This window comes from Kitasatospora sp. NPDC001119, assembly GCF_053598475.1.
In genome coordinates this window covers 57672-105262 of record NZ_JBSFKI010000035.1, presented here as the reverse complement: position 1 = coordinate 105262, position 47591 = coordinate 57672, and the positions used below count along the sequence as shown (strand labels likewise).

Here is a 47591-nt window from a genome sequence, read left to right as displayed (position 1 = left end):
GTCAAACGCCGCCCCTTCTTGTGCCGGTCTTCCCGGATCTCGAAGTCCATCGCACCCCTTGAACTGGGGTGTTGCAACGACTGCTAGAACCCAAGGCGTGCCGGGGGGCTCTCATTGTGGCGTCTCGGTGCTGACCGAGTGGGCCCCTGTCGCACGGCGGCCAACTGGTGTGGGGATCTCGGGGCAGGCCCTCGAGAGTTGCCGAGTGGGGTGGCTCAGGGGGTGGGGTGGGTGAGGGTGGTGAGGTACTCCGCCACGGTGGTCGGGCTGGGCATCGCCGCGATTTCGGTGCTGACCTCGCGGGCGGCGCGGGTCAGGGTGTCGTCGGTGAGGAGGCGGTGGAGCAGGGCCGGGGTGATCTCCTCGGCGGTCGCGCTGAGGCCGGCTCCGCGCTGGTGGACGGCGGCCGCGGTGATGAAGCGGTCGGAGCCGTCGGGCAGGACCAGCTGGGGGATGCCCGCGTCGAGTGCGCCGAGGGCCGTGCTGCTGCCGCCGTGGTGGATGGCGGCGGCGCAGGTGGACAGCAGGGCCTGCCAGGGGACCCAGCCGTACGGGCGGACGTTGTCCGGCAGGCTGCCGAGCGTACCGAGGTCGAGGTCGCCGGTGGCGAGGACGAACTCGGCGTCGATGTCGGCGGCTGCCGCGATGACCCGCTCGATCCTGGTGAGGCCGTCGGTCTTGGGTGGGACGGTGCCCAGCGTCACCGCGATGCGCGGGCGGTCGGCGGGTACGGCCAGCTGGGCGGGGAGTTCGCCTTCGCCGTTGTAGGCGACGGGCCGCATCGAGGAGCCGTACCGCTCGTCGCCGGCCATGCTGGGCGGCGCGAGGTCGATGGTGTCCGCCGGGTCGGGCAGCCGGTCGATTCCGTGCCGGGCGAAGGTGTCCGCCATTTCGGCGAGCATCAGCGCGCGCAGCTTCGGGGTGCGGGCGAATCCGAGGTCGTGCTGGACGGCGGGCACGCCGAGGCGGGTCGCCGCGAGCAGGGCCACCGGGAACTGGTACTCGTACACCACCAGGTCCGGCCGCCACTGCGCGGCGAGTTCGACCGTCTCGTCGGCGACCCGGCTGTTGACGTGGGCGGCCAGCGGGACGAAGGCCTCGCGGTCGGCCGAGTTGCTCTCGACCACCCGCCGCATCAGGTCGGGTCGCCGGGTGCGGCCGGCCTCCCTGATCTCCTTGCGCCAGTCGACCCCGGGCGCGATGGGCAGGTACGGCAGCCCGGACGCGGCGACCCCTTCGCCGCCGTCCATCGAGGCGACCGCGACCTCGTGGCCGAGCTCGCGCATCGCCCTGGCCAGTGGGACCAGCGGGAACAGGTGGCCCAGGCCGGGTGCGCCGGCGAACAGTACACGCATGATGGAACCTCGGGGAGAAAGAGAAAGAGGGAGAGGGAGGGGATGGGAGGAGGAAGGGGGGTCAGGAGGCGGCCCGGTGCAGGGCGGCTTCCATGCCGTTCAGCACGGCGTTGCAGTCGCGCTGCAGGGTGGCGGCGTCGACGGCGCTGAGCAGGTAGACCCCGAGCCAGTTGCGCGAGCCGGCGGACGGGTCGAAGGCGGGGACGGGTCGGCCGGCGGGCATCGCGAAGGCGGGGACGGCTTCGATGGTGCTGCCCGGGGAGAGCAGGCTCTGCCAGTCGACGGCCTGCGGGTTCCAGATCGGGGTGCTCTGCCAGGGCACGCCCGACGCGTCGGCCGGGACGACGGCCAGTGACGCGGCGGCCCGGATGCCGGTGGTGGGCATGGCCTCGGGGTAGTCGACGCGCTCGCCGAGCAGTTGGCGGACCAGCATGCCGATCGGGTCGAGTCCGAAGACCTCGTGGACCTGCCTGGTGGTGAGCAGGCCGCCGAACCTGGCCGCGGTCTCGATGACGACCAGCTCGCCGTCCTTCATCAGCTTCAGCTCGGTGTGGGTGCCGCAGTTCTCCAGCCCGAGCGCGTCGACGGCCTGTCGGGAGACCTCCTCGATCCGGCGCTGGACCGGCACCGTCATGACGGAGGGCGAGGTGCTGGCGACCTCGACGAAGGACGGTACGGTCGGCAGCTTGGCGGTGATGGCCAGGGGGCGGTAGACGCCGTCCGCGACGATCCCCTCCACGCTGACGTAGTCGCCGTAGCCGGGCTCCTCGTACCAGCCCTCGGTGGAGCCCTGGGCGATCTCCTCGACGAGGCGGTCGTGGTCGGTGTCGGCGGCGTAGAGCTCGTTCATGCCGACCCGGCTGCCGGCCTGGAGTCCGCGCTCGATCTCGGCCCACGCCGGGGCGGCGTCCTCGGGCTTGTCCAGCACGATCTGGGCGACCGACCCGGCGCCCCAGGCCGGCTTGAGCAGCAGCGGGGGCGTGAACTCGGCCAGCGCGGTGTCCAGGTCGGCGAGGCTGTCGACCCGGCGGAACGCGGGTATCGGGACCCCGGCGGCGGCCCAGGCCTCGCGCATCAGCCGCTTGTCCCTGGCGCGGACGATCCCCTCGCCGGGGCCGGCCAGGTTGAGGCGGATCGCGGCCTGGGCGACGGCCAGGACCGCGAACTCCGAGAGGGTCAGCACCGCGTCGGCCCCGATGGCCTTCGCGTACTCGACGATCAGCTCGACCAGGTCGTCCCCGCGCGGCGCCTCGGGCACCAGCTCGATGCTGGTGCAGCTGGGCCGCCACACGTCCTCCCCGGACGCGGGCAGCGGTGCCAGTGCGAGGACGTGCAGCTCCCCGCAGGCGGCGATGCGCGGGAAGGCGTACTCCAGCGGGGCGCCGCCCTTGACGTAGACGTACAGAATCCGGTTCAACGTACTTGCTCCTGAGGGACGTTCACTCGTTTACGGGCGCGCTGGTACGGACGGGCGCGCTCGTGCGCGGGCCCGTGCGGTGTTCCGGCGATATCAGCCGACGGTGTCAGCCGGCGGTGCGGAAGGGGCGCAGCTGCAGCAGGCTGATCTGGTCGCCCTCGATCGCCCACTCGATGTCGACCGGGGTTGCGTACGTCTCGTCGGGCGAGAAGTGCGACTGCAGCAGCCTGCTGATCAGGGCCAGTCGGCGTACGAGGTCCTTGGTCCCGGCGTCCAGGTCGGTGGCGGCGGTGCCGAGCGAGACGGTGCGGCTGCCGCCTTCCATGGTGTTGCACAGGTACTGGAGCGGGGCGCCCCGGCCGGAGACCACGTCGGTCACGGAGCGCGGCGAGATGTTGAGGTAGACGTTGCGGAAGTCCTGCGGGCTCAGCGGGTTGCAGGTGACCAGGACGCCGCCGACGGTGGCTCCGACCTGTTCCTGGACGATCACGGCCATCCGGCAGTGGTCCAGGGGGATGCCCGCCTGACGGCGCAGCAGGACCGCGCGGGGTGAGAACAGCGAGGCCCAGACCTCGCGGACCGCGTCGAGGACGGCGTCCGTGCCGCTGGCGTCGGCCACCGATTCGTAGAGTCCGGCGGCGGAGAAGCCGGCCAGGTCCTCGGCGTTGGAGGAGCTGCGGACGACCTGGACGCGGGCGCCGTACAGGTGCCGGTCGATCGCCCGGTCGATCTCGGTGCGGATCGGGTCGGGCAGCGGGGTGTCGCGGATCAGCCGCTGGGCTTCGAGGCAGAGGGCCTCGATCCGCGTCCCCTCGTGGAGCGAAGTCCCGTCCCGGAGGGCGGAGTCCAGCCGGTCGACGGCGGTGCGGAGTGCCGCCGAGGAGTCGAGGAAGCGCTGCTGGAGGGAGAACGGCAGCACGATGCCGCGCGGCACGTGGGCGTACTCCTTCACCAGGAGCTGCGCGGCGGCGTCCAGTTCGGCCGTGTCCGCGTCCTCCGGGAGGCCGAGCTGCCGGGCCAGGTAGCGGAGCAGGTTGTCCCGGGGCGGCCGGGGCACGCTGTAGAAGCCGAGCCAGCGCGGTGAGCCGTGCTGGAGCAGGTGGGTGAGTTCGCCGAGGTTGGCGGCCTTGGTGCCGAACCGGACGTGGTCCCCTTCGCGCAGTGCGGACAGCGGGGTGACCGGCGTGGGCGTGAGGTCGGGCAGGTCCACGGTGACGCGGTCGGCCGGCGGGGTCGGCGGGGCTTCCTCGCGGTCGCCGGGCCGGGCGGCTTCGAGGAGGAGCTCTCCGCCGTCGGCTTCGACGCGGTAGTGCACCCAACATCGGTCGCGCAGCCCGGCGCGGTCGATGCGCTCGGCGGCTTCGACGCCGACGGCGTTGGGGATGCGCCATCCGGCGGCCATCACGTTGATGTGGGAGAGCGGTGTGGTGTGCTCGGTGTGGATGATTCCGGAGACCCGGGGGATGTCCTCGGGCACCCGGGGCATCACCACGATGTCGTGCCACTCCAGCGGCTCGGGGTCGGCCCGGTACTCGTCCTCCGAGCCGAACACGCGCAGCCGTCCGTGGGCGGTCCCGGCGTTCAGCGGTACGTAGGAGGCCGCGGAGTAGAGCTCGTGGGACAGGACGCGCGGTATCTCGGTCTCCGGTATGCGGGCGAGGTAGCCCTCCTGCTCGTGGCCGGCCGGCTTGAGGACCAGCGGCAGCGACGGGTCGATGTGCTCGCGCACCCGGTGGTAGAAGAACCGGAGCATGTCCTGGGACATGGTGTCGACGTCGACGGTTTCCAGGGACAGGAAGGTGTCGGCCTCGTGGCCGTTTTCCGCGGCGCGGCGGGTGTGGCGGGCGAGGGTGCCGAGATAGAAGCGACGGTCGGGATTCCGGTACACGTCGTCATTGAACGAATCGAGTCCGCGCGCCAGTTCGTCGATCGACATGCCGAGGATCTCGCACGCGATGTAGCGGACGTGGAGGGTGCCGTCGGCGCTGTCGATGAAGTGGAGCACCGACTCGTCGCGGTCGAGTACGACTTTCACATAGGGATAGCCCCCGACCTGGCCGGCGAGCTCGGAGAACTCCTCCAGAGTGAGCTTTTCGCCGGCGAGGCGGGGCCGCGTGGTCGCGTCGTTGCGATCCGAACGGGTCATGCGCACAGTTCAGCCATTCTTCGTCGTGTACACGATCAGTACACCTGGTGCAGAAGGGTCGGTACGACGGCGCCCACATTGCCATTCGATTTCAATGTTTGACGAATGGTCATGTCACATCAGGCCATCATGGAACGATCCGGCCACGGGAATCCGATAGGGGAATCCGCTCCGCCGCATCAAGCTGTGGTAAAGGTCACAACAAGGGGTGACCGGTGCTTGGTGAGCGATCGAGCATTTCCGGAATCATTGATTCCTGTACGACCTCAGGAGGGCGCGCGCACTCCTCGCGCACCCTCCCCGCGCACCCCGATCGGAGCCGGCCGACGGATCCGGCGGCCCCGGCGGCCTCGGCGGCACACCGGGGCAGGACAGGGCGTACGACCCTCCAGTGCCAGTGGCATATTGCCCGGAACGGCCCACTCCCGGATGCGGCGAATGTGCGTAGATCCCTTGTATTTCAAGGGAGTTGACGCATATCGGGGGGTACGGTGAGGTGGGCATGACGCTCCGGTCGGCGTCGCGTCCCGGGCTCGGGCCCGGGCGGGTCGGCCGTAGCTGCCATCGGCGCGAAGGGGGAGCTTCCTGATGGCATACGCGAAGGGTTATGACGTCTCCGACTTCCAGTCGGGCATTCCGGGGGACGCGGAGTTCGTCTTCATCAAGGCCACCGAGGGCGGCCGCACCGGCCAGTCGGGGTACACCGACAAGCTGGCGGACGCCCGGGGGCGGGGACTGGTGGTCGGGCACTACCACTTCCTGCACGCGGAGAACCCGGTCGACGGCGAGATCGAGCACTTCTGCCGGGTCGTCGGGCAGGTGCCCGCGGGCGAACTGCTGGTGCTGGACTTCGAGCCGTACGGGCAGTCCGTCGCCGACGGCGACGCGACCGCGGCGAAGAACCAGTGGCTGGCGGCGGTCAAACAGCGCTACCCGGACCACCTGGTCGGCCTCTACACCAACCGGGACTACTGGTTCCGGACGGACGACAACGCGGGCGACTTCCTGTGGATCGCGGACTACGTGTCCCCGGGTTCGCCGCGCGTCCAGGCCTCCTGGCGCTTCCACCAGTACAGCGACGACCCGCTCGACGCGGACGTCTTCAACGGCTCGCTGGACGAGTTGAGGGCGTGGGCCGGCAGCGGCCAGGCCCCGGCCCCCGACACGCCCGCGCCGACGCCGACACCGAATCCCACGCCCTCGGTGCCCGACTGGCCGGGGCTGCAGCTGGTGAGCCGCGACCAGTGGGGCGCGCGGGCATGGCGCGAGCCCAACGGTTCGATCCCGTACGCCGGGGCGCGCGCGGGGGTGAAGGTGCACTACCTGGGCACCCGGTACGCCTTCGACACCCACGACACCTGCCCGGCCTACGTGCGGCGCCTCCAGGCCTCGCACATGAACGACGACGGCTGGTCGGACATCGGCTACAGCTTCGTGGTCTGCGAGCACGGCTTCGTGTACGAGGGCCGCGGCCTGAACCGGCGCAACAGCGCCAACGGCGACGTCCCGCTCAACGAGGCCCACTACGCGGTGTGCGGGCTGGTCGGCTCCTCCGGGTCGACGGAGCCGACCCCGGAGCAGCTCAACGGGCTGCGGGACGCGATCGAGTACTGCGAGCAGCAGGGCCCGGCGGGCCCGGAGATCAAGGGGCACCAGGACGGCTACTCGACCGACTGCCCCGGCCCGGCGCTGTACGCCTGGGTGCGGTCCGGTGCGCCGCGCCCGTCCGGGACGGTGGTCACCCCGCCGTCCCAGCCCGCGCCGCAGCCCGACCCGACGCCGGCCCGCTACCAGAGCAGCGTCGGCGGCCTGTCGTACGGCTACGGCGCGCACGGTCCGCAGGTCACCATCGTCGGCGAGGCGCTGGTGGCGGCGAACTTCGGCTCGCACTACACCCAGGGCCCCGGCCCGGACTGGACCGACGCCGACACCCTCAACTACGCCGACTACCAGCGCAGTCTGGGGTACTCGGGCGGGGACGCGGACGGCGTGCCCGGCGAGGCCTCGCTGCGCCGGCTGCTGGGCGGGGCGGTCCCGCTGGCCGAGGTGTCGAAGTCCCGGGTGGTCGCGGCCGCCCGCCAGGACCCGGACGCGGCCCAGGGCGCCACCACGTACCCGGACGACGTGTACACGGTGGAGCAGGCGCTCCGCGCCGAGGGGCTGCTCGACGGGCAGTGGGTCGACGGCTCGTTCGGCACCAGCACCATCGACGCCTACGCCGCCCTGCAGCGCCGGTACGGGTACAGCGGGCAGCAGGCGGACGGCATCCCCGGCATCGACTCGCTGACGCGGCTCGGCCAGGCGCACGGCTTCACGGTCACCGGCTGATCGACGGCCACCGGCTGATCCACAGTCACTGGCTGATCCACGGCCACCGGCCGATCCGCGGTCGTCAGCTGTTCCGCAGTCACCGGCCGACGTCGTCCGAGGAGGATCGATGTACCAAATCGCCCTGTCCCTGTGGCGCACCTGTGTGCCCTACATCGTGGCGTTCCTGGCGGTGCAGGCGGCGCGGCTCGGCCTCCACCTGGACAACGCCTCCGTCACCTCCGCCCTGGTCACCGGCTTCGGTACGGCCTACTACGCGGTGTTCCGCTTCCTGGAGCACCGGTTCGGCGCGACCTGGGGCTGGTTCCTGGGGGCCGCCAGGCCGCCGTCCTACCAGCAGCCGGCGGCCACCACGCCGGCGGCCGCCAAGCCGGTAGCGGCCACGCCGACCACGCCGACCACGGCGGCCACCACACCAGCCGCACCGACGGCGACCGAGTCGCCCACGCCGCCACCGGCCACCCGCCCCGACTACCGGAACCTGCCCGAAGGCGGCTGACCGGCCGGACGGGAGACCGACCCGGGGTTGCGGAATTCCCTGCTCCGCAACCCCATGAAATAGGCGCAGTAATACAATTAAGTTTCTCAGTTCAGGTCTTGACGAATAGTCACCCGATTATGAAACTGAGCCTGCCACCACTGCATCGGGCACCATCGGTCCCTTGATGCACGAAGTGAACGGAGGGGGAATTTGCCGACGATACCGACCTACCCCGGCGTCTACATCGAAGAACTTCCCAGCAGCGTCCGTACCATCACCGCGGTGAGCACCTCGGTGACCGCCTTCGTCGGGGCCACCCGGCGCGGCCCGCTCGACCAGCCGGTCACCCTCACCAGCTTCGCGGACTTCGAACGCCGTTTCGGCGGGCTCGCGGCGCAGAGCCCGGTCAGCTACGCCGTCCAGCAGTTCTTCCTGAACGGGGGCTCGGTCGCGGTCGTCGTCCGGGTCGCGGCGGCCGGCACCGGCGCCGCCGCGGCCGCCACGCTCACCTCGACGCAGACCTCCACCGCGACCCCGGTCCTGGACGTCACGGCCGTCGAGCCGGGGCTCTGGGGCGGGACGCTGCGGGTCGCCGTGGACTACCGGACGCCCACGCCCGGCGACACGTTCAACCTCCAGGTGTTCGACACCTCGGGCGCGGTCCGGGAGTCCTTCGCGGACCTGTCGGTCCAGGACGGCAGCCCGCGGTTCGCCGAGACGGTGGTGAACAGCGGCTCGGCGGTGGTCCGGGTGAAGGTCCGGGCGGCGAGCCGGCCGGACCCGGTGGGCACCGTGTCCAAGCCGTTCGCGGCCGCCCTGCCCGACCTCACCCACGAGGTCCAGGTCAAGATCGGCGACGTCACGCGGACGGTCAGGATCTACGACCCGGCCGTGGACGGCGCCGCGCCGACCACCGTCACCGAGCTCGCCCTGCTGCTCGAACGCAAGCTCCGCGCGCTGCCCGACGCCCCGGGCAGGCGGGTCTTCGCGGGCACCCGGGTGACGGCGTTCGGCCGGCAGCTCCAGGCCGTCGCCGGCTCCACCGACCCGGCCGACGTGGTCCGCTTCCTCGGCGAGGCGGCCAACAACCTCGGTCTGGAGGGCTCGGTCAGCCCGCCGGTCTTCGCGCTCGCCGGCGGCCAGGACGGCGGGGCCCCCGGGCTGACCGACCTGATCGGCAGCGAGGCGGGCAAGACCGGCATCCAGGCGCTGCGCGACGTGCAGGACGTCAACCTGCTGGTGCTGCCCGAACTGGCCGGCTACGCCGACGTGGACGACGCCGTCACGGTGGTCTCGGCCGCCCAGGCGCTCTGCGTGGAGAAGCGGATGTTCCTGATCGTCGACTCGCCGCAGGCGTGGACGACGCTGGACGCCGCCCGGGCCGGCCTGTCCGCCTTCGACTCGGTGCGCGGCGACCACGCGGCGCTGTACTTCCCGCACCTGGAGCTGGTCGACCCGCTCACCGGACGGCTGCGCGCCTTCCCGCCGTCCGGCACCGTCGCCGGGGTGATCGCGCGCACCGACGGCCAGCGGGGCGTGTGGAAGGCCCCGGCGGGGACGGAGGCCGGCCTGCCCGGGGTGCGCGCCCTGACCGTCCCGATGACGGACCGGGAGAACGGCCTGCTGAACCCGCTCGCGGTGAACTGCCTGCGGACGTTCCCCGTGGTGGGCCCCGTGGTGTGGGGGGCCAGGACCCTGGCCGGCGCCGACGTACTCGGCTCGCAGTGGAAGTACGTGCCGGTGCGGCGCCTCGCGCTGATGCTGGAGGAGAGCCTCTACCGCGGCACGAAGTGGGTCGTGTTCGAGCCCAACGACGAGCGGCTGTGGGCGCAGATCCGGCTGAACGTGGGCACGTTCCTGCACTCGCTGTTCCAGCAGGGCGCGTTCCAGGGCACGTCCGCGCGCTCGGCCTACTTCGTCAAGTGCGACCGGGACACCACCACCCAGGACGACGTCAACCGCGGCGTGGTGAACGTCGTGGTCGGGTTCGCGCCGCTCAAGCCCGCGGAATTCGTGATCGTCAAAATCGAGCAACTCGCCGGACAGTTCGAGGTTTAGGATCTCCATGGTCGAGTTCACCGTCAATCCGCACCGGTTCGATCCGTACAAGAACTTCAAGTTCCTGGTCGTCTGGGACGGACGGGTCGTCGCCGGAATCAGCAAGATCAGCCCGCTCAAGCGCACCACCGAGGTGGTGAAGCACCGCAGCGGGGGCGATCCGAGCGCGCCGCGCAAGTCACCGGGCCGCACCGACTTCGAGGCGGTCACCCTGGAGCGCGGGGTCACCCACGACCCGGAGTTCGACCGCTGGGCCAACAAGGTCTGGATGGTCGGCGCGGGCCGCGGGGCGGAGGTCTCGCTCCGGGACTTCCGCAAGGACCTGGTGATCCAGGTGCTCAACGAGGCCGGCCAGGTGGCGGTCGCCCACAAGCTGTACCGGGCCTGGCCGAGCGAGTACCAGGTGCTGGGCGAACTGGACGCCAACGCCAACGCGGTGGCCATCCAGAGCCTCAAGCTGGAGGTCGAGGGCTGGGAACGGGACGAGGAGACGCCCGAGCCGGAAGAGCCCTCGTTCCAGCAGCCGGCCTGAGGGGCCTGAGCGCGATGGAACTCGCGGGGGAGGCGGCCCTGTTGGCCACCTGGGAGGCCGGGGTGGCGGCCGGCCGCAGCGGGCGGGCCCTGCTGCTGCACGCCGTCGCCCGGCCCGCCGCCGGGCCGGAGGAGCTGCTGGCCGTACCGGTCGGCGAGCGGGACGCCGAACTGTTCGGCCTGCGCGGCGAGTTGTTCGGTGAACAGCTCACCGTGCGGGTGGGCTGCCCGGGGTGCGCCGAGGAGATGGAGTTCGACTTCGACGCCGGACAGGTGGTCGGTGCCGGTCGACCGGCCGCCGGGCCGCTGCGGGTGGAGTCGGACGGCTGGCGGGTCGGCTTCCGGCTGCCCACCACCGGCGACCTGGCAGCCGCCGAACGGGCCCCCGCGGGCGAGGCCAGGACCGTCCTGCTGGAGCGGTGCGTCCTGAGCGCCGAGCACGACGGGGAGCCGGTGCCCGCCCGGCGGCTCCCCGAGCCGGTCCAGCGGCAGGTGGCCGAGGCCGCCGCCGCGGCCGACCCCTGCGCGGACGTCCGGCTGAACCTCGGCTGCCCCGACTGCGGCCGGCGGGCCCTCGCCGAACTGGACATCGCCTCCTACCTCTGGGAGGAGCTGGACGCCTGGGCCCGCGCGACCCTGCTCGACGTCCACCTGCTGGCCACCGCCTACGGCTGGAGCGAGCCGGAGGTCCTGGCGCTCAGCCCGCTGCGGCGCCGCTACTACCTGGAGCTGTGCGCAGATGCCTGACTACTTCGACCGCCTGGTCGCGAAGGGCGGCCCCGGCGGGGACACCGTCCGCGTCCGGCCGCGCCTGCCGGGGCCGTTCGAACGGATCGAGACGCTCGGGGCGGCGCCGCCGCCCGTCGAGGAGGCCGCCGCGTCGGGCCGGGAGGCCGGACAGCCCGGGCCCGCGCCACTCCCCCGGCCGTCGGCGGCACCGCGTCCGCGGCCGTCCGAGGGGCCGCTCCGGCCGGCGCTCCGCGAGGCGCCGCCGACTCCTCCGGCCGCGCTCCCGCTGCCGCGCACGCCGCTGCTGGTCGCGCCCCCGCTCGCGCCCGCTCGCGTCGCGCCGGCCGCACCCGCCGGGCCCGGGACGGAGGGTACGGCCGCCCGCCCGGTGGCCGTACCGGCGGTCACCGCACCCGTCCGGCCGCCGGCCCCGGAACAGGCGGCGACCCCGCCACCGGCCACGGGACGGCTCGGCGTCGCGCCGGCCGCCCGGCGCCCGGCCGCCGCGGTCGCGCGGGCCGCCGCTCAGGCGGCGCGTGGCCGGCAGCGGCCGGCCGAGCGGGTGGTCCGGGTCCAGATCGGGCGGGTGGAGGTCAGGGCCGCGGAGCGCACCCCGGCCGGCCCGCGCCGGGCGGCGGCCGCCCGCCCCTCCCCCGCGCTCGACCTGGGCGCGTACCTCGACCGGGAGCGGCCATGACCAGGCGAGTGGGCCTGCGGGCCGTCACACGTCGCGCACGGGCAGATGCCACCGCCGAGCGAAACGGCGCGGGCGCATGAGCAACCACCTCGCGATCGCCACCGTGACCGAGGCGCTGCGGCTGCTCGTCTCCCGCGCGCTCTCGCCCGACATCCCGTTCGCGGTCGAGGTCGGCACCCGCAAGCCGCCGACCGAGCCGCCGGCCGACCCGACCATCACCGTGTTCCTCTACCAGGTCACGCCCAATGCCTCGCTGCGCAACCACGACGCGCCCACCCGCGCGACCGACGGCACCGTGCTGACCCGGCCGGCCGCCGCCCTCGACCTGCACTACCTGATCAGCTGCTACGGCGAGGAGTCCCAGCTGGTGGGCCAGCGGCTGCTCGGCTGCGTGGTCCGGACGCTGACCGAACAGCCCGCACTGTCGCGGCAGTTGATCGAGGAGGCGGCCGCCCAGCCGTACCTCGTGGGGACGGACCTGGCCGCCTCGCCGCAGCGGGTGCGCTTCACCCCCACCACGATGGACGTCGACGAGATGTCCAAGCTGTGGAGCACGCTGCTCCAGACCCCCTACGCGCTGTCCGTGACCTACCAGGCCACCGCCGTGTTCGTGGAGGGCAAGGTCGATCCGGTGGCGGGCAAGCCGGTGCTGCGCCGCACCGTCCGGGCCGTGCCGTCCCGCGGGCCGGTCGTCGAGCGGGTGCTGTCCCGCCCGGCCGGGTCCACCGGCGCGCCCGAGGAGGGGCCGGTGACCAGGGACCGGGAGCTGGTGGTGGTCGGCTCCGGTCTGCGCGCGGAGCTGGTCGTGGCCCGGCTGGGCGGGCGCCGGGTGCCGGTCGCCCCGGGCGGTGTGCGGGACGACCGGCTGGTGGTCGCCGTCCCGGCGGACCTGCCGCCCGGCGTGTACCAGCTGCAGGTGCTGCACGGCCTGGCGCTGGACGGCCGGCCCGCCGCGGAGCACCTCGCCGTGGAGTCCAACGCGCAGACCTTCGCCCGGCAGCCGCGGATCGCCGCGCCGATCGGTACGGCGGACCGTACCGACGGACCGGCCGGGGTCTCGGCCCAGGTGGACGTCCGGCTGGACCTCCCGCTCCGGGACGACCAGCAGGTCCTGCTGCTGCTGGACGAGTTGAGCCCGCCGACCGGGCGCGCCGGGGCGAGCTACCAGTTCCGCGCACCTGTGCCGTCGCAGCCGCGCAGCGACCCGTACGCGGTCCGGGTGCCGGTCACCGGCGTCCGGCCGACGGTGTACCTGGCGCGGGTCCAAGTGGACGGCGTGCCGAGCGAGTTGACGGTGTCCGGGGACGGGGCCTTCACCGGCCCCGTGGTGGACCTGACGCACTGACCACAGGACGCACCGACCAAGGGACGGGGGGAGAGATGGCAACGCGCCGCAGGCAGGACCGCGACGGCCTGGCGGACGAGTCGCACCGGCAGTCGCTGTCGGCCGCGGTCGCCGCCGTGCTCGCACGGGTCGACGCGCACGCGGCCGGCCGTACCGCCGAGCCGGCCCCGCCGTCGACCCCTGGCGCGGGCCGTACCGCCGAGCCGCCCGCCCCCGGCACCCGCCGCACCGGTCGGCGGCAGCCCGCCACCGCCCTGGACGCGCTCGCCGCCTCCTTCGGGCTCACCCCCTTCGAGCGGGACGTCCTCGTACTGGCCGCCGCGCCCGAGATCGACCCCACCGCCGCCGCCCGGTGCGCCGCGTCGGGCGGCGACCCCGGGCGCGGGTACCCGACCTTCTCGCTCGCCCTCGCCGCCCTGGACCGGCCGCACTGGAGCGCGCTCACCCCGGTGGGCCCGCTGCGCCGCTTCCGGCTGGTCGAACTGGACGACGAGACGGCGCTCACCGCCTCCCGGCTGCGGATCGACGAGCGGGTGCTGCACTTCCTGGTCGGCGTGCCCTACCTGGACGTACGGCTGCACGGCCTGCTCACCCGGGTCGGGCCGCCCGGCGAACTGCCCGAACCCCACGAGCGGTGCGCGGCCGAGCTGGCCCAGGGGTGGTCCGCGGCCGGGCTGACCGGCCCGCCGCACGCCGAGCTGAGCGGCGCCGACCGCCGCACCCGCTGGGAGATCGCCTCGGCGGCCGCCCACCGCTCCGGGCTCGGCCTCTACGTCGCGCACCGCGAGGACCTGCCCACCGAGCCCGCCGAACGCGAGCAGCTCGCCCGGCTGTGGCAGCGGGAGGCGATCCTGATCCCGGCCGCGCTGCTGGTCGAGGACGGGGAGCCGATCCGGGAGCAGCCGCGGTCCCCGAACGGCGCGGAGGCCTTCCTCGCCAGCCTGGCGGTGCCGCTGGTGGTGTCCGCCGACGAGCCCCGGCCGGCCGGGGCCTCCGACCGCGCCCGGCTGACCGTGCCCACGCTCGGCCCCGAGGAACAGCTGGGGATCTGGACCGAGGCGCTGGACGGCGCGCCGGGCATCGCCGAGGCCGAACTCCGTGCGCTGGCCGCGCAGTTCTCCCTGCCCGGCCATGTGATCCGGTCGGCCGCCGCAACGGCCCGGCGGGAGGCCGAGAAGGACCAGGACGTCGGCGAACTGGCCTGGCACGCCGGGCTGGTGGAGGCCCGGATGTCCCTGGACGAGCTGGGCCGGCGGGTCGAGCCGCGCGCCGACTGGGAGGACCTGGTCCTGGAGGAGCGCCAGCGCGCGACGCTGCGCGAGATCGTCGCCCACGTCCGCCGGCGCGGCACGGTCTACCAGGAGTGGGGCTTCGAGTCGGTGCTGCGGCGCGGCCTGGGGGTGACCGCGCTGTTCGCCGGCGGATCGGGCACCGGAAAGACGCTGGCGGCCGAGGTCGTCGCCGGGCGGCTCGGGGTGGACCTGTTCGTCATCGACCTCTCCCAGGTCGTCAGCAAGTACATCGGCGAGACCGAGAAGAACCTCCGGCGGGTCTTCGACGCGGCCGAACGCGGCGGCGCGCTGCTGCTGTTCGACGAGGCCGACGCGCTGTTCGGCAAACGCAGCGAGATCAAGGACAGCCACGACCGCTACGCCAACCTGGAGGTCAGCTACCTGCTGATGCGCATGGAGGCCTACCGGGGCCTGGCCGTGCTCACCACCAACATGAAGAAGGCGCTGGACCCGGCGTTCATGCGGCGGATCAGGTTCGTGGTCGACTTCCCGTTCCCTGGGGTGCCGGAACGCGCCGAGATCTGGCGGCGGGTCATCCCCCCGCGGACCCCCAGCGAGGGCCTCGACCCCGAGCGGCTCGCCCAACTCACCGTGGCCGGCGGCTCGATCCGCAACATCGCGCTGTCCGCGGCCTTCCTGGCCGCCGACGAGGGCTGCCCGGTGCAGATGCGGCACATGCTGGCCGCCGCGCGCACCGAGTACCTGAAGCTGGAGCGCTCGCTGTCACCCTCGGAGGTCGGCGGATGGGTGTGAACGCGCGGGACGGAGGCGGGCCGGGCACCCCCGAACACCCGGGTGCCGGACGGATCGAGGTCGAGATCGGCGAGCTGGTCCTCGACGGCTTCGACCGGATCGACCACGAGCGGCTGACGACGGCGTTCCGCGGCGAGCTGGCCCGCCTGGTCGAGACGCGCGGCGTGCCGCTCGCGGCGGGCGGCGACCGCGCGCTGGACCTGCTCTCCGGGCTGCCGCCGCTGCCGGCGGGCGCCTCACCGCAGCGGCTCGGCGAGGCGCTCGCCCGCGCCGTGCACGCCGGGCTGTCGGGTACTGGTCAGCGCTCGGGTACCGGGCAGCACGTGGAACGGGGGCGGACGTGACACAACTCAAGGCCCCCGCACGGGACTCCGCGCAGGACGCCAAGCAGGGCGGCCAGGCCCGGCGCAAGACCCGGGCCCCGAAGGCCCGCACCCCCGAACCGAAGGAGATCGTCTCCGGCGCGGGCCAACCGCTCGACCCGGGCGTGCGCCGGGAGTTGGAGGCGCGGCTCGGCCACGACCTCAGCCGGGTCCGGGTGCACACCGACCGGGACTCCGCCGCGCTGACCGAGCTGATCGGCGCGGACGCCGTCGCCGTCGGCCCCGACCTCTTCTTCGGCGAGGGCAAGTACCGGCCGGCCGCCGAGGACGGCCTCCGGCTGCTCACCCACGAGCTGCTGCACACCATCCAGGCCCCGAACCCGCTCGGCGCGCTGCGGGCCGGCCGCGACCTGGGCGCGGTGAGCCTGCCGCAGGACGCCGTCGAACGCGAGGCGGAGCAGGGCGCGAGCGAGGGCCGGCCGACGACGGCGACGCCCAGCGCCACACCGGGCTGGCTCCGCTACGCGACCGTCGACGCCGACCGCTTCCGCACCGAACGGCTCGACCCGGCCACCCTGGTCGACCGGCTGGCGTCCGGCATCCTGCGCTCGCTGCGCGGCGACCCGACCGACTCCTCCGGCCGGGTGCGCCTCCAACTCGCCAGATTCGCGCCCGAGTTGCAGTCCTCCGTCCTGGACCGGCTGGCGGTCCTGCTGCCCTCCTCCGACTACACCCGGGTGCTGGAACTGGTCGAGGCCGCCGAGCACCGCCCGGCCGACGTGGACGCCGCCCAGACCCCCGAGCCGGTGACCGATGCCGCCGACCGGACCACCGACGACCGCGACCGGACCGACCAGGCGGACCGCGAGGAGCGGGACCGGAAGCAACAACTCGACGACGAGGCACGACAGTCGGACGACCCGAAGGCTCGCCGCAAGCACCGGAAGCACCGCAAGGGCCAGGGCGACCAGGAAGGCAAGGACGACAAGGACGGCGGCGAGGAACGCCCGGAGCAGCAGGACGGACAGCAGGCACCACCCGCGGAGGGCGAGGCCGCTCAGACCGAACCAGCCGCACAGCCCGCCGCGCAGCCGGAGGCCGGTCAGGCTCAACTCCCCACGGAGGCGCAGCCGTCGGCAGTCGAGGAGGCGCCCGCGGCAGGCCCGGAACAGGCGCCCGTACCGGCCGAGGAGGGCGTCGCCCAGCCGGTCGCCGCCTCCGTACCCGGCTCGCCCGAGGCCGAGCAGCAGGGCGTCGGCACCCGCCCCTCGGCCGGTACGAAGCCGCAGGAGCCCGCCGCCGGGCTTCTGCCGCAGCCCGCGCCGGTCAAGCCCGAGCGCCTGGACGCGATCGCGCGGGCCGAGGACAGCCCGCTGGCCCGACACGGCCTGCTGGAGGGCGACCACCGACAGGGCGAAACCCCGGACGAGGAACGGCCGTTGGGAATGGAGCCCGGCGCCGACTCCGAGGTCCACGACGCGCCCGCCGCGGGCGAGGACCGGCAGTCGTCGGCCGTCCCCGGGCCCGAGCTCAAGCCCGGGGACTTCCTGCCCTCCGCCGACCTCGACGTGTCGGCCGTCCCCACAGCCGATCAGCTCACCCTGTCGGCGGACGGCACGCCCCCCGCGCAGGCCGAGGCGCCCGCGTTCCCCGAGCCGCCCGCGACCAAGGCCGAGCAGGTGCAGGACGAGCGGGACAGCCGCCCGGAGGACGACGAGGAGGCGGCCCCGGCTCCGCCCGAGCAGACGCAGCCCGGGGCGGCACCCCAGGCCGCCCCCGAGCCGACCCCCGCCACCGAGGCCGAGGACCGGAGCGCCCGCGACCTCCAGCCGGAGCAGCCGGTCGAGCAGGAGATCGGCCCCGAACCCACCGCGAACCCGGCCGCGGCCCCTGCCGAGCCCGCGCAGCCGGAGGCGCCGCAGCCCGAAGCCCCCGCCGAGGCGGCGCGCGAGGCCGAACCCGCACCCGAGGCGGCCCCCGAAGCGGCTGCCTCGCCCGAGCCGAGCGGCCCGGACCGTACCGCCCCCGCGGCGCCGGGGCCGGTCGGCGGCAGCGGGCCGGTCGGCGGGGACGGCGCCGTCCCCGACAGCGCTCCCGGGGCAGCGCCCGGTGCCACCCCCGACACCGCCCTGGACGCCGCCCCCGGCCCGGCCGCCGAGCAGGCCGACGCGCCCGGCGGACTCACCGCCCAGGCCGCCCCCGACGCCTCGCTGGAGGCGGGCGGCGGCGCCTGCGCGGGCCCCCAGCAGCCCACCACCGAGGCGGAGCAGGACGGCACCGGCGGCGCCGGCGGCGGCTGTGCGGCCGGGGGCGGAGGCGCGGCCGCCGCCGGGGGCGCCCAGGGCGGGCAGGAGCAGCAGCAGAAACCGGCCGCGCCCGACGTCTCCGGCCAGGACCCGCAGAGCGCGCTGGCCACCGCCGCGAGCCTGCCGCCCGATCAGATGGCCACCACTCTGGACGGCGTGAACGGCTCGGTGGACCGTACGGTCGGCGAGCAGCACGCCCGGCTGCAGGCCGCCCCGCCGACCACCCAGCGCCCGTCCGGCGCACCGCAGACCCAGTCCGGCGCACCCGAGGCCGCGCCGCCCGCCGAAGCCGTGACGGAGCGGCTGGAACGGGTCGGCCCGGAGGGCGCGGACGGCGGGCAGCAGACGGCCGACCAGAAGAAGGTCGAGGGCCGGAACCCCGGCGACCGGGTCGCCCCGCCCAATGTCGCCGACGACGCGGGCAACCAGGTCTCGGCGCAGGAGGTGCAGCAGGCCCAGGTCGCCGTCGACGGTGTCCCCTCGACCGACCCGGCGCTGAACACCACCGTCGGCGCCGCCCCCAAGGTCGAACTGACCGGGGAGAGCGACCCGGCACGCACCGACCGGCAGGCCGCGAAGCTCAAGGAGAGCTCCGGCAGGATCCTCGGCGTCGGCCGGGAGGACACCGCCAAGCCGATGGGCGAGGACCGGATCTACCCGGACGTCCCGAAGGAGACCCTCACCGCCTCCGTCCCTGGTGGCGGCGGCAAGCGCGGGGGTGCCGGGGCAGGCGGCGCCGTCGACACCAAGCCGGGCATCGGCATCGTCACCCAGCAGGAACGCGGCCCGCAGATCCAGGCCGCGGTCGGCGAGGGCCAGGGCCGGCTGGGCTCCGAACAGGCCAAGCAGAAGCAGGGCGAGGCCGACGCCCGGCGGCAGAACCAGGCCGAGGTCGACCAGGCGGTCGCCGACAACGCCCAGGCCCAGGCCGGGGAACGGGGCGACGCCGCCGAGAAGGTCAAGGCCGAACGCGAGCAGTGGCGCACCGAGCAGGACGGGAAGATCACCACCGCGGACCAGGACGCCGGTGCCGAACACACCGACAAGACCGGCCAGATCGACAAGAAGCGCGCCGGGGCCGACAAGGACGTCCAGGACCGTCAGCAGCAGGACAACCAGAAGATCCAGGACAAGCGGAAGGAGGCCGAGGAGAAGGCCCAGAAGGAGAAGGACCGCAAGAAGGAGGAGTCCGAAGGCTGGTGGGGCTGGGTCAAGTCCAAGGTCAAGGCGGCCTTCGACGCACTGGTCGAGGCCGTCACCAAGGTCTTCGACTTCTTCCGCGGCCTGATCAACGACATCATCGACGGCTTCCGGAAGTTCGCGAACTGGGCGATCGACCAGGCCCGGAAGTTCGCCGTCGAGCTGATCGACAAGCTCGCGGACGCGCTCATCAAGATCTGCGACGTCCTGCTGGCGGCCTTCCCCGAACTGCGGGACAAGTTCCGCAAGAAGATCGAGGACTGGCGCGACAAGGCCATCGCCAAGGTCAACGAGTGGGCGGACCGGCTCAAGAACGCCGTCAACAAGCTCCTCGACGCACTCGCCGCCGGGCTGAACGCACTGCTGGACGCGCTGGAGGCAGGACTCAAGGCCGCCATCGAGGCCGTCCGCAAGGCCGTCATGGACGCGATCGACTTCGTCCAGAAGGCGATCGCCGTCTTCGGCGAGTTCGCGGCCCTGATCGGCGACATCGCCCCCGACCCGGGCGGCTGGCTGAAGAAGCTCGGCACCGCCGCGGTCGACGGCATCCAGCACTACCTGTGGGGCGCGATCAAGAGCGCGGTACGGACCTGGTTCAACGAGAAGGTCGAGTCGGTCGTCGGGCTGACGTCCACGATCGTCAACGTCCTGGTCAAGGGCTGCATCTCGATGGCCCAGATCGGACGGATGGCCTGGCAGGCGATCGTCGCGGCACTGCCCGGGATGATCGTGTCGATCGTCGTCGAGAAGCTGGTCTCGATGATCGTGCCGGCGGCCGGTGCGATCATGACGATCATCCAGGGGCTGATGGCGGCCTGGAACACCATCAGCAAGATCATCGCGGCGATCGGGAAGTTCGTCGCCTTCCTCAAGGCCGTCAAATCCGGATCGGCCGCCTGCCTGTTCGCCGACGCCGTCGCGGCGGGCGTGGTCGCGCTGCTCGACTTCATCTCCAACTTCCTGCTCAGCAAGCTCAAAGGGGCCGGCAAGGCGGTCGGCACCAAGCTCAAGGGGATCGCCCAGCGGATCCTCAAGGGCCTGGCCAGGGCGGGTCGCGGTGCCCGCAAGGCGGCGGGCCGGGCCGTCAACAAGGCCCGCGCGAGCCTGCGCCGGGCCACCCAGTCCCTGCGGCGCCGGCCCGGCCCCGGCCGTCCCGCCCGGCCCGCCCGCCCTGCCCGCACCGGACCCGCCCGGCACACCGTGCAGCACGCGGAGCGCCCCGCCCAACACCGCCCGGCCGCCACCCGCCCCAAGCCCGCCACCCCGCGCCGCCCCACCTCCCCCGTCGGCCGCGCCCTCAACTCCTCCCGCCAGACCGTCAAGGCCGCCCTCAACCGGGTACGGACGGCCGCCCGCACCCTCGGCCGCAAGGTCCTCAACAGCAAGCTGGGCCACGCCCTCACCAACGGCGCCCACAGGATCCGCGACGCCTACCGCAAGCAACGCGACCGCCTCCGCACCTGGCACCAGAAGCGCCAGCAGCAACGCGCCCAACGCCGCGCCCACGAGAACTCGCCCGAGGCGAAGCAGCAGCGCCTGGACCTGATCGTGGCCCGCATCCGACCCAAGATCGGGCGACTGCTCGGCAAGGGAATCCGTGCGGGAGTGCTCCGCGTACTCCTGTCCGGGCTGCGCCGCTGGTACCGGCTGACGTCGCTGGACGTGGCCGGCGGGGAGTCAGCGGCAGTCGTCATGGCACGGCTGAACCCCGAGAAGGAGGCAAGCGAAAAAGCCGCCTTGGAGCTGAAGCTGCGGCTTCAGCAGGAGCTCCACCAACACGCCCTGGCAGCTTCCAAGCAGCTTGCCGTGCAGCCGACCCAGCCACCGCCGGTCGGCGGGTCCCCCAGCACCTCGGTCAGCACCTTCCGGGTGGACCCGGCCGCATCGCTCACCTCCCAGACACTCGCCGTCGACAGCGCACTCGCGAGCGCCCGTAAGGTCAAGGGCGGTGCGGTCGACCTCAAGCACGGCGACACCGGTGTGGTCACACGGTGGAACAAGGGATACCGCCACGATCCCGGCGGCCGACTGGTACTGGGCTCGGGCCGGGGCCGGTACCAGGACGAGCGTCGCCGGGCGCAGGAGCTCGCGGATCCCCTCGAATTCCTCGCCGCTCTCGAAGAGCTCCAGTCGGGTCACACGCAGGCCGCGTCAGGGCGGAAAGCGCCCCTGGAAGCGGTCATCGGGCTCTCCTACCTGCGCACCCTGGTCGAGAGCCAGCGCGACCCCATCATGCGGATGATGGGCCCGGCCGAGACCCGCTGGGCCAACCAGGCCACCACGGAAGCGGAGGCACGGAGGCGGCTGGACGAGATCCTGTCCCGGGGAAACATGACGCTGAACCGTTCGGTCGGCGTGGCGAAGCGGGTCCAGCAGGCCGCGGACCTCGTCGCTCCCGTCAACGGGGATCCGGCCAGGGGTGTGGACGACCCGGACGTTCAGAAGCTGCTCAAGGCCCATACGCCGAGCGTCTACACGGCGGTCCACCGGCAGGAGACCAAGTGGGCGGAGAAGGTCGGGGTCAGGAAGCCCGGGAAAGCCGAGTCGGATCTGGGTGTGGAGACGCCTGCCGGGCGCCTCGACCGGGTGACTCTGTGGACGGACCGCCTGCTGACGGACAACGTGTATATCTCCCCGTCCGGTCTCGAAGCCTACCTTCAACGGTTGAAGGACCTCGTGGACGAGATCCTCGAGCTGGACAAGGGCCTGACACAACGCGTGCCAAGGTTGTGGACGCCGTGACAGCAGATCGAAAGGACGGTGTCGAAGAATGAGCTGGGGACCGCACAGGGGACGACGTCTGGTGCTGCCCGAGGGCATCGGAGAGGCTGAGGTGACGGACTTCGTCGAGGGTTCACAGGCGACGAAGGTCAAGGAGGTCAACGCGACTCTCCACTTCGGCTTGACCCGGGAAGTGGCCTGGGAGCTGGGTCCGTTCCACATCCACTACGCGGAGGAGCATCCGTACGGGGTGCGATTCGTCATGGTCACCGGTGAGGACCGGAGTGATGTCGACGGTGCGACGGACCTGCTGGCGCGGTTCCTCCAGCCGGTCTCCGCCGACGACCTCCTGCGCGCCGTGGACGAGGCCGACTCGATCGAGGATCGCCGTGCCTCCCTGGTACGGGCCGGGGTCGGAGCCCCGCTCACCTTGGACGAGCCGTTCTTCCGGCGTATCACGGACGCGATGTGCGATCGCACCGGCGAGATCCGCGAGGGCGGCCTGTGGGCAGCCGTTTACGCGTTCTGGCCCGAACTCCTGCCGCTCATCGCCGAGATGGGCACATCTGATCCCGAGGAGTCGCTGCGCGACCAGGCGGCTTCCGTAGCCGATCTCATGCGGCGGGAGGGAGGTGGTCAATGACCGGGTACACGGACGCGCCGAAGCCGATCAGGGCCGGGCTGGTCGTCGTCGATCCGCTGCGCGGCACTCCGCAGCGGGTCGTGGTGCTGCAGTTCAATCCGGACAGTCTGGAGCGCTCGTTGGCGCCGCAGGTGGCAGGAGCGGACGGGAGCGGGGACCGGACGGAGGCGTTGCGGTTGAAGGGGCCGGCTGTCGAGACCTGGAAGTTCACGGCGGAGTTGGACGCGACCGACCAGCTGGACCTTCCGGCGCCGAACGGGATTCATCCGCAGTTGGCGACGCTCGAACTGCTGGTGCAGCCGACCAGTGCCCAGGTGCGGGCGAACCAGGCGTTGGCCTCGCTCGGGACCTTGGAGGTCACGCCGATCGAGGCGCCGCTGACCCTCTTCACCTGGGGTGGGAAGCGGATCCTGCCGGTGCGGCTGACCGAACTGACCATCACGGAGGAGGCGTTCGACATCGACCTGAACCCGATCAGGGCCGCTGTCGCGATCGGGCTGCGCGTCCTGACCGTCAGTGATCTGCCGACCGGGCACCGCGGGGCGGAGCTGTATCTCGCGCACCTGGCGCAGAAGGAGCGGCTGGGCGGTGCCGCGGCCGACGGCCGGTTGGGCGCGCTCGGGGTGGGAGGGGGGTTCCAGTGACCGTCGACCCGCTGAACGCGCTGCCGGCGCCTTCGCCGTACCCGCTGACCAGCCGGTACCACGGTGTCCCGGTCGCGCTGCACACGGAGCCGGACGGGCGTCAAGTCCCCTATCTCAGACGACGGTTGCTGCCGAGTGCGGAGGGGCTGACCCCGCTCGCCGAGCACACCGTCAGCGCAGGCGACCGTCCCGATCTGCTCGCCTACCGCTACCTCGGCAGCGCCGACCAGTGGTGGCGGATCGCCGACGCCAACCCAGTGCTCGATCCACGGGAGTTGACCGCGACGCCGGGGCGGCGGATCACGATCGCGCTGCCCGGCGCGGTGCCGGGAGCGGGGCCGGGGGTGGGGAGTGGTTGACGCCTCGGCGGTGACGGGGGGTGGGGCGATCGGGTCGATCCACCTGAGCCTGTTGATGGGGCCGCAGATTCCGGTGCCGGTGCCGCAGCCGGTGACCGACGCGCTGCTGTCGGCGCAGGTGACGGTGGCGTCGGGGCAGCGCAGCGGGTTCCAGTTGGCCTTCGACCTGTCGAAGAACGGGCTGATCAACACCGCGCTGCTGCCGGGCGGCTTCTTCGACCCGAAGATCAGGGTCGTGCTGATGGCGGTGGTCACGGGGACGCCGGCCGTGCTGATGGACGGGGTGATCATCCGCCAGGAGGTCGGGATCAGCAACCAGCCCGGCCAGTCCACGCTCACCGTCACCGGTGAGGACCTGACGGTGCTGATGGACCTGGAGGAGCAGGCCGGTGTGCCCTTTCCCGCGATGTCCCCGGCGGCCCGGGTCGCCGCGATCATCGGCAAGTACGGGCAGTACGGCATGGTGCCGCTGGTCGTCCCGGAGCTGGTGCCGCAGACGCCGATGCCGACCCGGCGGATCGACTTCCAGAAGGGCACCGACCTCGGCTACGTCAACGAGCTGGCGAAGGCGAACGGTTACGTGTTCTACCTGGACCCCGGGCCGGTCCCGGGGATGAGCCGCGCCTACTGGGGGCCGGAGGTCCGGCTGGGCGTCCCGCAGCACGCGCTGAACGTGAACATGGACGCGCTGTCCAATGTCGACCAGCTCACCTTCGCCTTCGACGGCACCGCCCGCGAGGAGCCGGAGGCGCGCATCCAGCTGCCGGCGACCAAGGTGTCGACGATCCTGCCGGTGCCGGAGGTCAGCATCCTGCGGCCGCCGCTCGCGCTCAGGCCGGCGCCGGCGCTGAAGAAGAAGGTCATCGCCGACACCGCCAAGAAGGACACCTCGCAGGCCGTCGCCGAGACGATCGCCAAGGCGATGCAGTCGGCGGACGCCGTTTCCGGCTCGGGCCAGCTCGACGTCGTCCGGTACGGGCACGTGCTGCGGCCGCGCGAACTGGTCGGCGTCCGAGGGGCCGGGATCACCTACGACGGCCTGTACTTCGTCAAGAGCGTCACCCACAACCTCAAGCGCGGCTCGTACACCCAGAACTTCACGCTGGCCCGCGAGGGCCTGATCGCCCTCCAGCCGACCGTCGTCCCGTAACACCGAAGTCCCGCACCACCGAACCACCGAACCGCCAAAGCACCGCAGCACCGCAGCACTGCAGCACCGCAGAGCGTCGAAGTCCCGCAAGGCCGCCCCGACCAGCAGGAGTTGCCAGCATGGCCGAACCGACCCGCTACCTCGGCAAGTACCGGGGAACGGTGGTGACCAACACCGACCCGCTCGGGATCGGCCGCATCCAGGCCCAGGTGCCCGACGTCCTGGGCGACGCCGTGTCGACCTGGGCGATGCCGTGCTTCCCGGTGGCCGGCCCGGGCATGGGGCACTACGCCGTGCCGCCGGTCGGGGCGGGCGTGTGGCTGGAGTTCGAGCAGGGCGACCAGAGTTACCCGATCTGGACGGGCTGCTGGTACGGCTCCGCCTCGGAGGTACCGGTGGAGGCGACGACGGGGCCGCCGGGCGTGCCGAACATGGTGCTGGAGACCTCGGGGCGGCGGGTGATCGTGCTGTCCGACGACCCGACCACGGGGATCACGCTGCGCATCCCGAGCGGGGCCTCGATCGTGATCAACGACTCGGGCATCCGGATCAGCAACGGCCAGGGCGCCTCGATCGCGCTGGTCGGCGCCACCGTGACCATCAACCAGGACGCCCTGAGCGTGACCTGACGGGGGGAGATTGTCTTGTCCGGAAAACTGCTGCACGTCAATGCGACGGTGATCTGCCCGCACGGCGCCCAGGCGACGGCGGTGCCCGCCCAGGGCCGGGTGCTGGTCGCCGGGCAGGCCGTCACCAGCACGGCCGACCTGTACACCGTGACCGGCTGCCCGTTCACCGTGGCGGGGAAGCCGCAGCCCTGCGTCACGATCCGCTGGGTGCTGCCGTCCGCCCGGATCCGGGTGAACGGCTCGCCCGCGCTGCCGCAGTCCGCCACCGGGCTGTGCCAGAGCGCCGAGCAGATCCCGCAGGGGTCGCCGGTCGTCACCGTCGTCCAACAGCGGGCGGAGGGGGTATGAGCGCCACGCGATCCACCCAACAGCCCGTCAGCGGCGCCGAGTTGATGGCACCAAGGCCAGGGCCCGCCCGGACGGACCTCGCCTTCCCGTTCCGGATCGACAGCCGCGGGCGCACCGCCGGGGCGGCGTACGACGACCATGTGCGCGACCTGATCGAGCAGTTGCTGTTCACCAGCCCGGGTGAGCGGGTCATGCACCCGGACTTCGGCTGCGGGCTGCTCGACCTGGTCTTCGCGCCGAACAGCCCGGAGCTGGCGGCCACCCTGCAGCTGTCCGTCCAGGCGGCGCTGCAGCGGTGGCTCGGCGATGTGATCGAGGTCGTCGCGCTCGACGTGGAGAGCGAGGACAACGTGGTGCGGGTCGAGCTGGCGTACGTCGTCCGCCGGACGGGCACCCGGCGGCAGGACGTGTTCGAGGGCGGGGTGGCGGCATGACCGGCCAGGCGGAATTCCCGACCTCACAGTGCGGCACGGAACTTCGCCGGGCCGACGTGCGCGCGGCGCGGCTGCTGGGCCTGGACGGCGCCGAGCCGAGCGACGACGGGCGCACGCTGACGGTGACCTTCCTCGGCCGGGCGCCGGACGAACTGGGCCCGGAGAACATCCGGGTCGACGGCGGCCGCCGGATCACCGGCCTGCGCGCCCTCGCGGTCGACATCGAGCGCGCGGACGACCCGGAGCTGGACGACCGGATGCTCGTCACCCTCGACCGGGCGGGCGACACCTCCCGCTACCGGCTGAGCGTGGTCCTGGCGGACGCGTACGGCCGGCCGGGCACCCGCCCGTTCCCGGGCTTCGACCCGCGGTACGCGCACACCGGGTTCTCCTTCGGCGCCGACTGCCCGTCCCCGTACGACTGCCGCACCGACGAGGGCTGCCCGCCCGCCGTCCGGCCGGCCCCGGTGATCGACTACACCGCGCGCGACTACGAGAGCCTGCGCCGGCTCGTGCTGGACCGGATGAGCCTGACCGTCCCCGGCTGGACCGAGCGGCACCTGCCCGACCTCGGCGTCACCCTGGTCGAGCTGCTCGCCTACACCGCCGACCAGCTCTCCTACCAGCAGGACGCGGTGGCCACCGAGGCGTACCTCGACACGGCCCGCCGCCGGGTGTCGGTGCGCCGGCACGTCCGGCTGGTCGACTACGCGGTGCACGACGGCTGCAACGCCCGGGCGTTCGTCGCGCTGGAGGTGGACCGTTCCGTCACCCTGCGGTCCGGCACCTTCCGGTTCGCCGCCGTCGACGTCGGCCGGCTGGGCCCGCAGGAGCGTCCGGAGCTGTCCACGGTGATCCCGGACGAGGACCTGGACGTGCTCACCCGCACCGCCGCGGTGGAGGTGTTCGAGCCGCTCGGCGGGGCGGACCTGGTGCTGCACCCCGCGCACAACACCATCCGGTTCTGGACCTGGGGCGACCAGGACTGCGTCCTGCCCCGGGGCGCGACCTCCGCCACCCTCCGCGACGACCGGCCCGACGCCGACCCCTGCCCGCGCGACGACCGGCCCGGGGCGGCCCCGCGCGAGGACACCGCCCCGCCCGGCGACCGGCCCGGCACCGACAAGCCGGAGCCCCGCACCCGCCACCTGGCGCTGCGCCCCGGCGACCTGCTGGTCATCGAGGAGGTCCTCGGCCCGCGCACCGGCGCGCCCGCCGACGCCGACCCCGCGCACCGCCAGGCCGTCCGGCTCACCTCCGTCACCCCGCTGGTCGACGAGCTGTACGACCAGCCCGTGCTGGAGGTCACCTGGGCGCCGGAGGACGCGCTCGCCTTCCCGGTCTGCCTGTCCTCCCACGGCGGCGGCGACTGCGGCCCGATCGCCGACGTGAGCGTCGCCCGCGGCAACGTCGCCCTGGTCGACCACGGCCGCTCGCTCACCTTCTGCGGCGGCGCCCCGGAGGCCTTCCCGGTGCCGCCGGAGCCGGTCCGTACGGCGCCCTGCGGGCCGGGCGGGTGCGGCTGCGAGGACCGCGCCGAGGGCAGCCCGGCGGCGGAGGCGATCCGGGAACTGCTCGACCAGGCCCGCGACGGCCGCCAGCTCGGCCCGGAGCAGGTCCGCGCCCTGGACGCGCTGCTCGGCGAGGCGGCGGTGCGGCGGGCCGGGCTGAGTGTGCTGCTCGCGCCCGGCGCGACCGCGGAGGGCGAGGACGGCGGGGGCGCGGTGGTGGAGCCGCCCACGGCCGACGCCCAGGCGGCGGCGCTGGAGACCCTGCTCGACCAGAGCCGCTACCCGGTGCTGCCGCAGCCCTTCCGCCCGCTGCTGCGCTACGCGCCGGTCACCCAGGCGGCCGCCTACCCGGACCGGGCGCACGTCTGCGCCGGGCAGGCCGCCCTGCTCGCCGGCGTTCCGGAGCGGGTCCGGCTGCGGCTGGAGGGGCTGTGGCACCGGGCGTGCGACGGTCACCACCTCTCCCGGGCCGAACTCGCTGAACTGACCGTGCTGTTCGGCGCCCGGGTGGTGCAGGAGCTGCGGCTCGCGGAGCGGCCCGCCGCCGGGCTGCGCGAGCTGCTGGCCCGCCGCACCCGCCTGCTCGCCGCCAAGCTGCGCCGCCTGGAGGTGCTCACCGCGCGCACCCGCTCCGGCGGGGTGCTCGGGCGGCCCACCGTCTGGGAGGTGGCCCAGAGCTGGGGCGCCCGGTACGCCGCCGGGCTCGACCCCGACTCCCCCGCGCTGGCCGGCCCCGCGGCCGGGATCGCCGTCCAGGACCCGCGCGCCGCCCTGCCCGAGGTCCGGGCCACCTCGGCGGGCCAGGAGTGGACGCCCCGCCGGGACCTGCTCGCCGACGGCCGCCGGGACCGGCACTTCGTGGGCGAGCTGGAGGACGACGGGCGCCTCGCGCTGCGCTTCGGCGACGGGCGCCACGGCCTGCCGCCCGCACCCGGCGGCACGCTGGAGGTCGCGTACCGGATCGGCAACGGCACGGCCGGGAACGTGGGCGCGGAGGCCGTCAACCACCTGGTGGTCTGCCGGGACCGGCCGCCCCAGGCGAACCGGCGCGGCGCCGCCGCCCGGCCGCAGGACGCGGTGCGGCTGGTCCGCAACCCGCTGCCCGCGACCGGCGGGGTCGAGCCCGAACCGCTCGACCAGGTCCGCCGGCTCGCCCCGCTCGCCCTGGGCCGCACCCGGCTGCGCGCCGTCACGGCCGCCGACTACGCGGAGCTGGCCGCCGCCCTGCCCGGCGTCCGGCGGGCCGCGGCCGCGCTCCGCTGGACGGGCAGCGTGCAGGAGGTGCACGTCGCCGTCGAGCCGTTCGGGCAGGCGGCGGCCGGCCCGGCCCTGCTGGAGGCGGTCGGGCACGGTCTGGAGGCGTACCGCCGGATCGGCCACGACCTGGTCGTCCGGCCCGCCCTGCTGGTGCCGATCGACCTCGAACTGCGGGTCTGCGCCGCCGCCGGCTACCAACGCGGCCACGTCCTGGCCGAGTTGCGCCGGGTGCTGGGCAACCGCGCCCTGCCGGACGGCCGGCTCGGCTTCTTCCACCCGGACGCGCTGGGCTTCGGCGAACCGGTGCGGGTCTCCAGGCTGGTGGCCGCGGCGGCCGCCGTGCCGGGCGTCGTCAGTGCTGAAGTGACCAGGCTGCGGCGGCAGTTCGGACGGGACGACGGCGAGCTGGACGACGGGCTGTTGCGGCTCGGCGCGCTGGAGATCGCCGCGTGCGACAACGACCCCGACCGGCCGGAGAACGGCCGGCTCTCGATCGTCCTCGGAGGTGGCCGATGAGCGGCCAGTGCTCCTGCGGCTGCGCGGGCACCGCCACCGCGACCCCGGTCCCGGTGTTCAACCCGCCCGGACTGGACGCCGTCGGCTACCGGGTCGGCCGCTACGGGGAGTTCCTCGACAGCCTGCTCGCCCGGCTGTCCGGCCCCGCCTACCCGGCGCTGCGCGACCTGACCGTCCGCACCCCGGACGACCCGGCGATCGCGCTGCTGGACGCCTGGGCCGTGCTCGCCGACCTGCTCACCTTCTACTCGGAGCGGATCGCCAACGAGGGCTACCTGCGCACCGCCACCGAGGAGGACTCGCTCGCCCTGCTCGGCCGGCTGGTCGGGCACCGGCCCCGGCCCGGCGTGGCCGCCGACACCTACCTCGCCTACTCGCTCGACCACGACCCGAGGGCGGCCGAGGACCCGACCGTGGTGATCCCGCGCGGCGCCCGCAGCCAGAGCGTCCCCGGCCCCGGCGAGGACCCGCAGTCCTTCGAGACCGCCGAGGACCTCGCCGCCCGCTCGGCCTGGAACGAACTGGCCGTGCTGCGCCGCCGCCCATACCAGCTGACGCCCGGCCAGCTGAACCCCGGCGGACGCGCCGAGCTGTTCGCCGCCGGCACCGCGAACAACCTGCGGCCCGGGGACCGGCTGCTGTTCGTCTTCAGCGCCGACAAGGCCGCCGACCCGGTCCACCGGATGCTGCGGCTGGTGCCCGAGGTGCGGCTCGACCGTGACAACGACGTCACGGTGATCGGGCTGCCCCGGGACCTGCGCACCCTCAAGGACCTGCGCGCCGAACTCGCCGACTGGATCACCGTCTCCGAGTCCGCCCCGAACCCCAGGCCCGAGCACAGCCGGATCATCCGGGACTTCGACGAGCAGGTACTCGCCCCGCTGCGCGCCGACCTCGACCGGCCGGCCGGCCCGCTGGGCACCCCGGCCGAGTTCGCCGACCGGCTCGCCCCGGTGGTCGACCGGGCCGCCGAGGCCGCCGAACTGGCCCACGCCCAGCAGCCGGTGGCCGACTGGTTCGGGCACCTCGGCGAGGAGCTGACCGGCCTGCGGGACCGCGCCCACCAGCTGGAGCCGCCGCAGGCCCCCGACAAGCCCGGGCCCCCCGGCCCCGGCACCGCCGACCCGGCCGTCCGCGGACTCGGCTCGCTGCTGGCCGCGCTGCGCACCGCCCCCGCCCGGCCCCCGCTCAGCGCGCGGGACCTCGCCCGCGACCCGCAGCGCCTGTTCGCGCCCGGCTCGGACCTCGGCGCGCAGCTGCTGTCCGCGCTCGATCCCCGGCTGCGCGACGGCCTCTACCCCGCCTGGCGGCAGGTCGACCTGACGGCGCCACTCGCCGTGCACGAGATCCAGGCGATGCGGGTGGTCGCCACCCCGTTCGGCGCCACCGCGCCGCTCAAGCCCGTCTACGGCACCGACGGCCGGATCGACCGCTACGTGGACTGGCCGCTCTCCGGCAGCACGCTGGTCAGCGTCCGGATCGCCTTCGACGACGCCGGCACCGTCCCGAAGACCGCCGACTTCACGTACGTCGAGGCGGGCAGCCTGGTGCACAGCGGGTTCTCGCTGCCGTGGGACCACACCTTCCCGTTCGGGCCGGGCCAGGTCAAGATCGTCACTACCGAGCCGACGGCACCGCCCGTACCGCCGCCGTCCGCCCTGCGGACCGCCGTACCCGCGCCCGCCCCGGAGCCCGGCGTCAGCGCCCAGCTGCTGGCCGAACTGCCGGAGCGCACGGTCTTCGTGTCCCGCCCCCAGGCCGACGGCCGCGTCCATGTGAAGGTCGAGGGCGGGCCCGGCCCCGCGCTCGACTACCAGCTCGACCCGGGCCAGGAGCGGACCGGCGAGTCCGGCGAGCTGAACGTCCGGGTGCACCGCTACGCCGGCACCGACCAGTCGGCGCCGGCCGTCGAGGTGGCCCTCACCACCAAGCTGCAGCCGGTCTCCGGCACGGTGCTCACCCTCGACGCCGTATACGACCAGATCGCGCCCGGCAGTTGGGTGGTGATCCAGCGCCCCCGCAAGGGCCTCGACGGCGGCATCCCGGGCAGCCGCGACCTCGCCGAGGTCATCACCCGGGTCACCGACGTGCGCGTGGTCTCCCGCGCCGACTTCGGCATCACCGGCAAGGTCACCGAACTCTCCCTGCAGCAGCCCTGGTTGGACGACCAGGACACCCAGCTCTCGCACCTGCGGGACGCCACCGTCTACGCCCGCGGCGAGGCGCTGCGGCTCGCCGACGAGCCGGTCACCGAGGACGTCCGCGGCGACCGGATCGAACTCGCCCGGCTCTACGACGGGTTGAGCCCCGGCCGGTGGATCGCGGTCAGCGGCGAGCGGACCGACCTCCCGCACACCACCGGCGTCCGCGGCACCGAGCTGGCCATGATCGCCGGCGTCGAGCAGGGCGTCGACCCGCTCCTGCCCGGGGACACCGTCCGCACCACCGTCACGCTCAGCGCCCCGCTCGCCTTCCGCTACCGGCGCGACACCGTCCAGGTCCTCGGCAACGTCGTCCGCGCCACCCAGGGCGCCACCCGCGACGAGGCGATCGGCAGCGGCGACGCGGGTGTCCCCGGCCAGCGCTTCACCCTCTGGCAGTCGCCGCTCACCTGGCTGGCCGCCGACACCCCCGGGGGCGCGCGCAGCACCCTGGAGGTCCGGGTCGACGGGGTGCTCTGGCACGAGGTCGACAGCCTCACCGGACGCGGCCCGGACGAACGGGTCTACGTCACCGCGACCGCCGCCGACGGCCGCACCACCGTCACCTTCGGCGACGGCGTGCACGGCTCGCGCCTGGCCACCGGCCGGGAGAACGTCCGCGCCCGCTACCGGATCGGCATCGGCGAGAGCGGCAACGTCGGCGCCGGCCGGATCACCCAGCTCACCACCCGCCCGCTCGGCGTCTCCGCCGTCGTCAACCCGCTGCCCGCCACCGGCGGCGCCGGACCGGACGGGCCGGGCCTGGCCAGGCGCACCATCCCGCTCGCCGTCACCGCCCTGGACCGGCTGGTCTCGGTGCCCGACTACGAGGACTTCACCCGCGCCCGGGCCGGCATCGGGCGCGCCAGTGCCACCCGGCTCTCGGACGGCCGGCGCGAACTCGTCCACGTCACGGTCGCCGGGGTGGACGACATCCCGCTCGCCGCCGACTCCGACCTGCTCCGCACCCTGCGGTCCTCGCTCACCGCCTACGGCGACCCGCGGCTGCCCGTCCGGGTCGCCGTGCGCGAGCTCGTCCTGCTGGTCGTCGCCGCGGGCGTCAAGGTCGCCCCGGACCACTCCTGGGACCTCGTCGAACCGGCGGTGCGCCGCGCCCTGCTCGACCGGCTCGGCTACGCCGGACGCCAACTCGGCCAGCCCGCCCACCTGTCCGAGGTGCTCGCCGCCGCCCAGGCCGTCCCCGGCGTGGACCGGGTGGACGTCGACGCCTTCACCGGCGTGCCCGGCAGCCTCACCCCGGACGGCCTGGAGAACCTCGCCGCCCAACTCGCGCGGCCGCAGCCGACGGTCCCGGCCCGGCTCGCCCGCTACGAGGAGCAGCGCTACCGGGTGCGGGACGCCGCCGGCGAGACGCTCACCGACATCGCCGCCCGCAACGGCGTCCCGCTCGCGGAACTGCTGCGCCTCAACCCGGCCGTCACCGACACCCGCCCGCTGCCGGCCGGCCGCGTGGTGACGGTGTTCCGCGGCATCCGCCCGGCCCAACTCGCCGTACTGGCACCGGACCTGCCCGACACGTTGATCCTCAAGGAGATCCGCGGATGAACCAGCGCATCCATCGGAGGTGGGCATGACCAGGGACCCGGACGGGCTGCTGGAGCTGCTGCCCCAGTGGCACCGGCTGCGGGACGCCGACGCGGGCGAGCCGCTGCGCGCCCTGCTGGCCGTCATCGCCGAACAGGTGGACGTCGTCCGCGGCGGCGTCGACCAGGGCTACCGGGACTGGTTCGTGGAGACCGCCGCCGACTGGGCCGTCGCCTACCTCGGCGACCTGGTCGGCTACCGGATCCTGCCCGGCTACGAGGAGGTGCTCGCCACCGGCCTGCACGGCGAGGCCTCCGCGGAGCGGATCGCGGCCCGCGACCGGCTCGCCGCCCGGCTGGCGCCCCGCCGGGACGTGGCGAACACGGTCGCCAACCGCCGCCGCAAGGGCACCCTCGCCCTGCTGGAGGAGCTGTCCGCCTCGGTCGCCGACTGGCCGGCCCGCGCCGTGGAGCTGTCCCGGCTGCTCGCCGGCACCCAGCCGGTGCGGCTGCTGCGCCCGGACGAGGAGCCGGCCGACCGGCAGCGGCTGGGCCGGGGCCGGCTGGTCGACGTCCGGCGCGGCGCGGCGCTGGACCTGCTCGGCGGGCCCTTCGACGGCCAGGCGCACACCGTCGACGTCCGCCGGGCCGCCTCGCCGCGCCGCCAGGGCGGCTACACGCCGGCCGGCGTCGCCCTGTACGTGTGGCGGCTGAAGCCGTATCCGGTGACCCGGGCGCCGGCCTACTGCGTCGACCGGGCCAGGAACCTCTTCACCTTCTCCGTCCTCGGCAACGACGCCCCGCTGGTCACCCGGCCCGAGCCGGGGCCGTCCGGCGCGCACCCCGCGACGGCCGACACCGTGCCGGCCCCGATCCGGCGCCGGCAGCTGGCCGAGCGCACGGCCGACTACTACGGGCCCGGCAAGAGCTTCGCCATCTGGCGCGACGGCTCCCAGGAGCCCGTCCCGCCCGCCGAGATCGTGGTGGCCGACCTGACCGACTGGACGTACCGGCCCAAGCGCGGCCAGGTCGCCGTCGACCCGCTGCTCGGCCGGATCGCCTTCGGCGCCCGCTCCGCCCCGCGCCGCGGCGTCTGGGTCGACTACCACTACGCGTTCGGCGACGACACCGGCGGCGGCGAGTACCCGCGCGACCGCCCGGAGGCCCGGCACCGGACGCTCTACCAGGTCGGCCCCGGCCGGCCGTTCGAGCGGATCAACGACGCGTACGAGCAGTGGCGCGCCGACCAGCGGGACGGCACCGCGGGCGGCTCCGCCGTCATCGAGATCACCCACAGCGGCGCCTACCAGGAGCAGTTGGACTTCGACCTGGAGGCCGACGACCGGCTCGAACTGCGCGCCGCCGAGGGCACCCGGCCGGTGATCCGGCTGCTCGACTGGTACAGCAACCGGCCGGACGCGCTCAACGTCCGGGGCACCTGCGCGGGCGGGCGGCTCGTCCTGGACGGCCTGCTGGTCACCGGTCGCGGGGTCAACGTCACCGGGCCGCTCGCCTCCGTCACCCTGCGGCACTGCACCCTGGTGCCGGGCTGGTCCCTGGAGCCGCACTGCGAACCGCACGCGCCGCAGGAGCCCAGCCTGGTGCTGGACCACACCACGGCCTGCGTGCGGATCGAGCGCAGCATCCTGGGCACGATCCAGGTCGTCGGCGACGAGGTGGACGACGACCCGCTGGAGATCCACCTGGCCGACAGCATCCTGGACGCCACCGGGCCGGACCGCCCGGCGCTCTCCGGGCCCGACTGCGAGCACGCCTACGCGGTGCTGCACGCGCACCGCTCCACGGTGGTCGGCGAGGTGCACACCCACGCGGTGCGGATCGCCGAGGACAGCGTCTTCACCGGCCGGATGCGGGTGGCCCGCCGCTCGCTCGGCTGCCTGCGGTTCTGCTACGTGCCCCTGGGCTCGCGCACCCCCCGCCGGTACGAGTGCCAGCCCGACCGGGTGCGCTCGGCGGTGACCGAGCTGGTCGAGCGCGGCGAGCTGGACCAGGCGCGGGCCGAGCGGCTGCGCGAGACCGAGGCGCAGCGGGTGCGCCCGCTCTTCACCAGCCTCCGGTACGGCACGCCCGGCTACGGCCGGCCGGCCGCCGGTTGCGCGCCGGAGATCACCCGCGGCGCCGAGGACCGCTCCGAACTGGGCGCCTTCCACGACCTGTTCCAGCCCCAGCGCGAGGACAACCTGCGGGCGCGGCTGGCCGAGTACACCCCGGCCGGCACCGACGCCGGCCTCTTCTTCGCCACCTGACCGACCCTGACCGACTCCCAACCGACTGAAGACCGTTGACTGTGAGAGGGACCCCGTGCACGCAGACTTCTCGCGCCTGACCTTCCGGCCCGGCAGGCACTACTCCGCGGTGCTGACCCAGCAGGGCCGGGTCCAGCTCGACGCCGACGCCAACGAGCAGGCCGCGATCGAGCGCTACCAGCTGCGCACGCTCGCCACCGACCTGATCGGCCGGCGCGGCGGGCCCGCCGGCGCGGCCGGGTTCGCGATCGGCTACCTGCCGGGCAACCACGACCTGGACGACCTCGCCATCGGCGGCGGCCGGTACTACGTGGACGGCGTCCTGTGCGAGGCCGACCGGCCGGGGCCAGGCACCGCCGTGCCCGACGACGGCGTCTGGGGCGCCGAGGCCCGGGAGGCGCCCGCCGGCTGGACGTACTGGGACCAGCCGGACGCCTACCGGGACCAGGAGCGCCCCGGCGACCGGCTGCCCGACGCGTTCCCGTTCCTGGTCTACCTGAAGGTCTGGGAGCGCAGTGTCACCGCCGTGGAGGACCCGGAGATCCGCGAGGTCGCGCTCGGCGCGGCGATGCCCGACACGGCGGCCCGGGCCAAGGTCGTCTGGCAGGTACTGGCCCTTCCCGCCTCGGAGTTGAACGTGCCGGACGGCGGTCCGTCCCGGGTGCTGGAGGCCTTCGACGCCTGGGCCGCGCCCCGCGAGCGGCCCTCCTCCTGGCTGGCCGCGCGGGCCCGGCGGCCGGAGCGGGCCGGCGAGGACCCGTGCCTGGCGCACCCCGAGGCCGACTACCGGGGCCCGGAGAACCAGCTGTACCGGGTGGAGGTCCACCACGGCGGTTCGGCCGAGGGCGGCGCCACCTTCAAGTGGTCCCGGGAGAACGGCTCGGTCGTCCTCCCGATCGCCTCGGTCGAGGGCGTCTGGGTCGCCCTGGACACGCTGGGCGACGACGACAAGCTCGGCCTCTCGGTGGGCGACCGGGTCGAGGTCGCGGACAGCGCGTACGTCAGCCGGGACGAGGCGGCGAACCTGCTCCAGGTGGAGGAGATCGACCTGCCGGGCCGCCGGGTGCGGCTGTCCGCCGAGCCGGCCCCGGGGGTCGGGCGGCTGTCCGAGCTCCACCCCTTCCTGCGCCGCTGGGACCACCGGGAGGCCCGCGGCCGGGACGCCCTGCCCCTGGCCGGCGGCGCCCTGCAGCTCGCGGAGGGCGCCTGGCTCGACCTGGAGGACGGCGTCCAGGTGTACTTCCGGCCGGGCGGCGCCTACACCCGGGGGGACTACTGGCTGGTCCCCGCCCGCACCGCCACCGGGTCGGTGGAGTGGCCGCGGAACGCGGCCGGGGAGGCGCTGCTCCAGGAGCCGGCCGGGGTCCGGGTGCACCACGCCCCGCTCGCCTGGGTGAAGGGCCCGACCACCGTCGTCGACCTCCGCCAGACCTTCGCCCCGCTGACGGCCACCGCCCGCTCCGAGATCTGATCGGCCGGGGCGCGGCGGCGGGCGCGGCAGGGCCGTCGGCGTCCTCGAGCCGAGGGCCGCGGGCCCGGGTGGGGGCGTCGACGGCGAAATGGGAACCGGCTACGCCCCCCACCCGCGCACATCGGCCATCCCACCGATACGTCGCGGACATTCCCGGTGTTCGCGGTGTTCGTGGTGTTCCCGGTGCCCCCGGTGTTCACGGTGTTCACGTGTTGTCCGAATGGTGGTCGGGCTTTTTGACATCCTCCTTATCGTCATACATTCTTCTCGGCATGTCTGACCGTCACCCGATCACGTGCGCCGCCATCGAGCTGGCGCTGATCGGCGTGGCCGCGCACTGCGTTTCCGACAATCTCTGTCGCTGAATCCGCCCTGTCCCGACGCGTTTAGCGGTGATCGCCGCGTCGGGGCGTCGCCCCCTGCTGCGGGCGCGGTGCCGCTCACTTTCCCCAGGCCTCACTGTCGCCCGCCTTCCTCCGTACACCATCGGTAGCGAAAGGCCCCCTTTCCGATGTCTCGAACCACCACCTTCACCCCTCGCCGCCTCGCCACGGCGACCGTCACCGTCGCACTGGTCGTCGGGCTGGCGGCGTGCGGACCGAAGGCCGACGGCGGTGGAGGCTCCGGCAAGGACGCCGCGCCGCAGCAGGGCGGCACCCTCACCGTCCTCAACCAGAACCCGCAGGACCAGTTCGACCCCGCGCGGCTCTACACCTCCGGCGGCGGCAACGTCCCCTCCCTGGTCTTCCGCACCCTCACCACCCGCAACCGGGCCGACGGCGCGGCCGGCACCAAGGTCGTCCCGGACCTCGCCACCGACACCGGCACCCCCTCGGAGGGCGCGACGGTGTGGACGTACCACCTCAAGGACGGCCTGACGTTCGAGGACGGTTCGCCGATCACCACGGCCGATATCAAGTACGGCATCGAAAGGTCATTCGCCCCCGAACTCTCGGGCGGCGCACCGTTCCTGAGGGACTGGCTGGTCGGCGCCGCGGACTACCAGGGCCCGTACAAGGACGCGCGCGGTCTGGACGCCATCGAGACGCCGGACGAGAAGACCATCGTCTTCCGCCTCAACAAGCCCGAGGGCGACTTCCCGTACCTCGCCACCCAGACGCAGTTCGCCCCCGTCCCGAAGGCCAAGGACACCGGGACGAAGTACCAGGAGCACCCCGTCTCCTCCGGCCCCTACCAGGTCGTCAAGAACGAGAACGACGGCGCCCACCTCGTCCTCAAGCGCAACCCCAACTGGTCGGCGGCGACGGACGACCAGCGCAAGGCGTACCCGGACACCATCGACGTGCAGTCCGGGCTCGACCCGGCGGTGATCAACCAGCGGCTCTCCGCCGGCACCGGCGCCGACGCGGCCGCCGTCACCACCGACACCAACCTCGGCCCCTCCGAGCTCGCCCAGGTGAAGGACGACAAGTCGCTCGCCGCGCGCGTCGGCACCGGCCACTTCGGCTACGTCAACTACCTGGCGTTCAACCCGAAGGTCAAGCCCTTCGACGACCCCAAGGTCCGGCAGGCCGTCGCCTACGCGATCAACCGCACCTCGGTCGTCAACGCGGCCGGCGGCTCCTCGCTCGCCGAGGCCGCCACCACCTACCTGCCCGCCCAGGAGACCTTCGGGTACACGCCGTACGACCCGTTCCCGGCCGGTGCCACGGGCAACCCGGCGAAGGCCAGGGAGCTGCTGAAGGAGGCCGGTTACCCGGACGGCCTGACCATCACGCTCACCCACTCCAGCGCCACCGGCAAGGGCTACGGCCCGGACCTGGCCGCCGCCGTCCAGGACGGCCTGAAGGCCGCCGGGATCACCGTCCAGCTGGAGGCCCTGGACTCCACCCGGTACTCCAAGACGATCCACACCGTCGGCACCGAGCCCGGCCTCTTCCTCTCCGGCTGGGGCGCCGACTGGCCGTCCGGCGGCCCGTTCCTGGCCCCGATCTTCGACGGCCGACAGATCGTCACCGACGGCTACAACTTCAACTCCGCGCAGCTGGACGACCCTTCGGTGAACGACGAGATCGACCAGATCAACAAGATCACCGACCACGCCGAGGCCGCCAAGCGCTGGGGCGCCCTGGACAAGCGGATCGGCGACCAGGCCCTCACCGTCCCGCTGTTCCACCCCGTCTACAAGCGGCTGTCCGGCAAGGACGTCCGCAACATCGTCATCAGCGACTGGACCGGCGTCCTCGACATCTCCCAGGTCGCGGTCAAGTAGCGGACGGGACCGGACGGATCGATCGGACAACCATGGCTCCACAGCAACCCCGAGCCGGGGAGGCCCCCGCGGCCTCCCCGGCCGCCGGGGGACCACAGGTGTGGCGGCGGCTGCTCGCGCGGCGCGCCGCCCTCACCGCCGGCCTCGTCATCGTCCTGCTCGTCCTGATCGCCGCGGCGGCACCGCTGCTCAGCGCGATCGAGGGCCAGGACCCCACCGGCTACCACAACGACCTGCTCGACTCGGCGGCCGGCGGGGTGCCCACCGGCTCCTTCGGCGGCGTCAGCGCCGAGCACTGGCTCGGCGTCGAACCCGGCACCGGACGGGACGTGTTCGCCCGACTGGTGCACGGCGCCCGGATCTCGCTGCTCGTCGCCGTCGGCGCCACCCTCGTCCAGGTCGCGATCGGCGTCCTGCTCGGCCTCGCCGCGGGCCTCGGCAACCGGTGGCTCGACCAGCTGATCGGCAACACCACCGAGGTGATGCTCGCGCTGCCCACGCTGGTCTTCGCCATCTCGCTGATGGCGGTCGTGCCCCCCGGCTTCCCCCGCCCGCTGCTGCTGACCCTGGTCATCGGGCTGCTGGGCTGGGCCGGCACCGCACGGGTGGTCCGGGCGCAGACGCTCAGCCTCCGGCAGCTCGACTACGTGGCCGCGGCCCGGCTCGCCGGCGCCACCCGGTGGCGGATCGCCCGCCGGGAGCTGCTGCCGTCCCTGGCCGCGCCGGTCATCACCTACGCGGCGGTGCTGCTGCCGTCCAACGTGGTCGCCGAGGCCGGGCTGTCCTTCCTCGGGGTGGGCGTCAAGCCGCCGACCTCCTCGTGGGGCCAGATGCTCTCCGGGGCGACCACCTGGTTCCGCGCGGACCCGATGTACGTGCTGCTCCCCTCCGCGCTGCTGTTCACCACCGTGCTCGCCTTCACCGTGCTCGGCGACGCCGTCCGCACCGAGCTCGACCCCCGTGCGGCCTCCCGGCTGCGGGTCGGTACGGCGCGCGGCGGCTCCGGTCCGTCGAAGGCCGGCCCCTCGGGTGCCGGTCCGTCGAACGCCGGTCCGTCGAGCGCGGGCCGGGGCCGCTCCGAGGAGGCCACCGCATGACCCGCTTCCTGCTCCGCAAGGCCGTCGGCATGCTCGGCGTCCTGCTCGTCCTCTCCCTGGTCGTCTACGCGGTCTTCTACATCGCCCCCGGCGACCCGGCCCAGCTCGCCTGCGGCGAGAAGTGCAGCCCTGCCCAGGTCGCCCAGGTGCGCGAACGACTGGGCCTCGACGCGCCCGTCTACCTCCAGTACGCCCACTTCCTCCAGGGCGTCGTCGCCGGCCGCGACTTCAGCGCCGGGACGGGCCTGCTGCACTGCCAGGCGCCCTGCCTGGGCATCTCCTACCGCAGCGGTGAACAGGTCACCGACATGATCACCGCCCGGCTCCCGGTGACGGCCTCGCTGGCGCTCGGCGCGATGGTGCTCTGGCTGGTCCTCGGGGTCGGCACCGGGCTGGTCTCCGCGCTGCGCCGGGGCCGGCTCAGCGAGCGGCTGCTGACCGCGCTGACGCTGGCCGGCAGCTCCATCCCGGTCTTCGTCATCGGCCTGGTGCTGCTCATCGTCCTGTGCGCCCAGCTCCAGTGGCTGCCGTTCCCGAGCTACGTGCCCCTCACCGAGGACCCGCAGCAGTGGTTCTGGGGACTGCTGCTGCCCTGGGTCTCGCTCGCGCTCATCGAGTCCGCGAAGTACGCCCGGCTGACCCGCTCCTCCATGCTGGAGACCCTCGCCGACGACCACATCCGGACCTTCCGGGCGTACGGCGTCAGCGAGCGGCACCTGGTGACCAGGCACGCGCTGCGCGGCGCGCTCACCCCGGTGATCGCGCTGACCGCCATCGACCTCGGGACGATGTTCGGGTCCGCCGTGCTGACCGAGTCGCTCTTCGGCCTCCCGGGGCTCGGCAAGCTGCTGGTCACCTCGGTCGGCCTGATCGACCTGCCGACCGTCGTCGGCCTCACCCTCGTCACCGGGTTCTTCGTGGTCCTCGCCAACGTCATCGCGGACGTGCTCTACGCGGTGACCGACCGAAGGGTGGTCCTGACGTGAGCGCCGGAACCCTGAGCCCCGAGCCCCGGGGCCCCGAGCCCCGGGGCCCCGAGCCCCGGGGCCCCGAACCCCTGGCCGCCGAAGCCCGGGGCGAGGCCCTGGTCGACGTCCGGGACCTGGTCGTCGACTTCCCGGTCGGCGACGGCCACGTCCGCGCCGTCGACGGCGTGGGCTTCACCCTGGAGGCCGGGCAGGCGCTCGGCATCGTCGGCGAGTCCGGCTCCGGCAAGAGCACCGTCGCCTACGGGCTGCTCGGCCTGCACCGCGGCACCGGCGCCCGGATCGGCGGCTCGGTGCGGGTCGCCGGGGTCGACGCCGTCACCGCCGAGGGCGACGAACTCCGGCGCCTGCGCGGCGGGTTGGCCGCCATGGTGTTCCAGGACCCGCTCTCCGCCCTCGACCCGTACTACGCGGTGGGCGACCAGATCGCCGAGGTCGTTCGGGTGCACCGGGACGTCTCCCGCCGGGCCGCCCGGGCCCGGGCCGTCGAGGTGCTCGACCGCGTGGGCATCGCCGACGCGGCTCGGCGCTCGCGGTCGCGTCCGCACGAGTTCAGCGGCGGCATGCGCCAGCGGGTGCTGATCGCGATGGCCCTGGCCTGCGAGCCGCGGCTGCTGGTCGCCGACGAGCCGACGACCGCGCTGGACGTCACCGTCCAGGCCCAGATCCTCGACCTGCTGCACGAGTTGCGGGCCGAGACCGGGGCCGGGCTGGTCCTGGTCACCCACGACCTGGGCGTGGTCGCCGGGAGCGTCGACCGGGTGCTGGTGATGAAGGACGGCCGGGCCGTGGAGCACGGGCCGGTCGCCGAGGTGCTGGGCGCTCCGCGCGAGCCGTACACCCGCGCGCTGCTGTCGGCGGTGCCCCGGGTCGACGCGCCCGCCGAGCCGGCCGAGGCGGCCAGGTCGGCCAAGCCGGCTGGGCCCGCCGGGGACGAGGTGCTGCTCGAAGCCGTCGACCTGCGCCGGGAGTTCGCCACCCGCGGCGGCCTCACCCGGCGCACCGGCCCGGTGACCGCCGTGGACGGCGTCTCGCTCACCGTACGGGCCGGCGAGACGCTGGGCGTGGTCGGCGAGTCCGGTTCCGGGAAGACCACGCTCGGGCGGATGCTCGTCCGGCTGCTGGAGCCGACCGGCGGCCGGCTGCACTACCGCGGCCGGGACATCGGAGCGCTCGGGGAGAAGGAACTGCGCCCGATCCGGCGGGAGTTGCAGATGGTCTTCCAGGACCCGGTGTCCTCGCTCAACCCGCGCCGCAGCATCGGCGAGTCCGTCGCCGACCCGCTGCGCATCGCCGGGGAGAGCGACGAGCGCCGCATCCGCGGCCAGGTCGGCGAACTCCTCGAACGCGTGGGGCTCGACGCCGACTGGTACCACCGCTACCCGCACGAGTTCTCCGGCGGGCAGCGGCAGCGGGTCGGCATCGCCCGCGCACTGGCGCCCCGACCGCGGCTGATCGTCTGCGACGAACCGGTCTCCGCGCTGGACGTCACCACCCAGGCCCAGGTGGTCGAGCTGCTGGGCGAGCTGCAGCGCGACCTCGGCCTCGCGCTGGTCTTCATCGCCCACGACCTCGCCGTGGTCCGGCAGGTGAGCGACCGGGTCGCGGTGATGCGGGCCGGGCGGATCGTGGAACAGGGCGACGCCGACACGGTGTACGACTCCCCCCAGCACGCCTACACCAAGGGCCTGTTGGCCGCCGTCCCGGTCCTGGACCCGGCCGAGGCGACCGCCCGCCGCCACGCCCGCCTGGCCTCCGCCGGCGCCTGACCTCCGACTGCCCGGCCCGGGTCGCACCCCGCGAGGTGCGACCCGGGCCGGGCAGTCGCGTACAGGTTCATGACGAACCATCAGTTGGTCTTGGTGACCTGGGAGTCGGCGCCTTCACCCGCGCGGCCTTCGTCCCGGCCCTCGACCAGGACGGCGGGCTCCAGCGGCGAGGCGATCTCCTGCGGCCCGCTGCGGGACGCCCAGTCGCGGATGCCGAGCACCACCATCACGAAGAAGATCCCGTAGACGATGCCGGAGAAGTACAGCTCGGAGTGGACCGCGAGCGGCACGCCCACCAGGTCGACGGCCAGCCAGACGAACCAGAACTCCACGTAGCGGCGGGCCTGGCTGTACATGGCGAGGATCGAGCCGACGAAGATCCAGGCGTCCGCGAGGACCATCCACCACGGCGCCCCGGGGTAGAACGAGGCGTCCGTCCCCTTCAGCACCGCGCCGAACGCGGCCGTCCCCGCCACCATCGCGGCCGCCAGCACGGCGCGTTCCCGCCACGACGCCCAGCGGACGTTGATGGTGCCTTCCTGCTCGCGGCTGCGCTTCCAGGTCGCCCAGCCCCAGGAGGCCGAGACGATGATGACGATCTGCCGGGCGGCGTTGCCGCCGAGGTGCACGTTCAGGCTGGCGACCAGCAGCAGCACCGAGCCGAGGATCTGCACCGGCCAGGCCACCAGCGAACGCCGCAGGGCGAGCCAGACGGTGGCGAGCGCCAGGATGTTGCCCAGGAAGTCGGACCAGTAGACGGGGAGGCCGAAGAAGTCGAACTGCTCGTTCAACCAGTGGAACGCGCTCATGACTCACACCTTTGTTCGTGCGGAGCGAGGTGGGGGAAGGGGCGGTCGGCCCCGCCGAAGCGGGGGGTGCGGGGCCGACCGGGCTCGTGGCGCGGGACGCGCGGTCCCGGGGGAAGCGGGGGCGCGCGCCGGGCAGGTGAAGGACGGTGCGAAGAGGTGGTGCGGGCGGATCAGAAGAGAACGGTTCAGGAGAGAACGGTTCAGGAGGGAACGGTTCAGGAAAGGACGGTTCAGGAGAGGACGGCGAGCACGTGCCGTCCGTGCTCGGAGTCCAGCAGGGCCTCGGAGCGGCGGACGTCCTCCCGGGCGGCGAGCAGCAGCTCGTCGACGGAGGCGAACCGCTCGGTGCCCCGGATCCGGGCGACGAACCAGAGCTCGACGCGCTCGCCGTACAGGTCGCCCGGGGTGTCGTGGCAGTACACCTCGGTGTGGATCTCGGAGGTGTCGCAGAAGGTGGGGTTGGTGCCGACGCTGATCGTCGCGCGGTGCACGGTGCCGCTCGCGCGGCGGGCCAGCCAGCCGCTGTAGATCGCGGGCGGCGGGGCGGGGGTGCCGGGGTCGGGGGCGATGTTGGCGGTGGGGAAGCCCAGCCCCCTCCCCCGGCCGGCACCGTGCTCCACGGTGCCGGACAGGGGGGCCGTCGGGGTGTCAGCCATGGGGGGTGAGCTCACGGAACTGGCTGGTGTGGAAGACCAGCGGCTCCACCCCGGGGAACAGCTCGACGGTGAGCAGTTCCAGCAGGACGATCTCGTGGTCGCCGCCGTCGTACACCGCGTGCATCCGGGCGGTCAGCCAGAGCGCCGCGTCGTGGATCAGCACCGCGCCGCCCGGCGTGGCCTGCCAGCCGGTGCCGTCGAAGCGGTCGCCCGCGCGGGAGGCGAGCCGCCGGCAGAGCGCGCCCTGGCCGCGGCTGAGCACGCTCAGCCCCAGCTCCGGAGCCTCCGTCAGCCGGGGCCAGGTGGTGGAGGTGCGGGCCACGCTGACCGCGACCATCGGCGGCTCCAGCGAGATCGACACGAAGGAGCTGACCGCGAGCCCGACCGGTTCGCCGTCGCGCAGCGCGCCGAGCGCGACCACCCCGGTGGGGTAGGCCCCGAACGCCTGGCGCAGCGCCGCGCCGTCCAGCTCCGTACTGTTCGGCTGCTCCGCGGCGGTCGCCGCGGCCGCGGTCGGGTGGTGGGCGGGAGTGACCATGGTCGTCGCCGTCCTCTCGTCGCCGGTGCGGGGGGTCAGTGCCGGTACCGCGCGGCCGGGTGGCTGGCCGGCAGCGCCCGGTCGGACGCGCCGGTCAGCCGCTCGCGCAGCGACTCGCCCTCCGCGTACTCGCCGCGGAAGACGCCGCGGGCGCGCAGGATCGGCAGCACCGACTCGACGAACTCGACGGTGGACGCGGGCTGGACGGTCGGCGAGAGCAGGAAGCCGTCCAGGTCGGCGCCCTCCGCCAGGGCGCAGATCTCGTCGGCGATCTCCTCGGCGGTGCCGACCACCGGGCGGGCGCCGACGCCGTGGGTGTGCCAGTCGGCGAGCACGTCGCCGACGGTCTTGTCGGCGAACCGGGCGACCTGGGTCTGCGACATCTCGGTGGACAGCTCCGCCATCGGGGTGTCCGGCGCGTACGAGGACAGGTCGAGGCCGGTGAACATGGCGTAGCTGGCGACGGTGACCTCCGGGCGCTGGGCGTCCAGGACGCGCTGCCAGCGGCGTTCGGCGTCGGCGGTGGTGGCACCGATCACGCAGGAGAACGCCGACATCACCTTGACCTCGTCGGCGCCGCGGCCGGCCCGGACGGCCTCCTCGCGGATCGCCGCGGTGTGCCCGGCGAGCTGTTGGACGGTGCCGCTGCCGACGAACATGCACTCGCCGTGCCGCCCGCCGACGCGGCGCCCGGCCGGGGAGGCGCCGGCCTGGAACAGCACCGGGGTGCCCTGCGGGGAGCGGGCGGTGTTGCCGTAGCCCTGCGAGCGGAAGTACGGGCCGTCGTGCTCGACCAGGTGGACCTTGGCCGGGTCGGCGAAGCGGCCGGCCTTGTCCTTCTCCAGGGCGTCGGGCTCCCAGGAGCCCTCCCAGTACTTGTAGACCAGGTCGAGGAAGTCCTCGGCCATCCGGTACCGGTCGTCGTGCGCCACCATGTCCATCCCGAAGGCCTTGACGGCGGTGTCGGCGGTGCCGGTGGTGACGATGTTCCAGCCGAGCCGGCCGCCGGAGAGCTGGTCCAGGGTGGCCAGTCGACGGGCGAAGGCGTACGGCGGCTCGACCAGCACCGAGCCGGTCACCACCAGGCCGAGGTCGGTGGTGCTCGCGAGCAGGGCCGAGGCGATCACGAACGGGTCCAGGCGCGGCAGGTCGAGGGTCTCCTCGGTGGCGATCGGCGGGCGCACCCCGCCGATCTCCGACCAGCCCCAGGCGTCGGCGAGGAACAGGAAGTCAAGCTTGGCGTCCTCGCAGATCCGCGCGATGTCGCGCCAGTACCCGAGGGTGTCGAACAGGTGCCGGCGGCTGTCGGGGTGGCGCCAGGTGGCGGTGCCGCTCGCGTTGGTCTGGGCGTTCTCGAACAGTCCGAGCTTGAGGTTGCGCATGGGGTGTTCTCCGTTGAACTGGTGGTGCGGGGGAACCTGGGTGCTGAGCGGACCGGGCGTGGGGGCCGGGGACCGTCAGGGTGCTACGGGAACGGCGGGGGCGTCGAGGACCGCGCTGGTCGCGTCGGGGAGCGGGGCGGGTGCGCCGAGGGGGCCGGCGGACGCGTCGAGCTGCGCCGCGGAGGGCATGGCGGACTGGGCGCCGAGCCCGGTGACGGCCAACGAGGCCGCGCGGACGGCCCGTTCGGCGGCGGCGAGCAGGTCGGCGCCCCGGGCGAGGGAGTCGGCGAGGGCTCCGCAGAAGGTGTCGCCGGCGCCGACGGTGTCGACGGCGTCCACGACGGGGGCCGGCAGGTGCACGGCGGGACGGCCGGGCTGTTTGACCAGCGCCCCGTCCGCGCCGAGCGTCACCACGACCGCCCGGCAGGGCAGGGCGGCCCGCTCCAGCAGTTCGCGCGCCCCGTCGGGGCCGGCGGGCGGCTCCGCGCCGAGCAGGGCGGCGAGTTCGCCGAGGTTGGGGACGAGGACGTCGACGGCGGCGAGCACCTCCGCGGCGACCGGGCGGGCCGGGGCCGGGTTGAGGACGACGGTGCCGCCCTGCTCCCGGGCCCGCAGCACGGCGGCGGCGACCACCTCGGCGGTGATCTCGTGCTGCACCAGGACCACCTCGCCCGCGGACCGGGCCAGCCGCTGCGGCAGGTCCGCGACGGACAGTTCGGCGTTGGCGCCCGGGTTGACCACGATGGTGTTCTCGCCGACCCGGTCGACCACCACCGAGGCGATCCCGGTGGTGCTCTCCGGTGCCGGGCGCACCGCCCCGACGTCCACCCCTTCGGCGGCGAGCGCCCGCAGGATGGCGTCGGCGTCCGGGCCGACCCGGGCGACCATCCGCACCCGCGAGCCGAGCCGGGCCGCCGCGACGGCCTGGTTGGCGCCCTTGCCGCCGACGCCCTCCACGAAGCCCCGCGCGAGCACGGTCTCGCCGGGTCGCGGCAGGTCCTCGACGGTCAGGACGAGGTCGCGGTTGATCGAACCGACGACGGTGATGGGCGGCATCTGCACTCCTTGGGAGATCGATCTCCCACACTGTGGACCAGGCCCCCGGAACCGTCAAGTACCCTCGTGCTGCGTATTCCGCGAGCTCAGCCGAGCCCGTTCCCGACCGCGAAGGACCGCCCCACGTGACAGCGCCCCGACTCCTCGACGTGGCCGCGGCCGCCGGTGTCTCCCGCGCGACCGCCTCACGCGTCCTGGCCGGCACCCAGCGCAACGTCGACCCGGAACTCGCCCGCCGCGTCGAGGAGGCCGCCCGGCACCTCGGCTACCGCACCAACCACTCCGCCCGGGCGCTGCGCACCGGCACCACGGGCACCATCGGCGTGGTCGTCCCCTCGCTCGCCAACCCGTACTTCGTCCAGCTCGCCGACGCCCTCGCCCAGCAAGTCCGCGCCGCCGGCGGGCAGTT

At 73.9% G+C, this 47591-nt stretch carries 35 protein-coding genes (1 of these 35 only partly in view); 27 read left to right on the top strand and 8 right to left on the bottom strand.

Annotated elements, in window-relative coordinates:
* Positions 1–215 precede the first annotated feature (215 nt).
* The 3 genes from ACWDD9_RS33960 to ACWDD9_RS33950 form a co-directional block, all read right to left on the bottom strand.
* Positions 216–1355, bottom strand: coding sequence for a nucleotide disphospho-sugar-binding domain-containing protein (locus tag ACWDD9_RS33960; protein ID WP_449813733.1), 1140 nt, complete (start codon positions 1353–1355; stop codon positions 216–218).
* A gap of 61 nt (positions 1356–1416) precedes the next feature.
* On the bottom strand, positions 1417–2772 hold the full coding sequence (locus ACWDD9_RS33955; RefSeq protein WP_449813732.1) for an ATP-grasp domain-containing protein: 1356 nt from the start codon (positions 2770–2772) through the stop codon (positions 1417–1419).
* 106 nt (positions 2773–2878) lie between these two features.
* Complete coding sequence (locus ACWDD9_RS33950; protein WP_449813731.1) at positions 2879–4918, bottom strand: PEP/pyruvate-binding domain-containing protein; 2040 nt, start codon at positions 4916–4918, stop codon at positions 2879–2881.
* A 588-nt stretch (positions 4919–5506) separates the two neighbouring features.
* Between ACWDD9_RS33950 and ACWDD9_RS33945 the strand changes: the two genes are divergently transcribed.
* From ACWDD9_RS33945 to ACWDD9_RS33820, 26 genes are all read left to right on the top strand, one after another.
* Positions 5507–7246: a peptidoglycan-binding protein gene (locus tag ACWDD9_RS33945; protein WP_387823794.1), complete on the top strand. Its 1740-nt coding sequence runs from the start codon at positions 5507–5509 to the stop codon at positions 7244–7246.
* 109 nt (positions 7247–7355) lie between these two features.
* The gene (locus ACWDD9_RS33940; RefSeq protein WP_449813730.1) at positions 7356–7745 is read left to right on the top strand and encodes a hypothetical protein; all 390 of its coding nucleotides are present in this window, start codon (positions 7356–7358) and stop codon (positions 7743–7745) included.
* Positions 7746–7937: 192 nt separating this feature from the next.
* Positions 7938–9785 carry a phage tail sheath family protein gene (locus ACWDD9_RS33935; protein ID WP_449813729.1) on the top strand — a complete coding sequence of 616 codons (1848 nt, stop codon included), beginning with the start codon at positions 7938–7940 and terminating at the stop codon, positions 9783–9785.
* A 7-nt stretch (positions 9786–9792) separates the two neighbouring features.
* A complete protein-coding gene (locus tag ACWDD9_RS33930) occupies positions 9793–10317 on the top strand; it encodes a phage tail protein (protein ID WP_049649365.1) in 525 nt (174 codons plus the stop codon).
* Between the two features lie 14 nt (positions 10318–10331).
* Positions 10332–11063, top strand: a complete 732-nt coding sequence (locus ACWDD9_RS33925; protein WP_449813728.1) for a T4 family baseplate hub assembly chaperone — start codon at positions 10332–10334, stop codon at positions 11061–11063.
* A complete protein-coding gene (locus ACWDD9_RS33920; protein ID WP_449813727.1) occupies positions 11056–11742 on the top strand; it encodes a hypothetical protein in 687 nt (228 codons plus the stop codon). Before ACWDD9_RS33925 ends, ACWDD9_RS33920 begins: the two co-directional genes overlap by 8 nt.
* A 76-nt stretch (positions 11743–11818) precedes the next feature.
* Entirely contained in the window at positions 11819–13087 is a 1269-nt protein-coding gene (locus ACWDD9_RS33915) for a DUF4255 domain-containing protein (RefSeq protein ID WP_449813726.1), read from the top strand.
* A gap of 35 nt (positions 13088–13122) precedes the next feature.
* Positions 13123–15132: an ATP-binding protein gene (locus ACWDD9_RS33910; RefSeq protein ID WP_449813725.1), complete on the top strand. Its 2010-nt coding sequence runs from the start codon at positions 13123–13125 to the stop codon at positions 15130–15132.
* Positions 15123–15476 (top strand): hypothetical protein, encoded by a 354-nt coding sequence (locus tag ACWDD9_RS33905; protein WP_449813724.1) that lies wholly within the window; start codon positions 15123–15125, stop codon positions 15474–15476. The genes ACWDD9_RS33910 and ACWDD9_RS33905 overlap by 10 nt, the downstream gene beginning before the upstream one ends.
* Positions 15473–21703: an eCIS core domain-containing protein gene (locus tag ACWDD9_RS33900; RefSeq protein WP_449813723.1), complete on the top strand. Its 6231-nt coding sequence runs from the start codon at positions 15473–15475 to the stop codon at positions 21701–21703. The genes ACWDD9_RS33905 and ACWDD9_RS33900 overlap by 4 nt, the downstream gene beginning before the upstream one ends.
* Positions 21704–21764: 61 nt before the next feature.
* Entirely contained in the window at positions 21765–22325 is a 561-nt protein-coding gene (locus ACWDD9_RS33895; protein ID WP_074006026.1) for a hypothetical protein, read from the top strand.
* Positions 22322–22969, top strand: a complete 648-nt coding sequence (locus tag ACWDD9_RS33890) for a CIS tube protein (protein WP_449813722.1) — start codon at positions 22322–22324, stop codon at positions 22967–22969. The genes ACWDD9_RS33895 and ACWDD9_RS33890 overlap by 4 nt, the downstream gene beginning before the upstream one ends.
* Positions 22966–23328, top strand: a complete 363-nt coding sequence (locus ACWDD9_RS33885; protein ID WP_220450028.1) for a hypothetical protein — start codon at positions 22966–22968, stop codon at positions 23326–23328. Before ACWDD9_RS33890 ends, ACWDD9_RS33885 begins: the two co-directional genes overlap by 4 nt.
* Before the next feature lie 55 nt (positions 23329–23383).
* Entirely contained in the window at positions 23384–24478 is a 1095-nt protein-coding gene (locus tag ACWDD9_RS33880) for a hypothetical protein (RefSeq protein WP_049657830.1), read from the top strand.
* Between the two features lie 119 nt (positions 24479–24597).
* Positions 24598–25107: a phage baseplate assembly protein V gene (locus ACWDD9_RS33875; RefSeq protein WP_049657827.1), complete on the top strand. Its 510-nt coding sequence runs from the start codon at positions 24598–24600 to the stop codon at positions 25105–25107.
* A gap of 15 nt (positions 25108–25122) precedes the next feature.
* On the top strand, positions 25123–25455 hold the full coding sequence (locus ACWDD9_RS33870) for a hypothetical protein (protein WP_449813721.1): 333 nt from the start codon (positions 25123–25125) through the stop codon (positions 25453–25455).
* Positions 25456–25499: 44 nt separating this feature from the next.
* Complete coding sequence (locus ACWDD9_RS33865; protein ID WP_449813737.1) at positions 25500–25889, top strand: GPW/gp25 family protein; 390 nt, start codon at positions 25500–25502, stop codon at positions 25887–25889.
* The gene (locus ACWDD9_RS33860; RefSeq protein ID WP_449813720.1) at positions 25886–29173 is read left to right on the top strand and encodes a putative baseplate assembly protein; all 3288 of its coding nucleotides are present in this window, start codon (positions 25886–25888) and stop codon (positions 29171–29173) included. The genes ACWDD9_RS33865 and ACWDD9_RS33860 overlap by 4 nt, the downstream gene beginning before the upstream one ends.
* Positions 29170–32940: a putative baseplate assembly protein gene (locus ACWDD9_RS33855; RefSeq protein ID WP_449813719.1), complete on the top strand. Its 3771-nt coding sequence runs from the start codon at positions 29170–29172 to the stop codon at positions 32938–32940. Before ACWDD9_RS33860 ends, ACWDD9_RS33855 begins: the two co-directional genes overlap by 4 nt.
* A gap of 25 nt (positions 32941–32965) precedes the next feature.
* A complete protein-coding gene (locus tag ACWDD9_RS33850; protein WP_449813718.1) occupies positions 32966–35185 on the top strand; it encodes a hypothetical protein in 2220 nt (739 codons plus the stop codon).
* 55 nt (positions 35186–35240) lie between these two features.
* Complete coding sequence (locus tag ACWDD9_RS33845) at positions 35241–36656, top strand: DUF6519 domain-containing protein (protein WP_449813717.1); 1416 nt, start codon at positions 35241–35243, stop codon at positions 36654–36656.
* 272 nt (positions 36657–36928) lie between these two features.
* A complete protein-coding gene (locus ACWDD9_RS33840; RefSeq protein WP_310593099.1) occupies positions 36929–37021 on the top strand; it encodes an Ms4533A family Cys-rich leader peptide in 93 nt (30 codons plus the stop codon).
* A 146-nt stretch (positions 37022–37167) separates the two neighbouring features.
* On the top strand, positions 37168–38889 hold the full coding sequence (locus ACWDD9_RS33835; RefSeq protein ID WP_117486741.1) for an ABC transporter substrate-binding protein: 1722 nt from the start codon (positions 37168–37170) through the stop codon (positions 38887–38889).
* Between the two features lie 32 nt (positions 38890–38921).
* Positions 38922–39986, top strand: coding sequence for an ABC transporter permease (locus ACWDD9_RS33830; RefSeq protein WP_449813716.1), 1065 nt, complete (start codon positions 38922–38924; stop codon positions 39984–39986).
* On the top strand, positions 39983–40972 hold the full coding sequence (locus ACWDD9_RS33825) for an ABC transporter permease (RefSeq protein WP_049651523.1): 990 nt from the start codon (positions 39983–39985) through the stop codon (positions 40970–40972). Before ACWDD9_RS33830 ends, ACWDD9_RS33825 begins: the two co-directional genes overlap by 4 nt.
* A 71-nt stretch (positions 40973–41043) precedes the next feature.
* Positions 41044–42741, top strand: a complete 1698-nt coding sequence (locus tag ACWDD9_RS33820; protein WP_449813736.1) for an ABC transporter ATP-binding protein — start codon at positions 41044–41046, stop codon at positions 42739–42741.
* 80 nt (positions 42742–42821) lie between these two features.
* On the opposite strand, the gene ACWDD9_RS33815 is transcribed toward ACWDD9_RS33820, so the two are convergent.
* The 5 genes from ACWDD9_RS33815 to ACWDD9_RS33795 all read right to left on the bottom strand — a co-directional run bounded on the left by ACWDD9_RS33815 (position 42822) and on the right by ACWDD9_RS33795 (position 47182).
* The gene (locus ACWDD9_RS33815; protein WP_449813715.1) at positions 42822–43550 is read right to left on the bottom strand and encodes a nicotinamide mononucleotide transporter family protein; all 729 of its coding nucleotides are present in this window, start codon (positions 43548–43550) and stop codon (positions 42822–42824) included.
* A 230-nt stretch (positions 43551–43780) separates the two neighbouring features.
* A complete protein-coding gene (locus tag ACWDD9_RS33810) occupies positions 43781–44206 on the bottom strand; it encodes a riboflavin kinase (RefSeq protein ID WP_449813714.1) in 426 nt (141 codons plus the stop codon).
* On the bottom strand, positions 44199–44744 hold the full coding sequence (locus ACWDD9_RS33805) for a flavin reductase family protein (RefSeq protein ID WP_387823744.1): 546 nt from the start codon (positions 44742–44744) through the stop codon (positions 44199–44201). Before ACWDD9_RS33805 ends, ACWDD9_RS33810 begins: the two co-directional genes overlap by 8 nt.
* Before the next feature lie 35 nt (positions 44745–44779).
* On the bottom strand, positions 44780–46126 hold the full coding sequence (locus ACWDD9_RS33800) for an NtaA/DmoA family FMN-dependent monooxygenase (protein WP_074006037.1): 1347 nt from the start codon (positions 46124–46126) through the stop codon (positions 44780–44782).
* A gap of 75 nt (positions 46127–46201) precedes the next feature.
* Entirely contained in the window at positions 46202–47182 is a 981-nt protein-coding gene (locus ACWDD9_RS33795) for a ribokinase (RefSeq protein ID WP_449813713.1), read from the bottom strand.
* A gap of 125 nt (positions 47183–47307) precedes the next feature.
* Between ACWDD9_RS33795 and ACWDD9_RS33790 the strand changes: the two genes are divergently transcribed.
* Positions 47308–47591, top strand: partial view of a LacI family DNA-binding transcriptional regulator gene (locus tag ACWDD9_RS33790; RefSeq protein WP_387823737.1) — the 5' end (the start) only. The gene runs 709 nt beyond the window's last position; 284 of the gene's 993 nt are visible here — the first part of the coding sequence; the start codon lies at positions 47308–47310; its stop codon lies beyond the right edge, outside the window.

What these genes read in the sequence shown, in the direction of transcription:
- ACWDD9_RS33960 (WP_449813733.1), bottom strand. Translation starts at nt 1,355, where the DNA reads ATGCGTGTACTGTTCGCCGGCGCACCCGGCCTGGGCCACCTGTTCCCG.
- ACWDD9_RS33950 (WP_449813731.1), bottom strand. Translation starts at nt 4,918, where the DNA reads ATGACCCGTTCGGATCGCAACGACGCGACCACGCGGCCCCGCCTCGCC.
- ACWDD9_RS33945 (WP_387823794.1), top strand. Translation starts at nt 5,507, where the DNA reads ATGGCATACGCGAAGGGTTATGACGTCTCCGACTTCCAGTCGGGCATT.
- ACWDD9_RS33940 (WP_449813730.1), top strand. Translation starts at nt 7,356, where the DNA reads ATGTACCAAATCGCCCTGTCCCTGTGGCGCACCTGTGTGCCCTACATC.
- ACWDD9_RS33930 (WP_049649365.1), top strand. Translation starts at nt 9,793, where the DNA reads ATGGTCGAGTTCACCGTCAATCCGCACCGGTTCGATCCGTACAAGAAC.
- ACWDD9_RS33925 (WP_449813728.1), top strand. Translation starts at nt 10,332, where the DNA reads ATGGAACTCGCGGGGGAGGCGGCCCTGTTGGCCACCTGGGAGGCCGGG.
- ACWDD9_RS33920 (WP_449813727.1), top strand. Translation starts at nt 11,056, where the DNA reads ATGCCTGACTACTTCGACCGCCTGGTCGCGAAGGGCGGCCCCGGCGGG.
- ACWDD9_RS33915 (WP_449813726.1), top strand. Translation starts at nt 11,819, where the DNA reads ATGAGCAACCACCTCGCGATCGCCACCGTGACCGAGGCGCTGCGGCTG.
- ACWDD9_RS33910 (WP_449813725.1), top strand. Translation starts at nt 13,123, where the DNA reads ATGGCAACGCGCCGCAGGCAGGACCGCGACGGCCTGGCGGACGAGTCG.
- ACWDD9_RS33905 (WP_449813724.1), top strand. Translation starts at nt 15,123, where the DNA reads ATGGGTGTGAACGCGCGGGACGGAGGCGGGCCGGGCACCCCCGAACAC.
- ACWDD9_RS33890 (WP_449813722.1), top strand. Translation starts at nt 22,322, where the DNA reads ATGACCGGGTACACGGACGCGCCGAAGCCGATCAGGGCCGGGCTGGTC.
- ACWDD9_RS33880 (WP_049657830.1), top strand. Translation starts at nt 23,384, where the DNA reads ATGGGGCCGCAGATTCCGGTGCCGGTGCCGCAGCCGGTGACCGACGCG.
- ACWDD9_RS33875 (WP_049657827.1), top strand. Translation starts at nt 24,598, where the DNA reads ATGGCCGAACCGACCCGCTACCTCGGCAAGTACCGGGGAACGGTGGTG.
- ACWDD9_RS33865 (WP_449813737.1), top strand. Translation starts at nt 25,500, where the DNA reads ATGGCACCAAGGCCAGGGCCCGCCCGGACGGACCTCGCCTTCCCGTTC.
- ACWDD9_RS33860 (WP_449813720.1), top strand. Translation starts at nt 25,886, where the DNA reads ATGACCGGCCAGGCGGAATTCCCGACCTCACAGTGCGGCACGGAACTT.
- ACWDD9_RS33855 (WP_449813719.1), top strand. Translation starts at nt 29,170, where the DNA reads ATGAGCGGCCAGTGCTCCTGCGGCTGCGCGGGCACCGCCACCGCGACC.
- ACWDD9_RS33850 (WP_449813718.1), top strand. Translation starts at nt 32,966, where the DNA reads ATGACCAGGGACCCGGACGGGCTGCTGGAGCTGCTGCCCCAGTGGCAC.
- ACWDD9_RS33840 (WP_310593099.1), top strand. Translation starts at nt 36,929, where the DNA reads ATGTCTGACCGTCACCCGATCACGTGCGCCGCCATCGAGCTGGCGCTG.
- ACWDD9_RS33835 (WP_117486741.1), top strand. Translation starts at nt 37,168, where the DNA reads ATGTCTCGAACCACCACCTTCACCCCTCGCCGCCTCGCCACGGCGACC.
- ACWDD9_RS33830 (WP_449813716.1), top strand. Translation starts at nt 38,922, where the DNA reads ATGGCTCCACAGCAACCCCGAGCCGGGGAGGCCCCCGCGGCCTCCCCG.
- ACWDD9_RS33825 (WP_049651523.1), top strand. Translation starts at nt 39,983, where the DNA reads ATGACCCGCTTCCTGCTCCGCAAGGCCGTCGGCATGCTCGGCGTCCTG.
- ACWDD9_RS33815 (WP_449813715.1), bottom strand. Translation starts at nt 43,550, where the DNA reads ATGAGCGCGTTCCACTGGTTGAACGAGCAGTTCGACTTCTTCGGCCTC.
- ACWDD9_RS33810 (WP_449813714.1), bottom strand. Translation starts at nt 44,206, where the DNA reads ATGGCTGACACCCCGACGGCCCCCCTGTCCGGCACCGTGGAGCACGGT.
- ACWDD9_RS33805 (WP_387823744.1), bottom strand. Translation starts at nt 44,744, where the DNA reads ATGGTCACTCCCGCCCACCACCCGACCGCGGCCGCGGCGACCGCCGCG.
- ACWDD9_RS33800 (WP_074006037.1), bottom strand. Translation starts at nt 46,126, where the DNA reads ATGCGCAACCTCAAGCTCGGACTGTTCGAGAACGCCCAGACCAACGCG.
- ACWDD9_RS33795 (WP_449813713.1), bottom strand. Translation starts at nt 47,182, where the DNA reads ATGCCGCCCATCACCGTCGTCGGTTCGATCAACCGCGACCTCGTCCTG.